The sequence below is a fragment of the Sporomusa rhizae genome (assembly GCF_041428845.1).
Taxonomy (GTDB): Bacteria; Bacillota; Negativicutes; order Sporomusales; family Sporomusaceae; genus Sporomusa; species Sporomusa rhizae.
This window is the reverse complement of record NZ_CP156925.1, coordinates 5572463-5630133: the sequence shown is the minus strand read 5'-3', so window position 1 is coordinate 5630133 and position 57671 is coordinate 5572463. Positions and strand designations below refer to the sequence as shown.

Here is a 57671-nt window from a genome sequence, read left to right as displayed (position 1 = left end):
ACGTTAGGCTACTCAGATAATATTGCTAAAGGTTATAAAAAATATTTGTAATTATTTTAAGAAATGATAATAAGGCTCACGTACTATGCGATATTTGGAAGTGATGGTGATAGTTCCGTTGCTTCCATAACTTTTTATACATAACACACCTTAGAATCGGACAAACCGCTCCCTTGCTTCTTTTGGTATAATAAAAAGAGCAAGACACTCTGGCCCACAAGGAGACTTAACCATGACCTTAAGGAAAATCCACCTCGTTTTTGACACCAAGATTGGCGGCGCCAAGCCAATGACCGTTGTCGATAGCGGACATAAATGCCCCTTCTGTTGCCGTGAGGAACTTGAAGGTATCATCGCCCAAGACGGACCGATACTCCTCCTTGCCAACAAATATCCGGTGCTCCAGGACACCTTCCAGACCGTCCTCATCGAAACCGATGACTGCACAGCCGAACTGTCACTCTATCCCAAGGACCACCTCCATCGGGTCATTCGCTTTGGCGTCGAGAACTGGCTGGGTATGATCGACAGCGGAGAATTCGCCTCGGTCCTGTTTTTCAAAAACCACGGCCCCAGCTCGGGCGGCTCTATTCGCCACCCCCACATGCAAATCGTCGGCCTCCGCCACCTTGATTACACCGCCAACATCCCTCCGGCCAGCCTCGAAGGCATGGTCATCAGCAGCGACGGCGGCGTTGAACTCACCATCGCCGACAAGCCGCTGGTCGGCTTTGTTGAACTCAACCTCAAGCTCGCCGACCTCGCGCACCTTGACCGCCTGGCCGACTACCTGCAGATTTGCGCCCACTACTTCCTTCACCACTTTCACCGCCACTGCAACAGCTACAACATCTTCTTTTACCATATAGGCGGCCAGATAACCGCCAAAGTCATGCCCCGGTTCGTTACCTCGCCCGTCTACATCGGCTACGCCATTCCCCAAGTGTCTACCCGCATTCCCGACGTCGCCGCTGACCTCAAGCGAATATACGGATTATAATTTCAGTTGAGGTGATTTCAGGAGGATGAGACCCGTTGCTTATTGTCCCTACCATTTTTGTGCAATAAATCGAATAGGCGGAACACAAAGAGAAACTCCCGTCAAAATTACATTAATTTGACGGGAGTTTAGATTTATATAGAAAAGTTTCCAAATTGAGAATAGAAAAGTGTTTATATCGTTTCGTAAGAAGTCTTCAAACGTTGATCTCTAGTATGCCTATCAAGTGCTAAAACAATGAGTTTGTCAATTAGTTCACCATAAGATATACCGCTTACTTCCCAGAGTTTCGGATACATACTTATCTTGGTAAAACCCGGAATCGTGTTAATTTCGTTTACAATAACTTTATTATCTTTTGAGAGAAAGAAATCGACTCTAGCCATTCCTTCACAGCAAAGTACTTTAAACGTCTTGATTGCTAAATCTTGAATTATTTTTACCTGTTCATTAGAAATTTTTGCTGGGATATCGAGAACTGCACCATTCTCATCGATATATTTTGCTTCATAAGAGTAAAATTCTTGTTGAGCTATGATTTCGCCTACATTAGAGGCAATTGGAGTCTGATTGCCTAAAACGGCGCACTCCACTTCACGACCTTCTACAAATTCTTCTACTAAAACTTTATTATCAAATTGAAATGCGTCTTCCATAGCCTTTTTAAACTGATGTGCATTTTTTACTTTACTAACTCCGACAGACGATCCCGCATTTGCGGGTTTGACAAATAGAGGCAAACCTAGAAACTGTGAAACTTCGTCGAAGTTTAAATCATCTTGATTCCATTTATGAAAGACTAAGAATTTAGCTATAGGGATTCCGGCATCCCGTAGCAGTCTCTTAGTTACATCTTTATCCATGCCTACCGCAGACCCTAGAACGCCTGATCCAACAAAAGGGATATTAGCTAATTTTAGCAACCCCTGAACAGTACCGTCTTCACCATACGGGCCGTGTAAGATGGGAAATACAACATCAATATTACCACTTATATTTCTGTCAGAAGGGCATAGAAGTTTTTGATTTTCAGCTCCAGGCACTAATACAACGTCTTTATTTGTTTTATTTAACGCAATATGTTTTGGATCATTACTATTTAGTAGAAATTGCGAGCGATCGTTTAGATACCATTGCCCCGTTTTATCTATTCCTATTAATGTAACATCATATTTTTCTTTATCGATTGCGTCTATTACGTTTTTAGCTGATTGTAGGGAAACTTCATGCTCAGCCGACCTACCACCAAATAAAATTCCAACATTAATCTTCCTCATAATACCATCTCCTGTTGATTTTCATCAATTTAATTTATTCCCTTTTTTCTAATGTATCCCTGCCACTTAGAGAAAAAAAGCAAAAAGAAATGCCAGTGTGAGTCAGGGGACGGTTCCTTGACTCATCTTTTTTGAAAGTCTACTGCTATGCATGACTATACGGTATTGTTTTTATAAATAAAATCACATATAGTTTGCCAGATGAAGTTGATATGGGATATATACCCGAATCTATTTGATCGGATCGGCCCGGAGGCTGCTTTTTTGTTTTCTGCAAGTCAGGGTAAGATTATTCAGCGCCATAGTGTGATCAAACGGCAACAGCCTGGGAGCAGTTTCCTAATCTATAAAGTCAAAAGGTCAAAAAGTCAAAAATAATCAGATTTACTACGGAAGCGCGATATTTATTCAAAAAAAAGTCTAAAATGGTTATAAATGGCTTTGTTTGACTATTTTTGACTTTTTAATTAATAACTTTTTTCTGGTAATATGGAATTGTAATTAAACAGTAATCCCATGCAATCAGCAATTAATTATAAAGAGGAGGCGCTAATTATGGGAAAAGTAGTAGGCATTGATTTAGGTACAACTAACTCTTGTATTTCTGTATTAGAAGGAGAACGTCCGGAGGTTATCGTCAACGTCGAAGGCGGTCGCACTACTCCCTCAGTCGTCGCTTTCCGCGACAACGAGCGTCTTGTCGGCCAGTTGGCCAAACGTCAGGCGGTATTAAACCCCGCCAAAACCTTCTATTCGGTAAAACGCTTCATTGGTCGCCGTTTCAACGAAGTAACGGATGAGATGAAACTGGTTCCTTATAAAGTAGTCCAGGGTGCGGATGATACGGTTAAATTCCTGGTAGACGACAATCAGTACGCACCGGAAGAGATTTCGGCCCAGGTTCTGCGCAAACTGGTGGATGACGCCAGCAAGTATCTGGGTGAGAAAATAACCGACGCCGTCATTACGGTTCCGGCTTATTTCAATGATGCGCAACGTCAGGCTACCAAAGACGCCGGTCGTGTCGCCGGCCTCAATGTGCTAAGGATTATCAACGAGCCGACAGCGGCTGCCCTGGCGTATGGTCTGGACAAGAAAAAGAATGAAACCATCCTGGTATTTGACCTGGGTGGTGGTACCTTCGACGTATCCATTCTGGATGTAGGCGACGGTGTGTTCGAGGTTAAGGCTACCAATGGTGACACTCACCTGGGCGGCGACGACTTTGACAAAGCTGTTGTCGACTGGCTGGCCGTCGAATTCAAGAGAAATAACGGTATTGATCTACTTAAAGACAAGCAGGCGTTGCAGCGGCTTACCGAAGCAGCGGAAAAAGCTAAGATTGAGTTGTCAGTTGTAACCGAAACCACCGTTAATCTACCTTTCATCACCGCTGATGCCAGTGGCCCGAAGCATCTGGAACTGAAACTTACCCGGGTAAAATTTGATGAAATTACTCGCACCCTGGTGGAACGCTGCCGGATTCCTGTGGAAAATGCGTTGGCTGATGCCAAACTGACAGCCAAAGATATTGATGAAGCCATCCTGGTAGGTGGTTCTACCCGTATCCCCGCCGTGCAGCAGCTGCTCAAACAACTGATCGGCAAAGACCCTAACCAAAACGTGAATCCGGACGAGGTTGTAGCCATAGGTGCTGCCATCCAGGGTGCCGTCCTGAACGGTGATCTCAAAGGCGTAGTCCTCTTAGATGTTACGCCGCTGTCCCTGGGTGTGGAAACACTGGGCGGCGTTTTGACCAAGATTATTGAACGTAACACGACCATTCCTGCCCGCCGCAGTCAGGTATTCAGCACGGCCGATGACAATCAGCCGGAAGTCGACATTCATGTTCTGCAGGGGGAACGGGAAATGGCTGGCGATAACCGAACCCTTGGCTGCTTCAAATTAACCGGCATACCGGCAGCCACGCGCGGTTTACCGCAGATTGAAGTCACCTTCGATATTGACGCCAACGGTATCCTTACGGTCAGCGCCAAAGACAAAGCTACAAACAAAGAACAATCTATTACTATCAGCGGCTCCAGTAACTTGGATAAAGCCGAAATCGACCGGATGGTCTCAGATGCCAAACGCTACGCCGCTGAAGACCAAAACCGACGGCAATATGTGGAACTGAAAAATGAAGTAGATTCGCTGGCCTATCAGGCCCGTAATTTCCTGGCGCAAAAAAGCGATACCCTGCCCGTGCACCTCAGCGGACGGCTGGCGGCCGCACTGGAAGCCGTCAACCAGGCTGACGACAAAGTGGATATGGCTAAGTTACAACAGCTTAAAGGTGAACTGGAACAGGCCTACAGCCAAGCCGCTCAGTACCAGCCCGCAACTGCCGGACAACAGCCGGGCAGTAATTCCGGCAGCCAACCCAAACAGGATGATGTCATCGACGTTGAATATGAATAAATAAAAGTAGAGGTAAGGGGTGATGCATATGCAATATATCGATTACTACGAAATATTAGGGGTTCCCAAATCTGCGACCGAAAAAGAAATCAAACAAGCGTACCGCAAATTGGCCCGTAAGCATCACCCCGACCTTCATCAGGGCGATGCCAAGGCGCAAGCTGAAGAAAAATTCAAGCAGATTAATGAAGCCTATGAAGTGCTTGGTGATCCGGACAAACGGGCTAAGTACGACAAGCTGGGCATGAACTGGCGGGCCGGTGATGAAGTCCAGTTTGATCCGTCCGCCACCGGCAACGGCTATACTTACAGCTATCAGGGAAGTACTGATTTTGATCCATCCGGCTTTGAGTTCAGCAATTTCTTCAACAGCATTTTCGGTCAGGATTTCAGCCACGGCAAGCCTGGCGGCAGACGGACACGCTCTGCCAATTACAAAGGGGAAGATGTAAATGCCGAAATCCATCTCTCAGTCACTGAGCTGATGCAGGGAGTGGAAAAGGATCTCCGCCTGTCGGCACCGAATGTCTGTGCCGCCTGTGAGGGGCAACGCTTCAATCAGCGCGGCGTCTGCCCGGCCTGCGGCGGTACTGGTATTACCGAAGCCGCGAAAACAGTCAAGGTAAAAATACCTGCCGGCCTCTGTCCGGGTGCATCACTGCGTCTGAAAGGATTGGGTGGCAAGGGCTTTGGTACAGGTGCCGCCGGCGATCTGTATCTTCATATCCAGGTGGCCGATCCGGCATGGCTGGTAAACGGCAGTGACCTGGAAGCTGAGCTCACCCTCTATCCGGAACAAGCCGTATTAGGCGACCGGGTCAAAGTTGCCACCCCCCACGGTCCGGTTCAGCTTAAGATCCAGCCCGGCACTCACTCCGGTCAGCGGCTGCGGCTCAAAAACAAAGGTCTGCCGCAAAAGCAGGGTCTAGGTGACCTGTATTTGAAAATCCGCATTGATATTCCGCAAAATCAGCCGGAGGATGAAAAGGCGCTCTACCGGAAAATCCGCGATGCCAAAGCTGCTAACCAGCACGGGCAGGAGCAGGGAGTCGCTTAAACTAAAAAGACAAGTCGGTATCACAGCCAAGTGACACCGACTTGTCTTTTTTCCTTATCGTCTGGGCGAAATCCAACAAGACATTCCCCTTTCACGTCAGTTTGGTATTATAATAGAGCTATTGGCAATATCCATTATTCGATGTATGTATAACCCAGTGCAAGTGAAGCCTAAAGGGTAGCTACGCCTATAATCCGGTTGATACCCTGTAGGCAGAGCTTTGATTCGCTATAAAATTCACTATGAGGGGCGTTTCTAGTTGAAAGAAATTTTATATGTTGGGTGTTTATGGGGAATTTTCTGGGCTGGAATCATCGGGGGATTTATCGGAACATTTATTACAGTTGGTACTTTAGCTTCATTGATAGGAAGGTTGAACATTGTAGTGACTTACATAAGAGAAAGTTTTCCAGACCCAGCGGTTCGGTGTACATTATATCTGGAGTATTTGGAATGCAAATCAAGAGAGAATAAGTGCCACAGTTTTATTGAACCGGTAGCAAAATGGGAAGGGGTTGTATAGCGTGGGATATTATGACAGGGACTTTTGGCATACATTGGACTGTTTGGTGGAAGAAGCGGAATTGGTGATTGATCGGCCCAAGGGTGCTCACCACCCGACTTATCCCGCGGTAGTGTACCCGGTGTGTTATGGATATCTAAAAGGTACTTCGTCAATGGATGGCGATGGGATTGACGTTTGGCTAGGCACCAGGCAAGAGAAAAGCGTGGATGCAGTGATTTGTACAATAGACTCGATAAAAAAGGACTCTGAAATCAAGTTGCTGTTAGGTTGTACAGAGGAAGAAAAAGCAGCTGTTTATGGGTTTTCATAATGAAAGCAATTACATGAAAGGCATCTTAATTAACAGAGAAGTATTTTGATGAAAAACTTCTGCCAAATTTGTGTGTGGGACAAAGGGCGTCGCCCAACTCATCTAAGGGGATATGATGCTATGATTAATGACTTATTGATAAGGCAGCTTACTACTGACGACATAGAATCAGCCTATCAGGTCTTTGAAACAGCAATTCCTGATGCATTCGAAAAAGAGGGACTCGGTTTTTTGTATAAAGATCTTTACAGACAAATAATTGTAGACAAAAGGAGGTTGGTGGATGCATCGCTTGACCATCTTGATTGGGATGGACTTTTTTTAGTTGCTAAACTAAGGGAGACGGTTATTGGCACAATCTCTTTTGGTATATGTGGTGATGATATAAAAAAATGTACCGACAGTCACTTCCACAGTATAGGCGAATTAGGCAGTCTTTATGTTTTGCCTTGCTATCAGAATCAAGGTGTTGGCTCGGCGTTAATTAAGGCTATTGTGATGCATTTATCCGACCAAGGAATTGATCAATTTTGTCTAGACAGTGGCTATAAACGTGCTCAGAAAAAATGGTTAAAAAAATTTGGAGCACCTTACAAAGTGATAAAGGACTATTGGCCGGTATCCGATCAGATGATTTGGCTTTGTAAAGTGAGCGATTTTATAGAATAACCATGACAATGGCTTATACAGGAGGAAGCAATGGGGATGGTTTAAAACAGATGAGTCGCCGAACCGTCCCCCGACTCATTCTCTGGTAAATGTGATTTTACAAAGAATAGATTAATTCCTGTGCCGCCAGCGTCAGCGGCGAAATGGAGGCTTCTATGAAGAAATGCATTGTGAAAATGGAATAGTCAGAAAAATAATATAATACAAAGGAGAGAATTAAATATGACTATTCCAAATTCAAATAAAATATATCCAAGAAGTAATGATTGTCAAACTATATATCTTAAAAATATAATTACAAGAGATAATATAAAAGTTGGAGATTATACAATATATAATGACTTTTATAATGACCCAAGAGATTTTGAAAAAAATAATGTACTATATCAGTATCCTATAAACAATGACAAATTAATAATCGGGAAGTTTTGTTCAATTGCATGTAAAGCAAAATTCCTCATGACAAGTGGAAATCACACAATGAAATCACTATCTACTTATACATTTCCAATATTTCATGAGGAATGGGGGTTAGACGTCAGCCATATAACAGATGCCTGGGATAATAAAGGTGATATTGTAATTGGAAATGATGTATGGATAGGATACGACGCTATAATCATGTCCGGTGTTAAAATTGGTGATGGTGCAATTATTGGAACTAGAGCAGTAGTTACTAACGACGTTCCACCTTATACTATTGTTGGCGGTGTACCGGCAAGAGTTATAAAGAAAAGGTTTAGCGATGATGTAATCTCAAAATTGCTAAAAATTAAGTGGTGGGATTGGCCGTACGAAAAAATCCAAGCCAATATCCAATATATTCAATCAGGAGATATTGATAAATTAGTGTAAGAAAATGAGCGGGTATCAATTAGACAAGTAGAAAGAATGTCTTGCCTCCCTTTTAATGTTGCTGCGAAAGCTTAGAAACAGAAAAAACCGAAAAACATTATAAAGAAGAGTGGGATCTATTGAAAATAGAACGATTACTTGGCTTGCTTTGTATTCTTGTGAGTACGGATAAAATTACAGTTCAGGAACTTGCCAATCGTTTTGAGGTGTCGAAAAGGACAATTTTTCGTGATTTGGAAACACTGAACTGTGCAGGTATTCCAATCGTGTCTTATCCAGGAATCGGCGGTGGAGTGGCTATCGTAGAAAGCTACAAAGTAGATAAGAAAGTTCTTTCCACGGACGATACAAAAAAGATATTTACAGCGCTGAGCGCCCTGAAAAGTATTGATGGTGACATCTCCGTAACAAACCTAATGGCAAAGCTCGTCCCGGAAAAGGAGACAGCTATTTTTTCTCAAAGTGATTATGTCATTGATTTGTCGTCTTGGTTCCGCGATAGCATTGTGCATGAAAAAATATCTAGACTTTACCGTGCGATTTGTGAGCGCCATTGTATCCGTTTAGAGTATATCTCTAGGGATTCCCGCTCCGTACGAACCGTGGAGCCCCACAAATTAGTTTTTAAGCAGTCGAGTTGGTATGTTTATGCCTTCTGCCAAGACCGGGATGCCTTTCGGTTATTCAAGGTTAGCAGAATTGTTTCTTATGAAATCCTGAAGGAGCAATTTCAGCCCCGTCCCGTGGAGACAATCGAGTTTAGCAACAATTACGGAGCTGAACTTTTTTCACCACAAAGCCAGTCAGAACTTTTCGAGATCGTACTTGAATATAATGTCTCGGATGAATTTGATTTGACGGACAAAATCGACGCTTCTTTTTTCCAACGGCACATTGAAGGTCAAAAGGATTGTGGGCAGATTCGTTTTCAAGTTTCCAATTTAGCGTGGGCGGCAGATCTGGTTTTCAGTCTCCTGAACAAGGTGCGTGTCATTTCCCCTCCTGCACTCCAAGAAGAAATCAAACGCCGTTTGGGCGAAATAAATACCCGTTACAATAAAAAGTGACACATAGGTGTCACCTTTTTGATTGTAGACTATGTAACAGAAGGAGGGAGATAAACAATGAAAAAAACAGTATTGGTATTTATTTTTGACGGATATGCCGATTGGGAAAGCGCATATGTCAGTTCCGAACTTAACGCACCCGAAACAGAGTATGTGGTAAAGACGGTAAGCCTTGACAAAGAACCTAAAACATCGATGGGTGGTTTTCGAGTTCTTCCCGATTATTCAGTGGCCGATTTTCCAGCCGACTTTGGTATGCTGATTTTAATTGGAGGCAATGCCTGGCTGGAACAACTGAACAACGCCGTGTTACCTGTGGTGGAGTATGCAATTGCAAGACGTATTCCAGTAGGTGCAATCTGCGGTGCCGCCAACTTTATGGCAGAAAACGGCTACTTGAATCAAATCAGACATTCGGGAAACACTCTTGAATTCATGCAGGATCAAGCTCCTCATTATCGAGGCAATCAGCACTTTGTAGAAGAACAAGCTGTCTGCGACTCCAATGTAGTCACGGCCAATGGCACTGCTTCACTGGAGTTTGCCAAAGAAATTTTATTGTTGCTGAAAGCGAAGCCAGAAACTGCTGTTTTAGAATGGTATAGCGCACATAAGACCGGCTTTTACCGGTCATAAAAAGCATCTTGCTCCAGGTAAAAGCAAAGGCAGCAGACCACCTTTTCCTAGTCCGCCCTTTTCATAGCATTTAGTTGTGTGCGAAGTCGTTATTCTTTTTGCTTTAATAAAATATTATTTGCCTACGCTCTTGCCAATGATACGGAATGAGGTGGGCGGAAAAACTAAAGCCAACCTTAGTCAATTGGCTGACTAAGGCTGGCCTTTTCTATAGGTAGAGAAGTGGTGCAATTTTATGATATAATTATTCATTTAAACAGAGAAGGAAATATTTGTTATAGAAGGGAGTAATAAAAATGATTTTAAAATGTACTCTTGGCGAATTATCCGCCCTTCAAAAAATAGCATACAAAACTTATAAAGAAACTTTTGCTTGTATGAACACCGAGGCCAATATGAACGCTTATCTTGAGGAAGCATTTAGTTTGGATAAGCTTAGACACGAATTATTAAATGAGGCATCTTTATTCTATTTTATATACCAAGATAATAAATTGGCTGGATATTTGAAACTTAATGAATGCAAAGCGCAAACTGATATTTATGATCATTTATCTCTCGAAGTAGAAAGGATATATGTTTTGAGTGAGTTTCAAGGAAAAGGGTTAGGACGTTATTTGATGGATAAAGCAATTGCGGTGGCACAAGAGCGAAAGAAGACTTATATGTGGCTTGGTGTTTGGGAAAAAAATAAAAATGCTTTGGAATTTTACAAAAAGAATAGCTTTTATGAAATAGGTACACACGCTTTCGTAATGGGTGATGATGTACAAAAGGATTATCTATTACGAAAAGACCTTTAATAGCTTTGTGCAGGCGATTATGAGGGTTATGAAATGAATAAAGTAGCAGCCGTCAAAGCCGATAGTTAGCGAAGGCAAAGGAAGCAAAAAGAACGTCCTTTGCTTCGGACAAGCGGAATAAGCTACATATCGTCTCATATAGAAATTCACTGTGTATGATATCGTGTTATTGTTTTATATGCTATGCAAATAAGTTTGCAATATTTTTTTATAATCAACATCACTTGGAGGGAGTTTGCCATTTGTAATTACAAATTTAATTTTATCATCTAAACTAGAAGCTACGCCTTTTTGCTTTAATATATTTGCCAAGTGATTTGTGGTTCCGGCACTTCCGTCAAAAAAAACAGTTTCCTTTGTAAACAATTGTTGCAAAACCTTATTAAATAATGGAAAATGTGTACTGCCAAGAACAACGGCACCATAATCAGGTATCTCTAATGATGCAAATTCCTTTTGCAAATATTGATAGACACCTAAAGAGTCAAACTCAAACTGTTCGGCAAATTTTACCAAACCGCCTAACGCTATCGTATCAACCATTTCTGTCGCGTCAAGTCTATGAATTAATTTATGAAATTTTTCCTCCCGTAAAGTAAGACTGGTTGCCAATACCAATGCCTTTTTGCCTCTTTCTTTACAATAAGCAACAGCTGGTTTTACCGCAGGTTCCATTCCAATGATCGGGAAACTATAATTCTTTCGCAATTTCATGTCGGCAACACCTGTTGCCGTATTGCAAGCGATCACTACGGCATCTACTTTGATTTCAGCCATATAATCCATACCCTTTTGGACGTATTGTTTTACTTCACTTTTCGTCTTTTCCCCATAAGGCAAATGCTCAATATCGGCATAGTAAATGTAATCAGCAAACGGTAGTATTTTTAAAGCGTGACCAAGAACAGTTAAGCCGCCAATACCAGAGTCAAAAAAGCCGATTCTCATCCTAATCCCTTCCTAGTTCCAATTTGTATTTTATATTATCGTGACAACTCCGCAAAATATAGGATTCCGATTAAAATAAGTACTGCTTATATAATACCATAAATTAGCAGACATAGGAATTTTGGCGAGATTGACGTTCTCTAGTCCTAGATAAAAAAACACCACAGCTCAGATTATTGATGCGTACTGTTTACGCAATCATATCGACGCCGATCTCTTATCCTTCAGTGTGCCGTATGTCATGTTTAGAGAGATGGAAGACAATGTACCAGGCAGTTTTCTTGATAAACATGAATGGAAGAAAATATCGGAACGCATTCCTGGTTGATATATTATCGGTTTGCTAATCGACTAATCGGCAAGGTTCTGTAGCGGCATATTTCCGCTATGGAGCTTTTTTTTATTGGTGACAAGCCGGGCCCTTGCATCCCAGTGACACCTCGGAAAAATCCGCAGAGAATTAGTGGTTTTTTTAGCGGTATACTATTAGTAATGCTTATCAGAAAGGAACAAGATAGGATGAAAACGAAAATACCAAATATTCCTTATGGACCATACATTACTGTTTTGGCAGGAGCCACTGTTAATGGGAAACCTAATTACGCTACTGTCGGAGCTTATGGAGTTGTAAGTCAAAATCCTGTGCTGTATATTTCACTAAAGAACTCACACCATACAACAGCAGGAGTAAAAGAGAGTGGATTTTTCAGTGTAAACATTCCTTCAACGGATGCTGTTGAAGAAGCTGATTATTGTGGGACTGTCTCTGGTAATAAAGTAGATAAATCACAGGTATTTGAATCATTTTATGATGAAGCAGGAAATGCACCATTGATAGTAGAGTGTCCTGTCAATTATTTGTGCAAGGTAATACAAACGATTCCTATATTTGATTTTACGATGTTTCTTGGTGAAATTGTTGCCGCATATGCAAATGAAAACTGCCTAGAGAATGGAAGACCAAACGCTTTAAAAGTGAAACCAATAGTAATGATGGATACAGGATATTTTGGCCTACATGATAGAATCGGGTCACTATTTAAAACGTCTAGTGGTAGTAAATAAATTTAGGGACAAAAGGGACAGGCACCTTGTCCCTTTATGGGTATAAATTTTGAGGGTTATCTAACGGTGGCCCTTTTTTTGTAAGTATGGTGTCGATAACCCCGTTCCGTCGACATCATGCAAACTTGACAATTTAACCGGTAGATTGTATTATTAATTATAATTATAAAGAAAAACGTGTTCGAGGTGGAGGCTGGTAAACAGCCTCTTTTTTTTATACATTATTTTTCAATTAAAAGGGGGCAACCTATGGTGACAAAAGGGAATCCGATAGCTAAGCAAGTTAAGAAGTATATTATGCTCTTTATTGGGTCAGTAGTGGCAGCAACGGGACTTGAATTCTTTCTTATACCCAATCAGATTATTGATGGCGGAATCGTAGGTATTTCGATTTTGATGAGCCATATCACAAGTGTTTCTTTGAGCATGTTCATAGTACTTCTAAATTTGCCTTTTCTCTACCTTGGATACATGCAAATCGGTAAGACGTTCTGCATATCAACGTTATTTTCAGTAGTTTCTCTTGCATACTGGGTATCTTTCTTTCACCCTATTCCGGAATTAACGCATGATTTATTTTTGGCTTCGACATTTGGCGGGGTCATAGTTGGTATTGGGGTAGGGCTGATTATTCGGTATGGAGGCTCACTGGACGGAACCGAGATTGTCGCGATTATTCTCGACAAGAAAAGTGGGTTTTCCGTAGGTGAAATAGTAATGTTCTTCAACTTGTTTATCCTTGGTAGTGCCGGCCTGGTGTTTGGTTGGGACAAGGCAATGTACTCTCTGGTAGCCTACTTCGTTGCATTTAAGGTGATTGACATTACCATCGAAGGGCTTGACGAGTCCAAAGGGATCATGATTGTCTCGGATAATGCTGATGAAATCGCCGAAGCACTTCTCGCCCGACTGGGAAGGGGCGTTACAATACTGCATGGGCAAGGCGGATTCAGCCAAGAACCTAAGAAGGTATTGTATTCTGTTGTAACGAGAATTGAAATCGCTAAACTCAAATCAATCGTCGATGATAAAGACCCGAGCGCATTTGTAACGATTCAAGATGTTCACGAAGTTATTGGCGGTAGAGTCAAGAAAAGAGCTATCCACTAAAGAAACATAATGGGCAGTGAAACTTCACAGGCGAAAGTCGAGAGGTTTATCATAAATGGATTTCCCCCGAATCTCAAAATAATATTATTGAAATTCAATTTGGTATAAAATAAATGCCGACTGCAAAGACGTGAGAGGTATTACAGATGATAAAAGCAGCAACAGGCATCTTGTTATGAGGAACAAGAGGTATACTATGCTAAAGAGTAAAGACTAGGGAACGGAGGTAGTGTCCTCTGGACACTACCTCCGTTCCCTAGTCCCGTTCACAAAATTTGTCGCAAACCATAAAAAGCATGAGTTCATCATGCTTTTTTATGTTTTAGGCGTTATGCTTATTATGTGCCATATGCAATCAAGCTACCTAACTTCTTCTTATTTCTTGTACTGCAAAGTAGTTACCTTCAATGTCTGAAAAATTGAAAGTTAATGAATCCCCCATTTCCATAACTTATACCTTGTCCTAGTAGATAGATAGGTGCCTCTGGGACGAGGAACCTGTCTATCCAGTTATTCTAAATAGGTTAATAAATAGTCTAATACAATTCCTATTTACCCAATTGTTTAGAATTTTACGAGTTCATTTATTAGCCGGCAGGTATTAAACCGCTGGCTAGTATTTTTTTACAACAAGCTAGAATCCTTTGATTAACAGGGTGTTAATGTAATTTTTAACTGTAATTTTAGCTTGCTTTATAAAACTATATTTTATGGCATTTTTTTTGCATTAAATAAGTCATGGTGGAATGTTAAAAAGTTTTCTAATACATAATGGACCGGATATGCTATTTGAGTAAGAAATAGGGAGGCTGCTATTTGTGAGGACAGGAGATACAAATATGACGGATAAGGGGCATTCAGAAGAGTACTTTGGTGAATTCAGAGATTTTTGGTGGAACAAAGACTATATTGACTTGCTAGCAAAAAGATGGGATTTAAATAGTTATTCAACCTTATTGGATGTAGGGTGTGGTTTATGCCATTGGAGCAAAATATTATGCTCCTATCTGAAAAAGCCCGCTAAAGTTGTTGCTTTGGATAATGACCCAAAATGGGCAAAGGGAAATGCTAATGCTCGAGATTACTTTTGTAAGCAGAAGGTAGATTTAGAGTTTGTAGAGGGAAATGCCTATCAGATTCCTTTTTCAGATGATTCTTTTGATATAGTTACCTGTCAAACCGTATTGATTCATCTCAAAGACCCTTTACACGCATTGACTGAGATGAAGAGAGTATTAAAAAAGGGCGGTTTATTGATCTGTGCCGAACCTAATAACATTGCAGGTACTTTGATTAGAAGTTCGCTTGATGAAGAGGAGAATATTGAAGAAATCACAGAACGAACTAAGTTTAGGCTGATCTATGAAAAAGGCAAAAAGAAAATAGGGGAAGGAGATAGTTCCTTTGGTGATTTCTTGCCTGGCTACTTTTCAAAAGTTGGCTTAAAAGAAATTAAAGTGTATCAATCGGATAAGTGCCTACCAATGTATCCGCCGTATAATTCACCGGAAGAGATAGCATTAGTAAAGACTCTGAATCAGTGGGTTGATAATAATGAAGGGCCGTTTGACTATGAACAATCGCTACAATATTTTAAAGCAGTTAATAAGGATGAAGCATATATTGATTTTTTCAATCGGCAGTGGAGGAAAAATATAGAAGAGATTAAGCTGATAAATCAAGGAATAGATAGGGAAAAGTATCATATGGCTGGAGCTCGTATTATGTATGTGACTTCTGGCATGAAGTAAGTCAGGAGGCGCTCCGTTGCTCGGTAAAAATACAGCTCATCTCTCAGTCAAATGGCCGAGGGATGAGCTTTTTTATTCTACCTATCTTAAATCATAGTTCCATAAAAAGAATTAACGACGGTATGGCAATAATTAAAAGCGGAATTGCAAATCATAGTAACCTGAATAACGAATAGAAAGGGTATATTATGGCGAATAAAAAAAGCGGGCAAACCGCCTTTAGCGTGGCGGGAGGACGGTTGATTGAACAGTATCAACCCAAAGAAATCAGACTTTTTACAGATCCTGTAATTAAAAATCTTTTTAATTGGCCTATCCGCTTCATAATGCAGTTCAAAATAATTAGAGATTGGATAATAAGATTCAGTGATAACAAAACCAAGGGTATTCACGGGTCGCAAATTTGTCGAACTAAATATATTGACGATTCGCTTCAATCGGCCATTGAAAGAGGGATCGAACAAGTTGTAATATTGGGTGCCGGACTGGATACACGTCCGTATAGGATACCTGGTCGCGAGCATATTAAGTTTTTCGAAGTAGACATGCCTTCTATCCAGGACTACAAAAAGAAAAAAGTTAAAAACTACCTCGGTTCCTTGCCGGACAATGTCGTTTTTATTCCTATTGACTTCAATATTCAAACTTTGGATGAGGTTATTGCCGGAAAGGGGTTGGATTTTTCTAAGCCTGTAGTTTTTATCTGGGAAGGGGTTACGCCGTATATTACCGAAGAAGCCGTAGGCAACACCCTACGTTTTATTTCAAAAAATTCGCCCGGTAGTATCTTGGTATTTACGTATATTCTGAAAAGTGTGATAGAAAAAAACTCCAACATTGAAGGTGCGTACGATCTAGTGAAATATCTCGAAAAATATGGTATTACCTGGCACTTTGGACTTGACCCGTCTGATGTATCTCGTTTTCTCAAGGAATTTAATCTTAAGCTAATCGAAGATGTTGGGGCTGCTTACTTCCAGGAAAAATATTTAAAACCGCTCGGGCGGCGATTAGACGTGTCAGAAATTGAAAGGATAGTTTATGCAACGGTTATTTAATAAGATTGGTAAAGGACAAGGGACATAACTTGTCAGAAGAGTAATGCCATGTTACCGGATAGGCAGCATGGCATTTTCCATCAGAGGACTTAGGTATATTATTTATGTCGTGTTGAGTTTTTGATTTCTAAAGGCCCCTCTTTGCCAATTCTTGTTCGGCGCTGACTAGTTCTATACAGAGCGTAAGAAGTTCCATCGCTTGCTGCAATTCTGATAAAGGCGGGAAAGAAGGGGAAATACGAATGTTTTTATCTTCTGGGTCTTTGCCGTAAGGGAAGGTAGCACCCGCAGGGGTAAGCATAACTCCCGCAGCTGCAGCTTTGGCGACGACCTTTTGTGCACAACCAGGCAGGGTATCTAGACTAATGAAGTAGCCACCTTGCGGTTTGCTCCAAGAAGCAAGGTTTTTGTCTCCAAGTTTGGATTCTAAGATTTCTAGTACTAAATCAAATTTAGGTTTGAGAATGGCCGCGTGTTTACGCATGTGGTTTTCGATCCCAGCCTGGTCTTTAAAGAAACGGACATGACGTAATTGATTGAGTTTATCTGGTCCAATGGTTTGGATATTGATTTGTTTTTTGAGCCAATTTACATTAGCTTCACTACTGGCTAGCATGGCAATGCCGGCGCCAGGAAAACTGATTTTGGAAGTAGAGGTAAATTCAAAAACCCGGTCAGGGTTTCCTGCCTGACGGCAAGCCTCGAGAATATTGAGTAACGGAGCGCGAGTATCGGTCAAATGATGCACTGTATAGGCATTATCCCAGAAGATTCGAAAATCTGTAGCTTTCGTAGGCATTGCTGCCAAACGTTTTACTACTGCATCTGAATAGGTAATGCCAGTAGGATTGCTGTATTTAGGTACACACCAAATTCCTTTGATGGCTGGGTCAGTGGCTACTAGTTTTTCCACTTCATCCATATCGGGACCATCGGATTGATAGTTGATGGTGATCATTTCAATTCCCAGGTTTTCACAAATAGCAAAATGCCGGTCGTAACCAGGGCTAGGACAGAGGAATTTTACTTGTGGCAGTTTGCTCCATGGCGCTTGACTGCCAGGAATCTTGTGTAACATAGCTTTTGCGATGAGATCATACATCATCGTTAAGCTAGAATTTCCCCCGACAATCACTTCTTCGGGGCGCACTTCTAGAAACCAGGCAAGAAGTTCCTTGGTTTCTGGGATACCATCTAAGCCGCCGTAATTTCGACAGTCAGTACCATTGGCTGCTTTATAATCAGCCCCACTTAGACAATTCATAAGACCGGCAGAAAGATCTAATTGCTCCGGGCAAGGTTTTCCCCGGGACATATCTAGTTTGAGCTTTTGAGCTTGCACCTCCTCATAACTATGGGATAAGGAAGATAGATATTGTTGTAGCTGAGTGTTATTCATTTTTTCTAATGTAGTCATTATTTATCGCTCCTTTTCATTCTTTTTTATTGTACGAGGCTTAGCAAGTTTGAGGCAATAGGTTTTGCGTAAGTATCCAGAATACATTTCGAATACAGGTAACTATATATGAATAAAGCAGGTTTTTTTGTAAGAGTATAGAATTATGCTAAGGATATAAGATTGACGAAAAATTAAATAACTCTAACGCCAATTCGCATCTTTTCCTGTTTCTTTATCAAACAGGAAAAGATGCTTTTTTTTTACTTACGCGAACTTGCATAAGTTTGTGCGCTAGTTAATGGCAAGTTTAGAGTTATTAGGAAAAAATTGTTAGATTATAAAGGTAGGTTGAGGTATATGGAAAATATCAATTGGGTAGAATGTTTGGGTTATTTGGCTTCAGTTCTAGTAGCTATTTCCTTCATAATGAAATCTATGAATAAACTGCGTTTTGTGAACATGGTAGGCGCCATATGTTTTGTCATTTATGCTGTTGCTATTAACGCAATACCAGTGGCCTTAATTAATTTCTTTACAGTTTGTATAAATGTATATTATTTGACCAGAAAAAATGTTATTAAGCAAGCCGAATAAGTGGCATACTAGGAGCTGCTCCTTTTTGCTTTAGTATAGTTGCCAGGGGATTTATGGTTCCGGCACAAATGATACTGTCTTTAAAAGATGAACGTTCCAGCGTTCATCTTTGCTCTTTTGGAGTCATTACTTCATAAAGGATTATTGCTTCTCTTCCAGAATAATCAAATTAACAATATCATTTTGGAGGAAAAGCTTATGGCTATAAGAGAAATACTCCTTTTAGGAAATGAAGATCTATACAATATCTCTAGAGAGGTCTCAACGGATAACCTTGAAAAGGCTAAAGAGGCAGTACAAGATCTACACGATACCATGATTAACTTTAGAGATAAATATAATTTTGGTAGAGCAATTGCCGCCCCACAGATTGGGGTTTTCTTGCGAATCATCTATATGAATTTCGATAATAAATCATTTGCACTCATCAACCCTAGGCTGGAATTCGGAGAACAAACATTTCAAGTCTGGGATGACTGTATGAGTTTCCCTGGATTGGAAGTACGGTTAAATAGATTCAAGAAAACGAAGATATTTTACAAGGATTTGGAGTGGAAGGATTGCATCTTGGAGTTAGAAGGTGATCTCTCCGAGCTCATTCAGCACGAATACGATCATTTAGACGGAATATTAGCAGTACAGAGAGCGATCGATGATAAAGCCTTTAGGATCAACAAAAACAAGTCTGGGTGCTTTTAAACGAGATAAGCTGCCGGAATGATTAAAGGCTCTTCCTAGGTTCTGGACCCATAAGTTTAGTTCAACTCTGGCAAATCATATTAGGTGGTAAAAATTTTTGCATGGTTCAATGAATGGGGGGTAATTATGAATTCTAAGATTGTTCAATTGGCAAAAGGACTGCAGCAGAAAACTGTTGCCAGAAGGCGGGATTTTCACAAATATCCTGAGACGGCTTGGACGGAGTTCCGTACAGCTAGTATTGTCGCTGATACGTTAACCCAATTAGGTTATGAAGTTTTTTGCGGCCCGGAGGTTGTTGCCGAACAGGCAATGATGGGGGTTCCTGCAATGGCGGAATTGGCAGAACATAAACAGCGTTCCTTAGAGCAGGGAGCCATCCGGCATTGGGTGGAAAAGATGCCAAGCGGCATGACCGGCGTTGTCGGCATTATGCATTTTAAGCGGCCAGGACCAACGGTAGCCTTGCGCTTTGACATGGATGCCAATGATTTAAATGAAGCGGAAAATAGCGAGCATCGTCCTTATCAACAAGGGTTTGCGTCAGTAAACGAAAATGTCATGCATGCCTGTGCCCATGATGGCCATACAGCCATTGGCTTGGCCTTGGCGGAAATACTCAGCAATTTGGCACCAGATTTGGCAGGAACCATCAAGTTGATTTTCCAACCGGGCGAAGAAGGGGTGCGTGGCGCCAAATCCATGGTGGAAAAAGGTGTGGTTGATGATGTGGATTTTTTGGTGGGACTGCATTTAGGGGCAAATTTATTTAAGCTTGGTCAAGTAAGTTACAAGACGGATGGGTTTTTTGCCACCACTAAGATAGACGCGGAGTTCACCGGCATCCCGGCGCATGCCGGCGCTAAGCCGGAAACAGGACGCAATGCCTTGCTGGCGGCGGCTAACGCCTTGATTAATTTACAGGCTATTTCCCGTCATAGCCAAGGTGAATCACGCATCAACGTCGGTGTGCTGCAGGGTGGTACCGGACGCAATGTTATTCCGGCTCATGCGGTCATCAAATTAGAAATACGGGGCAGCCACAGTGAAGTAACCCATTATATGCACCAGGAGGCTATCCGTATTATTGAAGCTGCAGCTGCCATGCAGGGGGTAGCCGTCAAGACCAGTATTATGGGGGCGGCTACTGCCGCACAAAATGATGAAGAACTTGCTCAGCGAGTCAAGGGTATTGCCCAGAAACTGGGAATATTTACAGAAATACTGGCGGCCGATGCTGGCGGGGGTAGTGAGGATTGTACTTATTTTATGGAACGGGTTCAGCAAAAGGGCGGGCAGGCAATATATACGCTGATTGGCACTGAACTGGCTGCCGGACATCATGATTCAAGGTTTGACTTCAATGAGGATGCTCTGGAATATGCGGTTATATTTTTAGCGGGTACGGCCACGGAACTGCTCAATTCTCATTCATAAGAGGAAAGAACGGCCCATCCGTCTCCCCCTGTCTTATAATAAATCGATAGAGGTAACAGAAAAGAGAAACTCCTGCAAAATTTATATAATTTGGCAGGAGCTTCTCTTTTTTTGGCAAACATTCCAAATAGGGCATGGAGTTATTATCCAAATGATGAAACTGGCCGAATAACGGGATATTAAGGCCTTTGGCCAATATATATTTGGCACCGGAACGGGACAATGGGGAAGTGGTGCTGTACAATGATTTCAAAAGAGGTGACTTTTTTTGAATAGGCGTGATTTTATAAGAAAACTTGTGATATGTGGGGGGACTATAGGCTTGCTCGGGAAGCTGCTAGACCCCAATCTGCTCAGGGCAGAGCCTTTTTCTAATGCACTTGAATACTATCGAATTGTTGTGTTAGGTGATCCCCATTTACCCGTGCGTGAGCGAGAGGTTAAGGATTTGACCAAACGGCACAAGATTGTTGATGCTAAGAATAAGGTTGTGGAAGATATCAATTCTTGGGAGGACGTAAAGCAAATCAATGTTATGGGTGATATCGTAGCCCAATTTGGAACCGTAGAGGAGTACGCTTATGCAAGACAATATTTTGCACGGTTTAATAAACCGATTTCTTTTATAGTCGGCAATCATGACTATATCTACGCCGACGCTTTTTCTACGGAAGGTAAATTTATTCGTGCTGACGCTGTTTCGCGGGAGCAAAAACTCAACCGATTTAAAGAAGCTTTCGGACAGTCGGTCTTGTTCTATAGTCAGACAGTCGGGCGTTATCTGCTCATCTTTTTATCCCCGGATTCTCTTGAATCATCTCATCTAACTCAAATATCAGAACAACAGCTTGTCTGGTTCAGAAACGAATTAGAGAAACACCCCGCAGCCCCTACAATCATTTTCTTTCACGCTCCACTGGCTGGAACTTTGCTTAATTATAATAAAGATGTTAATACTCCCAATTTTATTGTTCAGCCGAAGGACGCCGTCGAGAAAATTATCAATGATAATCCACAAATCCTTCTCTGGGTTTCCGGACATACACATACCTCTGCTACGAATCCAAGCTATGCTTCAAGCGTTAATGCTTTTGGCGGGCGACTCACGAATATTCACAATGCTGATATGGATAGAGAGACGATCTGGACGAACTCCCTGTATCTATATCCGAATAAAGTACTAATAAAAACCTTTAATCACAAAGAGAAAGTATGGGAAGCAGATCTGGAGCGTACCATTTATATATAGATACAAGGGGCGGTTGGGGTTATCCATACGCGTTTTTTTAAAGAGGGGAGCAAGGAACAAGGATTTTATTGTGTTTTTAAGGAATAAAGTAGCGATTAAGTTAATAAGTTGTGAAATCGAAAAAACGCGACTGACTCATCTAAAGGTTTTGTTTTATAAAATTAGGAGGTATGTTGTGAACTTTTTTAACATGTCTAAATTGGTAAGTTCCAAACTTATTTTGGCAACTTTAGTAATTTTACTACCTATTGGTTCGGCATTAGCAAGTGATAATAATGAGATTCCAAAGCGTTATACTGATTTACAAAAAGATGGTTTAAAGGGTCCAGTAAAAAGCTGTATGGATGTTATGGGACAAGGTTTCGATTTGACGATAACATATAACAAAGATAGAATGCGATCAAATGTTAATGTTGGAAAAATATTTCGCTACGAATATAAGTATGACGAAAAGGGTAGAGTGATTACTGATAGAAAATATGATTTTGCAAATAAAACTGCCACATCTTATTCAGATTCAACAAAATATGTATATAAACTTAATGAGTCTGGTTTCGAAACAGAAATCATTTCACAAAATAAGACTGGAGAAACAACGATAAGTGAATTTAGTGATACTGGGCTAAAAACAAAGCAAATAAAGATAAATCGTTTAGGTGACATAGAAGACGTAACTATATATAGTTATAATGAACATGCATATAAAACGAGTCAACTTGTTTATAGACCAGTTGAAAAAACACAAATAGTTTCATTAGATAAGTTCAAGCTAATACAAAAAGATGAGTATATATATAACGATGATCTTCTGATAAAAATTTTACGTACCTACGATAAAGAGAATAGCTATATATATAAGAGCTATCGCTATGAACTATTTGATAAGTATGGAAATTGGGTAAGAAGCTACGAGGCTACAGCAAATAAGAAAGAAGAAACTAAAGTACGTAAAATTGAATACTACGAATAGGTTAATGATCGGGCTGTTGAACTAGAGAATTCCTGTCAGATCTATTTGGATTTGGCAGGGATTATTGTATTATACAGTAATTTCACTAATAACTACTAAAGTCACCTCTTTAGTTTCTTAGGAGTTTAAATGGAATACATAAAACAACTAACCAGATTTGGGATTCAACAAGCTTTATCATGCATTTTTCCTGTAGCAGTTTTTTGTACTTTAGCATTATCTAAATTTATACACATACCGTTTGTATCCAGGTACGATTTTATATTATTCATATGTATCTCTATACAATGGTTGATGCTACATTTCGAATTGGAATCTATCGATGAATTAAAAGTTATTTGCATGTTTCATATTCTTGGACTAGTGCTTGAAATATTCAAGGTCTATATGGGGTCTTGGATGTATCCTGAGGAATCAATATTTAAGGTTTGGGGAGTGCCGTTATATAGTGGGTTTATGTATGCGAGTGTTGCAAGCTATATATGCCAGGCATGGAAAAGACTTGATTTAAGGTTTATTGACTGGCCTAGTAATTTTGTTACATATCCTATAGCTGGGTTGATATATATGAACTTCTTTACACATCACTTCTTTCTCGATTTGAGATGGATTATTATTTTAGTCTTATTTATTCTGTTTGGAAAGTCTAAAATTGGTTTTAAAGTGAATCGACATAACTATAGTATGCAAGCGATAGTGTCATTTTTATTAATAGGTTTCTTTATATGGTTGGCAGAGAATATAGCAACTTTCTTAGGAGCATGGAAGTATCCGGAACAGATGGAGACATGGCAAATCGTTCATATTGGTAAGATAAGTTCTTGGTTTCTGTTGGTAATCATAAGTATAATCATTGTTGCTAATTTAAAACATTTTAAATACGGCCCGAATAAATCATCGCTAAGTAATTCATAGGGTATCCTTCGGCTTATGAATCTTGAGTGTTAGTACTGATTCAGGAACCCGTCCCTTCGAGAACCCTAGTAGAATCCAAATTAGTATAGCTCTTTTCCTGGCCAGACCCTGTTTGACAATTGATGCCATATTATTTATATTTAGAATAAAAGTAATTTTCTTGTGAAAGGAGGCCAAGAGTGATGACTACTTTTTATCAAAGTTTACCGCGTGATGCAAAATCACCTATTTTTGTAGTTCGCTTAGCGTTGGGCGGGATACGTATGTCCTTTTTTAGAAAAGTGTATAGGAAAACTAATGTCGGAGCTCTTGGCTGTATAAAAGCATAGCTTATTTTACTATGTGAATAAAACGTGAAGACGCCAATTGGGCGTCTTTTTCTTTTTTAGGTGCAAAAGTGAGTTAATATGTCGCAGATTTTTTGTAGAAGCATTGCAAGATTTAATTTTAAGCGTATATAGGTTAATTTAATGAACACAGGAGGTATAAAACATATGAAGGCAGATTTTCACACAATTGACATGGAGACATGGCCGAGAGCTCAAACATATAATTATTTTACAGAAACAGTATCAACACTTATTTATTCCATTAACGTAACAATGGATGTCACAGTCCTTAGGTATACATTAAAAAGTAAAGGCTTAAAATTCTTTCCTGCATATCTTTACCTGGTAACCAGGGCTATTAGAAAACAGCAGGAATTTCTTATGGCAATTCAAGATGATAGGTTAGGATATTGGGATTGTCGAATTCCTTTTTATCCAATATTGCATGAAGATGATAAAACAATAACATTTCTTTGGACAGAGTATGATGAGGATTTTGAGGTGTTTTATAAAAGTTATATTTCAGACATGGCACAGCATGGAAAGAGTCATGGTATTATGTCATCAAAGGGAGCACCACCTTCTAACACCTATATCATAGCTTGTATTCCGTGGTTTACTTTTAATAGTTTATCCATGCAATTGCAAAATGCGAAGAATTATTATGCACCACTCTTTGAAGCTGGCGGATTTACTGAAACGAATGATATAACTACGATGCCTTTATCTATTACGGTTAATCATGCGGCAGTGGATGGTTATCATATAAAGGTACTTTTAGAGGAGTTACAATGGACAATGGATCATCCTGGAGAGTGGATGTAATTGACTTTGCGTGCTGCAGTTTAAGCAGGGACAGGTACCTTGTCCCAGTAGCTTAGAGTTGACCACAACCAGTCAACGCTCCATCTCAACCATGCAGGTAATTTCCAAAAATACCCGAATATGTTATACAATCACATTTTATAAAAGGAGTGTTCTTTGTGTATCTTTGGAATGTCAATGCATTGGTTAAGGATTTACGAGAAGATAAAATGTCTGAAAATGAAAAATTAAAATATTACCTGCTTTCAGGTGTATTTGCTTTGGCAGTACCTCATGAATTGGATTTATTTACTATATTAGACGTTGGTGTTTTTATAATAGGGACCTATCTGTGTTTTGAAGCCAATTCTAAAGGAGATAATAGAAATTTTATTACCAGAATGATTTGTTTAGAAATTCCACTGGGTATCCGATATGTTCTAATACTTCTTCCACTTTTTATAGTTGTGTACATCATCTTCGATAAAGCAGATAATATTAATCAAATCTTAAATATCTTAGGCATATTCTCTATGATTATCTATTACATGTTTTTAAGATCCTACATTGCAAAAGTATCACAACCCGAATTACCTTTCCCCGACAACAATATTTCAGCTAACTAGACTGCCGCTACAGGCGGTTTCTCCTAAGTGGTACATTATACAAGCGGAGGTATATTATGCTTTTTTTGATATTGAACATCATAATTGCTGCATGGGTATACAGCAACGCTAAAGATAGAGGGGTTATCGAGCGAGCTTGGTGGGGATGGGGCACGCTTTTACTTCCGTTTGTATATTTACCGCTTTATTTAATTGCACGACCACCAATCACATCACCTGGATCACCCGCGAGTATTAATGGCAAACGTGCATTTCTCATAGTGATTGTACCTATAACCTTAATTATAGGTACAATCACTTGTTATGAATTTGTCAGTCTATATGAAAAAGTTCAATATGATCAGGCTGTGCAGAAAAGTAAAGTGGATTTAGAGAAAGCTAAACACGAGCAAGAAGCAAAGTTTACTAAATTAACGGCGACTGAACACATTGCTGAAGCCAAAAAAGCTATGGCTGAAAATTATGATCCTGCCAACGGTAACTGGGGAGATTTAGAAGTGGCTAAAAAACATTTAATGGCTGTTTCTAAGATTGATCCCCAATATGAAGAAGCCGGATTGTTACTAACAGAAGTAGTTGATAGAGATAGAGAAAGAAGAGCGTATATGCTAAAAAAGGAGCAAAAAAAATATTAATGTAGAGTTGCGATGGCATTAAAGAAGGGAACGGAGGTAGTGTCTTCTGAACACTACCTCCGTCCCTCCTTAGACTTTTTTTAAAAAAGTATTGACATTAATTAGTAATTAGCGTATATTTAAATTACTAATTAATAATGAATATTAATTAGTATAGATAATGGAAAACTTAAAAGTGAGCATTATTGAAAAGTTTATATAAAGAATTTTTAATAGCGAATAAGCTACCGCTATAGGTAGTGGAAGGGGTGGGATCTATGTATAAAAAAGATGATAACTCTAAAATTGAGGAAGTTCTGGTTTGTGAAGAATCACGTTGCGACAGTGAAGACACTAGTTGCTCAGAAACCTGTGAATTAGTTGAGCAGATTGTTCCCTAAAAAATAGAATTTAACTGTAAGCTACCTTTAAAAAAGAAGGTAGCTTTTTACTTTTATCAATTAGGAAGGACAAATTCTCTAGTCCTAATTGTCAAAGACGCAGGGTACCACCGTCCCCCTGACTCATCTTGTTTTGGAAATCATGTATTTGTATCGTCCGAAATGACTTGATTTATGATTTCACGATAGCGTTTCGCCTTTTTCTCCATAAATTCAACTCTTCTCGTTGCCTCCTCCAACTGCTCCTGTGCAATCTCCTTGTATTTTAAAATAATTTCATAACGGAGAAGAATGGAAGAATCTCCATCTAGGTATAGATCAACAAAGTGCTTGACGTCCTTTATCGACATACCGCAATCCTTAAGATACTTCACCCTTATCAGCCAATTAAGAGACTCTTCGTCAAAAAGACGATTGTTATATTTGTCGCGTTGTATGTTCGGTACCAGTCCCTTGTCGGTATAAAATCTGATGGTATGCTCTGTGAGATTTAGTTTCTGAGCTACTTCTTTGACTGTGTACATTTCTCTAACTCCTTTTAAAAAAAACGCTTGACTTCGTGTTACTCGAATGCACTACAGTAAACGTATCATGAAAAGGAGGCGAAGTAAAGTATGTCAAAGCAAAAATCAGCCCTAATCATTGGCGCATCACGAGGACTAGGTTTGGCGATTGTTCAAGAACTTTTGGAGCGCGGATGGAAGGTGACAGGAACAGTTCGTGATGAGAAAAGGACGCAGGTACACGCGCTCGCTGAGCAACATCAGGAACACCTTGAAATCGAGCATGTCGACATTACGGAAACAAACCAAATTGCAGCTCTCAAAAACCGATTGAGCGGTAGAAATTTTGATCTTCTTTTTGTAAATGCGGGCATTACTAACGAACGATATGAAACAATTGGCGAAGTCTCGACAGAGGAATTTGTGCACGTGATGGTTACAAACTCGCTCTCCCCTATGCGAGTAGTAGAACAGTTTACAGAAAATGTTCGGTTGGGTGGTACAGTTGGTATCATGTCGTCTGGACAGGGCAGCGTCGCAGACAACGAGAAAGGGGAGTTTGAAGTCTATCGGGCAAGTAAAGCGGCACTCAATATGCTGATGAGAAGCTTTGCGGCACGTCGAGGGAAGGATTATGCATTATTACTTCTTGCCCCGGGTTGGGTAAAAACAGATATGGGTGGGTCAAATGCTAAATTCACGATTGAAGAAGTGATACATGACATTGTTGATACGATCCTTGCCCAAGAAGGGGGACGAGGGTTGCAATATCTCGACCGTTTTGGCAAAACAGTCAGGTGGTAACTCATGAATTTTTTAACACGTTTTTGAAAAACGCCATCAAAAAACCTCCAAAGCCTAAAAACCAAATAAATAATTGTTGCATTGCATAGAGTCACCTTTTCCCAAAGGCTACACCTTATGGTAGATCATGTCCACTTGCTGGTAAGTATACCGCCGAAAGGTCAGTGTTTCGTCATTTATGGGCGGGAGCAACAATATAAAAGTATACTGAAGAGCAAGAGAACCTAAAAATGAAAACCAACTGCCAATTACGATATTGAATATAAAAAAACAAGAACTAGCTCTGCTAAACCAGAGCTAGTTCTCGGCTTTTCCGCATTCTTTTAAAAATCCCCCAATTTGCAATAAATCGAATAGAAGTAGCAGAAAGAGAAAACTCCTGCTAAATTTGTATTAATTTAGCAGGAGTTTAAGTTTTAGTGGAAAATATTTCGATAACCCCATCCCCACGAATCCAACAAGCAATATCAAGAGGGATTAGAGCAAAAAGTTGATGAAAAAGAAACATCCCGTACGCCAAGCCCCTGGCTATAATACTTTGCGAAGTTCCCTCAGTTCGTTATCGTGTTTTGCGTTACGTTGCAGTAAATAATTTATATCGTCGGCGATAGCGTCAATTTGCTCCGCTTTTTTATAAGTTTTTTCGATAAGGCCCAATATTGCCGCGTCAGATTCTTTGGAATTTTTAAATTCGGCATCTATTTTAGCTTCGACGCTATCAAGTCTAGTTTCGATGCTTTCAAGTCTAGTCTCGACGCTATCAAGTCTAGTTTCAATGCGTTTTTGGCCTTCAAGTAGCTGTTTTAGTAATTCTTCCACTATGAATCACTCCTTAATTACTTATTATAGCATATAGTAAGTCTTTATGGGCTGTTAAAAACTCATATTTCAATTTAACTATTAGGCTGCTTGATAATCTAAATTAGTCAAAGGGTATAGAAAAAAATTCATTAATAAAGGAAGGTTTGTTTATATCGATAGTTTGAAATCTTTAGCAAACGCGACCATGGTTTGCTCTGCAATTATTCCCCAACCTGTAGAGAACACTATGGTTGATCTTTGGTGTTCCTGATTTTTGCTGGGAGAACAGACGAATAATTGTATTGGCCACTATTCACATCGAGAACTCGACCCGCCATTTCAAAATAGCCATACTCACTGGAAAATAATTGATATAATTATAACATACATTATATTCCACCGGAGTACAGCATATGCTAAAAAATAACTTTGAGTTTGGCGGCACACGTCAATCGAATAGAAGTAACAAAAAGAGAAGCTCCTGCAGAATTTGTATTAATTTGGCAGGAAGTTTGGGTTTGTGTAGCAAATATTTCAAAATGGGGAATCTGTCCCTTCAGTGATTTAAATTTGGCAAGGAGACATGAAAACATGATGCTGAGACTACTCAAGATGATAGGACAAGGGGCAATTTTGTGGTGTATCTACTGGCTGGGCAATCTAATCACCACCGTTACCGGATTACCCATTCCCGGTACTGTATTTGGCATGATCCTGCTGTTTGTACTTTTAGCGTGTGGCATTTTAAAGCTTAGCTACATTCAGGAGGCCGCCGATTTTTTACTTAAACATATGTTATTCTTTTTTATTCCGGTGGCTGTCGGATTAATGGAGTGGGGAGCAGTATTTTATGAACATGCTGTAGTATTGACGGCCGCTTTGCTGGTCGGAGCCGTTTTACCGTTTTTTACGGTAGGTATCATTACACAACTGCTACATAGAGAGGGGAAATGAATATGGCTCTTACCGTCTTTTTTGTGATTATGACTGTTGCTGCGTATCTGTTGAGCCGCTATTTGTATTTCAGGTATAATAATCCGCTCATTAATATTGTTCTGTTGAGTGCTGCAGCTATTATCGCAATTTTAGTTTTGGCTAAAATACCATATCAGGCTTATGTTCCGGCGAAAGACATCATGACTTTTCTGCTTGGACCGGCGACGGTTGCCCTGGCTGTGCCGTTGTACCGGAACCGGCATTTGTTGAAACAATACGGTATTGCCATCTTCATGGGGGTCGGTATCGGTACACTGATTTCCATGGCCACCGTGATGTTCATTACCAGGGCCGGTGGTTTAACAAGAGAAATCATCGTATCGATTATCCCGAAATCTTCCACCATTCCTATTGCCGTCGATGTGGCGCAACTGGCGGGCGGCAATTCTGCCTTAGCGGTAGCTTTTGTTGTGGCTACCGGAACGTTTGGTTCAGTAATTGGGTTAACCCTGCTTTCCTGGTTTAAGATTTATGATCCTGTGGCCCGCGGGCTGGCCATGGGGACAGTTTCACACGGCCAGGGGACCGCAATGGCTCTCCTGGAAGGCGAGAAGCAAGGATCTATGGCCGGCGTGGCTATGTCTCTGGCCGGGGTGTTCACTTCGGTGCTAGCACCTATACTCATCGCCTGTTTTGTTGATTGACTTCTTTTCTGTAATTCTGGGATATAGGAGAAGACGAGGGGAAACTGGTATTTGCCACTGATGGTATGTACGTAATAGACACTATCTCAGTATAAGGGCTAATTTCCATATAAATATAAGAACGGTCAGCATTATCATAAGAATGCTGACCGTTCTTTTTATCCGGTTACTCTTCCAATATCCTTTGGATTGAGCAATATTTTATCCTTAGGTTTTACGGGCTGCGCAACGACTGCAACGTTAATTAAGTTGCTTTATAAAATTAGAGTGCTTCAATAATAAGAGAAATACCATCGCTAGCTGCGGGTTCCCCGCTAAACGCTGTAAAACTATACTTGTATTTATTTACTTCCATAAATTTAGCATTTTTAGTACCAAAAGGCCGTTTTATAGTTAGTTCTGTTGGATCGCCATAGCGACTAGTTACTGCTGGCAGCCAGGCATCAAAGACTCTGTTCATATTGTTAGGAGTGACAGGCTCACCGGGTCTATTTAGTCTGAGTGGCTGAAACATGCGAACCTCAATTATTTTATTTGTTTTCTTGTCTACCGTAACAGTAAGATCACCATTAACGTATCCTATATAATGCACAGTAGTTTCTGTGCCATTCTTTTTGCCATTTACGCTTGCTTTGGTATGACGAAACCCTTGAGGCAATTTAAAGTCGGATTTAATCATAAATGAATCAAGAAAAAGTCCTAAAGTATTAGCACCAAACTCTAAAGAAGCATAGGTCTTGGTACAGAAAAATGGAAAGATGAACAAGACTAAAAGACTGACAGTGACACATCTCTTAGCGAATCCTTTTAGCATTTTTGCTCCACTCCTTCGTGTATTCAAATTAATTGAAAAATTAAGGCATAAAGATATTACCCTTGATATCAAACCGTAATTTTCTCTGGTAGAATGGTAGCATATGCCAAGTCAAGTTGTCAATAATTATGAGATCGTCCTTTCTGCCTGGAAGGCGATGCCACCGTCCCATCGTGAGAAGCCAAAAGAGCGTTCCTTTACTTCCCATTAAATAGCAAAGTCTTGACAATTAATAATAAGAAGAATTATTATTATATAAGAAGAAAAATTTTGTATTTTTGAGATAAATTATCAACTGTTGCTTAATGTCCTATTGCAGATGTTTTTGGTGGCAGCGATAATGCAAAAAGCACGAATTTGCTTACGAGGAGAATGATCATGTTTTCTAATGTAAAGTTTAAGCTAAATAAGGATATTGCTATAGTGATTTTAATAATGACTATCGTGACAACGTTACTTGGGGTATATGAAGCTTATTCAATAAATAAGCAGAAAGAGGCTCGTTTAGAAAATTATCGGCAAGTTCTATTTGCAGATTATGATGCAAGCATAAAAAAGCAAGTCCAAACCGTCATTAACCAAATTAGTGCATATTATGAACGTTCGCAGAAAGGGCTAATGACTGAGGAAGAAGCTAAAAAATTAGCTTTGAATATCGTCCGTGATGCTCGATATGGCGATGACAAAAGCGGTGTTTTCTGGGCTGATACTTTTACTGGTGTTTTTCTTGCTTCAAGTGCTGGTAATGCTGTTGAGGGAAAACTCCGGATAGAAGCAAAAGATGCGAAGGGAAACAATTTTGTCAAAACTTTTATTGAAAATGCCAAAAAACCAGAAGGTGGATATTCGGAATATTATTATCCACGTCCTAAAGATGTTGATCCCACGCAAACCCCTTTGCCTAAGCGTTCCTATAGCGCTGGATTTGCTCCATGGCAGTGGTCAATTGGAACAGGCAACTATGTTGATGATTTAGAAAGAATGGTTGAAGTTTATAAAGCTCAATTAGATGATGAGCAAGCAAGACAATTAATTTTTTCGGTCTCAACCTATTTATTTATTTTGGCACTCGCCATTGTTACCTCGCTGTTTATTAATAGCAAAATAACAAGGCGTATTAAGCCAATGGCTCAAATCGCTCAAGAAGTAACTAGGGGCAATCTTAATGTCAGACAGATTGATGTTATAGCAAAAGACAGTATTGGAGACTTAGCGCAAGCGTTTAATGGAATGGTGCAAAATTTAAGTACTTTGGTCAAACAAACAAAAAATTATGCAGGGCAAGTTGCCCAAACGGCCGATCAACTACATAAAGGAATGGAACAATCTGCTCAAACTTCAGATCTCGTCGTCCGCTCAATAGGAAGTGTCGACAATGGGGCATTTCGCCAAATGTCATTGGCGAAAGATGCATCAGTTGCTGTGCACGAAGCTTCTGCCGCAATGGCAACGATGATTACAAATTCTAAAAGCATGGCTGATAAATCAACTGAAGTTGCACAAGCCGCACGAGTAGGTGAAATGAATATTAAGCAAACGATCAGCCAGATGAGTCAGATTGAACGCACCGTTATCAATTCTGCTGATGTTGTTAAAAATTTGGGACAACGATCTCAGCAAATTTCTGTTATGGCAGAAAGTATTTCAAAAATTGCTTCGCAAACGAATTTGCTGGCTTTAAATGCGGCCATTGAAGCGGCCCGGGCTGGCGAGCAGGGCCGGGGGTTCGCTGTCGTTGCTGATGAAGTAAGACAGCTTGCTGAACAAGCCAACGATGCGTCTAAACAAATCACGAACCTGATTAGTGTAATTAATATAGATGCCAAAAAAGCAATAGAAGCAATGGATGTAGGGACCAAAGAAGTCCAAACAGGTACGAAAGTAGTTCAACACGCAGGGCAATCCTTTAAAGAGATTTCCCTTCTCGTTACAACCATGCTAGAAGAAATTAGTAAGACGATTGAACAAATGCAAGATACAGCCAATGCCAGTCAGAATGCTGAAAAAACTGTACAGGAAGTCGAAGAAATTTCGAAAAATATTTCGCTTGAAACCGCACAAATATCTTCAGCTACTGAAGAACAATCTGCCTCGATTCAAGAGATCACTGCATCAAGCATTGCTCTTGCCGGTGTGGCTGATGAATTGAATAAATGGGTAGATCGGTTTAAACTTTAGTGACTCTGCGATTCCTTTTCTGAATGTTGGCCAGAGAAGCGAACGCATAATGGACTCTTACAGAACCGAAGTAGGCGCGAATGATTTGCGGCAATAAATTGAATAAAAGTAACAGAAAAGAATCTCCTGCCAAATTTGTATTAATTTGGCAGGAGATTGGTTTTGTTGGGTGTAACTTTCTAATCTATCCCTCTGTTTCTATGAGTAGTGTTCAGGCAAATAAGAATTGTTCCCACTTGTACATGGATTTTCGTCAAATCAACATGTGACCACCCTCAACATGCAGAATAGTCCCGGTGATGAAACTGTTCTGCAACAGATACAGTACCCCCTGTGCCACATCTTCTGCATTGCCTATCCGTTTTACTGGAAGCTTATTTGCTATGGTATTGTAGAAAGAAGTGCGTGCTTCTTCTGTCATTTTGCTGCGGGAAGGAGTGTCGATTATGCCGGGGGAAACGATATTAACGCGTATTGGAGCAAGTTCCAGCGCTAAAGTTTGACCGAGACTGGAAATGGCAGCGTTAACTGCACCGAGGGCGGATGAACCGACCATAGATTTGTAGGCAACAATTCCAGAAAACAATACGATAGAACCCTGAGGGGAAATCTTGGGTGCACCATATTTTACGGCAAAATATTGACCCCAGAATTTGTTTTCAAATAGCTGGCGAGCGTGAGCAGTATCCATTTGCAGAAACGAACCGCCGGAGGTTTCCGCAGCACTTACTACAAGATGGTCGAAATGACCGATCTTTTCAAAGAAAGTCTGGACTTGATGTTCTTGCGAAGTATCCAGAATATAGGCTTCTGTGTCGTGCCCCAGTTTAGCTTTAGCGCTTTGTAATTTTTCTTCGGACCGGCTGGCAATAATTACTTTCGCCCCTTGGTCAATGACCTGTTTTGCTGTTTCAAAGCCGATGCCAGAGCTTCCGCCGATAAGGATAATTTTTTTGTTCTGTAACATGGTTATTCCTCCTTGTAATTTTGTGGTGTCCTTTCCCCTGATTAGCAAAAACAGGGGAAGTTGTTACTTTTTTCAATAATGAACTTTGTCAATTACATTGTACTTTCAAAAATTTATTTTTGGAAGTAGTGTTATTTATTTCATATAGTTTCCCTAAGTATACTTATGTGATATAATTGCTTTAATAGACAATTTATTTGGAGGATATCGTGATGAAGGAATTTAAGACGGTCGTGCTAACAAAAGGAATCCCGGGTGAACCATGCCCCATTGCCAAAACACTTGATGTGATTGGTACTAAATGGACATTTTTGATTATTCGAGACTTACTCATCGAAAAAACAATGAGATTTAGCGAATTGCGGAAATCCATGGAAGGGATAAGCCCGAAAACTTTGTCTTTGCGTCTTAGAGAGTTGGAGGAACATGGTATATTGGAGCGAAAGGTGTTTCCTGAAGTTCCTCCGCGAGTTGAATATACTTTAACAGAAAAGGGAAAGCGCCTGGAGGGCGTTTTTGTTGAGTTAAAACGATTCGGGCTTTATTTACAGGATAAAGATTAACTCGAAAATAGAGAATTAAAAAACAGCAGCCATATCAACCCTTAACGGAATTGTAGGCTGCTATTGGTCCCCGTGTCCCTTCAACAGACTACACGCATGGTGCCGGCTGCCGGAACCTCTTTATGCCCTTTAACATAATATATAGCAAGGTGCATATTGGAGGGAATAAAATGTTATACTGTGATGACTATAATCAAAAAAACATCGGCGAATGCTACAGTGGCTGTGGTGGAGTATCAAAACCATTATTGAATAAAATTGTTGTTCTCGACCCTGGTCATGGTGGCATTTATTCGGGGGGTGTACACTATGGGTTTCGGGAATCTGATATTAATTTGTCGGTCGCTCTTAAAGTGCGAAAAAAACTAGCCAGATTAGGCGCTAAAGTCATTATGACGCGGAAACGTGACGTTAACCTAGCGCCAGAGGGCTCGACTCTTGACGCCGATCTCCAAGCCAGAGTAGATGTTGCTAAAAACTCTGGCGCTGATATTTTCGTAAGCCTGCATGTTGACGATGTTCCAAATATTAACCTTAAAGGTGTTACCAGTTATTTCCCGGAAGGACGGTCTTCTGGTCTTGCTTCTGCTATCCAAACTTCTTTAGTAAATGAAATCTGCGTAGTTGATAATGGTGTTAGCCCGGCCAATTTTTATGTACTCGTTCATAACGACGTGCCATCAGCATTAATTGAAATGGGGTATTTATCCAATCCTGCAGAAGCATTACGTCTTATGAATAACTCCTATCAAAATCTATTAGCTCGCGGCATTGCAAAGGGCATCCTTAACTACTTTCTGTGCCGATAATCCTGTTCTGCTGCTACATTATAGTCGCAGTATGCCATTGTTGCTATTCTATACTGTATACTATTTATTGGTGCGAGATGAACAAAAGCTATATTGAAAATGTTGGCTAGGACTAGTGTTTCTATATATGTGGGCAATGAGGGCAGACCTCATTGCCTTTTTAAAATTTTCCGCGGACTCCCACCGCCGTCCCCTAGTCCTCCTATGAGTCCAAGAACCGTCACTTGATTCATTCTCCGTGATTGGTTAAAAAATGGTGTCGATAACCCCGTCCTCGTGACAACTAAACTGTATCCTGTGATGAAACACAAATTGGCACTTCTTATAAGTCCATTTTAATTGTATGATTGCTTTATTGAGAAGCCGTAATAAGAACTTTTTAGAGGAGATTGAGGCAATGGGGATGATAAAAGCGTTCAATTCTAATGAAAAAAAGTAACTTTTTTAGGAGGTATATATGATGATAAATAAGCAAAGATTGATTGGCGAGTTTATAGAATTGGTACAAATAGATAGTCCAAGCTCTAGAGAAGGTGCTGTAGCTAAAGCTCTAATATACAAGTTAGAACAATTAGGCTTTGATGTACGTGTAGATAATGCTGGATCTATATCAGGTGGAGAAACTGGTAATGTTATAGCAATATTAAAGGGAAATAGACCAGGAAAGACTGTATTATTTAGTTCCCATATGGATACAGTTAGTCCCGGCGAAGGTATAAAGCCTATTATAGACGAGATAAACGGTGTCATAAGAAGTGATGGAACTACAGTCTTAGGTTCTGATGACAAAGGTGGTATAGCCGCTATATTAGAAGCTATGAGAATAATAAAGGAGAATCGTATAGAGCATAGTGATATACAAATAGTATTCTCAATCTTGGAAGAAGGAGGACTGCTTGGGGCTAAATACTTAGATTACTCTACTATAAATCCGGATTTTGCTTTCGTTTTAGATAGTGATGGAGCACCTGGACAAATAGTAGTTAAGGCTCCAGCACAAGATAGGATAGTAGTTAAAATTAAGGGTAAACCGGCTCATGCAGGTTTCTGTCCAGAAAACGGAATAAGTGCTGTTATGGTTGCAGCTAGAGCTATAGAAAGAATGAAGTTATTAAGAATAGATGCGGAAACTACAGCAAATATAGGTACTATAAAGGGTGGTATTGCTACCAATATAGTGATGCCAGATTTGGAAATAGTAGCAGCAGCTAGGAGCTTAGATAATGCAAAGTTAGATGCGCAAACTCAACATATGGTAGATACTTTCAAGGAAGCTGCTGTAGATTTTGGTGCAGAAGTCGAAATAAAAACGGAAAGAATCTATGAAGCTTTTTGTATAGATGAAAATGATGAAATAGTTAGTATGTTAAAGAACGTATTCTCTAACATGAATATAGAATATAAAGCTGTTTCATCAGGTGGTGGAAGTGATACTAATATATTCAATGCAAAGGGGCTAAAAGCAGTTAACTTAGGTGTAGGCATGAAAAACGCCCATACATTAGAGGAATGTATCTCTATTGATGATTTAATGAATTCAGTTAGAATGGTAGTTGAAATAGTAAAAGAAGCATAGCTCAAGAAAGCATTACACAATATTTTCAATATAAGAATCCAGTTCGCTAAATCAAGGAAAAACCAAAAAAATTACACGGGGAAATGCCTATGTCAAATTAGAGATTGCAATGTGACAAGGTACACTTTTAAATCGCGAGGAAGGTTGAAAAATGGTTACTGATATTATTTTGCGAAAAGCTCAACCAGAAGATATCAACGCCATGGTGGGGCTAATATCACTACTATTTTCGGTAGAGAAGGATTTTCTAATCGATGAGGCTAAACAACGGCGCGGGCTGGAAATGTTCTTAGAGCATCCAGATGGACGTTACCTGCTCGTAGCGGAATATCAGCAGAAAGTTATCGGTATGTGCTCAGCTCAACTATTGGTATCAACAGCTGAGGGCGGGTGGAAGGCTATCGTAGAAGATGTTGTGGTTGCGAAGGAATACCGTGGTTTGAGGATTGGGAGAAAAATGATTAGTGCGTTGGAAGAATGGGCTGTAAGTCAAGGTGTGAAACGGTTAGATTTACTGGCTGACTGTAATAATAGCAGTGGGCTCAAATTTTACGATAAAATGCAATGGAACAGAACCAACTTAATTGCTTTACAGAAAAAGTGAATCGTAAAACAAGTTAAACTCCAAAAGGGTTCAGGCTATACCGTATACTATTTATCGGTGCGAGATGAACAAAAGCTATATTGAAAATGTTGGCTAGGACTAGTGTTTCTATATATGTGGGCAATGAGGGAAGACCTCATTGCCTTTTTTCGTCGTAACCAGTGATACAGAGAACCGGAAGGATACATAGGGATGGCAACGAAAGAAACTTTTGTTAAATTTGTATTAATTTGGCAGGAGTTTGGGTTTGTGTAGCAAATATTTCAATATAGGGAATAGGGGTGTGTATTGGTTCGACGGAACCGTCCTCGCGATTCGTTTTCTTTTAGTTGAGTTTGGGGGGATAAGAATGACGAAAGAATTAAAATTTGCACAGCAACTTATTGATTTTATTTATGAAAGTCCAACAGCTTTTCATGCGGTGAGTACTGTGAAGAACATGTTAACTAATTGCGGATTTAGGGAACTTAAGGAAGCGAGCAAATGGAACCTTGAAAAAGGTGGTAAATTTTTTGTAACAAAGAATGATTCGGCAATTGCTGCATTTATCTTAGGTATGGGAAATATTGAGGAGTGTGGCTTCAAAATTATCGGGGCACATACGGATTCGCCAACCTTTAGAATTAAACCATCACCAGAGATGGCAAGTGAGGGTAGCTACATTCGACTTAACACAGAAGTATATGGTGGACCCATATTAAATACTTGGTTGGATCGACCACTAGGGGTAGCTGGAAGAATTACCGTACGCAGCGAAGATATATTATTTCCAGAAACGAGACTTGTGAATATCAAAGAACCAATCCTTATTATCCCTAACCTTGCTATCCATATGAACCGGGAAATCAATAAAGGGGTAGAACTGAATGAGCAAAAAGATATGCTACCGCTTATGGCTCATATAAATGAAAGTTTTGAGAAGGGCAACTATCTGCTAAATGCTATTGCAGAAGAACTAAACGTAGATGCGTCTACTATTATCGATTTTGATTTATTCCTTTATGAATATGAAAAAGGAAGTATCATCGGACTTAATAATGAATTTATATCCTCGGGAAGACTCGATGATTTAGCGATGGTCCATGCAGGAATAGAAGCACTCATTAGAGTACCGGCAGTAGAAGCAACAAATGTTATGATTGCCTTTGATAATGAAGAAGTAGGAAGTAGAACGAAACAAGGCGGAGATTCTCAATTTCTTTCTAACGTATTAGAAAGAATCGTGATTTCTCATGGGAAAGGGAGGGAGGATTTCTTCAGAGCTCTTGCGAAATCGTTCATGATATCAGCAGATCTAGCTCATGCTGTTCATCCCAATATTGGGGATAAACATGATCCCGTACATAGACCGTTTCTCAATAAGGGACCTGTTATTAAAATTAGCGCAAACCAAAGTTATACCACCGATAGTAACTCGGATGCAGTTTATGAAGAAATCTGCAAAAAGGCAAACGTTCCTGTGCAGAAGTTTGTCAACCGATCTGATTTAAAAGGCGGCTCTACCATAGGACCTATTTCCTCCACTCATTTAGATATACGTTCTGTAGATCTAGGAAACCCTATACTTGCCATGCACTCCGTAAGAGAATTAGCAGGAGTATTAGATCATACCTTTATCACTACATCCTTTGAAGAATTTTACAAATTATAAAAATCAATAGGGACGAAAAGTGGCTGTGGCACTAAGTGCGGCAGCTAATAAGATTGCATATGGTAATCCATGCAGAGTAGTTAGGGAAAATATTTAAAAAGAGAAATTCCAATTGCCCCTTTAGGATGGATGGAAAGGCCTAAATGAAAGGAGAATGCGTTATGATAAAATCAATTGAAATGCGAAGAAGTATTAGAAAATATAAAGAGGATGCTGTATCGGACAAGAATATTCTTCGGCTGATTGAGAGTGCAAGGTTGGCACCATCAGGAAGTAATACCCAGCCTTGGCACTTTATTGTTGTAAAAGATAAAGTGATCAAACAAAAAATATCGGAAGTATCTCATAATCAAAAATGGATGGTAACGGCTCCAGTTTTTATTGTATGTATCGCAGATATTCGTTCAAGAATAAAAGAAGAAGTTGAGCTTATTTTAGAAGAAAATAGCCCGGAAGAAGAGGTTAAGCAAATTATAAGAGACACTTCTATTGCAACAGAACATATTCTACTCACTGCTACTAGTTTAGGATTAGGTTCTTGTTGGGTTGCTTGGTTTACGCAAAGTACAATTAGACCCGTGCTAAACATTCCTACAGATAAATATGTAGTGGGTATCATTACCCTTGGTTATCCAGATGAGCAGCCAATGTCTCGCCCTCGTAAAAAGATGGAAGAGATACTACATTATGAACAGTGGTAGGTAAACGAATAGCTAAAGTGGAGTAATTAAAGAAATTCTTAAAAGACTTCAGGAAAAAGGAGAATTAGCCATGGTGTAACCACGGCTAATTCTCCTTTTTTATATTTCAATATCAATAATTGGCGGGGGCAGTTTTTACAAAAAAGGCTCTTTTTTTCGATTAGACGCACAAATAAATATACTAAAGGATATTGGGTTAACTTGGCAGAACAATTATATAATTATAAAAAAAGGAAGTGGTTGTTAATAATGAAACGTTTTTTAAAAGCAGGATTGCTAATTTTATTTATATTATCTTTCACTATTCCAGCTTTAGCAGCCCCTCAGAATTGGGAACGAATATACCCTGACGCACCTAATATTTATTTAGATACAAACAACGTCGCCAAACCACCAGAGGGAGATATAATTTTCTTTGTAGAAAGAACCGATTTTTCTGCCCCGTACTATCAAAACCGTGCCTTTGAGTTAGAAACCATCGCATATATGCCACGCACATCTGAGTGGAGGGGCGTTAATCACGCATATTACGACATAAATCGCAAATTATTAGAACAACATAAGTACAGCTTACAAACAACCCCCTGGACTAAAGTCAGTCCAAATGACGCGGTTATCAAACGGGTTATGGAGATAGCAAATGGAGATTCAGTCACGATTATTGGTAATCAAACACCTGCCCCGACTGCAAATAATCAACCTTCATCAAATAACAGTCCAGCAAATACGGGTTCAAATACAAAACAGATTGATACTACTCAAAGCAACTCTAATGCATTAAATTATGATATTAGAAATGACTCAACAATTGAATGGCGGGAAGTAACCTTTGAAATGTTGAGTTATTTGAAAAATGATAGCCTTCCTACAAAACATATTTTGAGTATGAAGATGCCGAAAAAATGGGAAGCGGCGAGTGATGTATGGCCAGGAGCTATATTTTCGCATATTTCGGATAAATCCGGACATACGGGTATATCGCTCAATTCCCATCAGGATTATTGGCAAGAAGAGCCATCACGATGTCATGATATAACTAAAATTAGTACATTTACAACAGATTCTGGAATGAAAGCAGATATGTATGAGGCGGTTCGTAACCAGAACCAACCTATGAATGGGGTTCAAGCCAAAGTAATGGCAATGTCATTCAGCTCACCAGAAAATCCTTCATTTAAATGTTATTTTTATTTTTATGCACCTGTTGCAGAATATGACTGGTATAAGAAAAATGTATTTATTCTAATGGCGAAATTGATAAAGGTTGATTTCACTCCAACGGTCGATTGATAAAGGGGTAATAACAATGTAACCATATAATATCTGTTTACGAAAAGAACGGCTTATACGTTATTGCAGAAGCTTACTTTTACAAATATATAAGCTGTTTTTAGCTTCTTTTAATCGAACCATTCAATTAGCCTCGACAAAAAGGAAGAACTCGAACAAAATGGGAACTTGGCATATCTATAGACCTCGATTTAACGGTTGTTTTTAGGAATAATGCGGGTTTAGGTTAATGGAGGTAAAACGATGAAAAATCTATTTGACCAAACATCTTTAAGCAAGCTCCTCATGAAAAATCGATTTATACGATCAGCTACTTGTGAAAACTTGGCCGGCGAGGAAGGACATATAACGCCGCAATTACTTGCAATGTATGAAGATTTGGCAAAGAGCGGAGTAGGTACTATTATTACTGGCTCTGCATATATATCAAATCTTGAAAATATGGTGCCAGGTGTGATGGCAATTCATGACGACTCGTTTATTAATGAGTATAAACAGTTAACTAAAACCGTTCACCGATATGGAGTCAATCTAATTTTGCAAATCGTCTACGGCGGGTCGCAAACGATTTTAAATTCCGATAAAAAGGTGATATGGGGACCAAGTGCCAAAGTAAATTTGGCGACTTCCGTACAATCACAAGAAATGACTCAAGAAGATATTAAATTTGTTCAAAGCGCCTTTGCCGCTGCTGCATTAAGGGCAAAGCAAGCAGACTTTGACGGTATTCAGCTCCATGTGGCTCACGGTTATCTTTTAAGCCAGTTCCTGAGTCCTTATTATAATGAAAGATGCGATGAGTATGGTGGCTGTATTGAAAACCGTGCAAGAATGATTTTAGAAACGTATACAGCAATACGGGAAAAGGTAGGTTTTGAATATCCCATCATAGTTAAAGTTAATAGTGAAGATTTTATGGAAAAAGGAGCGACCTTTGAAGACTGTAAGTATCTTTGCAAAAAACTGGCTGAATTAGGTATTGATGCAGTTGAGGTCAGTGGAGGTTGCGCATCTTCAAGACCAAATGAAGGATCAATACGACAAATATCCAAAATGGAGCAAGAATCTTATTTTAAAACGTATGCTGCGGAAATTGCTCAAATCGTTAATGCTCCGGTGATATTAGTAGGCGGCAATCGGGAGTTTCATTCTATGACGAATATTCTAAATCAGACGAGAATTGAATATTTTGCATTGTCGCGCCCCTTAATATGTGAAAATAATCTAATTACGCGATGGCAACAAGGAGAGTTAAAAAGGGCGAAGTGCATTTCATGTGGAGTATGTCATAGTGGTAAAGAAATGAAATGTGTTTTTTTATAATATGTCAAGGGAACAGGTCCGAAACCACTGAAAAAGTCAATAAATAAACAACGGGGATCGCAATGGCTCTCCTTATTGCCCCGCCATTTTGATGCAATACTTCAAATAAAAAAACAAAAAGAAGAAACTCCTGCTAATTTTATATGAAATAGGCAGGAGTTTTGTTGTTTTGTGGGAATTATCACAAAGTAGGGAATAGCATCTACACATATCTGACTCAGCGGAACTGTCCTAGTGAGTCTTTCCCTGGTGGCAGGCAAGCTAATAGGCAGGAGGTTAGGGTTTAAGTGAAAATATGTTTTCTCGGTTGTGGAATTTTTCAATTGGAACTGGAAAAGGTTATTGCGGAATTTAAGCAGGAAAAACTCTTTGATTGTGAGTTTTCTACAGTGTATCTGCCGCTGCGTGTGCATGTAGATTTAAAAAAGTTACAGGAAAAAGTAGTGCAGGCCTTGGACGAGGTGCAGGCGGATAAAGTGATTCTTATGTTTGGCGAGAAATGTCATCCGTTGTTTGATGAATTTTTGCGTGGCTATGATTTAATTCGTTTGCGGGGTTCAAGTTGTTGGGAAGTTTTTTTGGGAGAGCTGTTGCCGGATGGGAAGGCGAGGGATCCTAAAACTTTCTATATGACGCCCAGCTGGTTGGTGAAATGGCGTGAATTTTTTGATCCGGGCTGGGGCGTGGATGAAGTTGGTATGAGACAGGCTTTCGCCTTTTATGATAATATCGTGCTTGTTGATACAGGCATTTGCGAATTTACGGATGAGGACATACTGGAGTTTTTTGAACATACGCAGGTACCAATTGAAATTGAAACGGGAGATTTGACGCTTTTTAAAAATAGTATGATTGAGGCTGTGCAGGAGGCCTTGTGTATTGTCAAGTGAAAAGTGTACCACGCGAGTGTTGCGGAAAAAAAGTTGACAAAAAGGGAGTGTCCCCGTTGTCCTCTTATTAAGAGGGTTGCCGAAAGGTAACTCTCTTTGTTTATCAGTAAGGAAATTGGGGATTTATGGAGAATTATATAATAGGATAATTATAATAGGGGGATCAGCAGAGCATTATTTTTAAGGTCACTGTTATCTAGGGAACTAATCGTGATTTGTTTTGAAATGGTGTCGACAACCCCGTTCCCTATGACAGCTCTTGAAGGAAAGGATTTATTAAAAAAATAAAGTAAGACAGTACCAGCGTCCCCTAGTCCATTAAAGTTTAAAAGTTATGTTTATATTTACTAGGAGGGTGAATATATGACTATAAAAAGGACCATACATTGTTTTGCCGTTTTGACTTTTTGTTTGTTATGCTGCAGTTTACATAGAGATGTCTGCGCCGCCGCTTTGACGGATCTAATTAATAATAACAGGGCAATTACACAGATTGAGGTTGTAACTGACCCCAATATACCACGCTGGCAGAGGCCGCCGAAGGCATTGCAAATTAAGGATAGAAAGATGATTGGGGATATTATGTCAATGATTACGGCGGGCAAGCCCTTAGTCAATGATGAAAAAATAAAGCAGATGGGCGGTATGGTGTCAAAGTATGATATACGTTTGACTGCCAATGACCAGACTTGGCAGGAAGTAACGCTGGTTTACGATTATGCTTTTTGGGTTAGCTATATTGAGGTGCAAGGGCAGAAATATGAGGTAAATCCCGACTTTTTTAGATATATGTATGCGCTGAATGAATATAGAAAAACGGATACTAAAGTTGACTCAAGGGTAATTAAGCTGTTTAAACGGTATAACTGGACGGTAGATTATAAAGTCAATGAAAATAAGAGCCTGCTGCCTGCGGATTTAAAACATGAGCCCGGGGAATATCCCACTAAGATTTATTGGGCTTATAATAATGAACTTTCCAAAAATATCGGTCTTGATTTTAGCCATTGTCTTGGCAAGAATGTAGATGTGGAAATATACCGCTTGCGTGAAGGACTTCCGGGCCCAAACAAGGAGGCACGGGGCATTGTCGTCAAATATAACGGTAAAATAGCGGGAGCCTATATTGATGCCGGAAGACATCAGTGTTTTGCCTGCTCTCTTGACAGAAAAACTTTGAAAGATATTACCGGGCGGGAATGGGAAGGCTGGATAGAAAACTATGCCGCCCGGGGTTCTAAGTTAGCAAAGCAAATGTCGGTGATGACGCCGGATGAGGTTATTACACTGTATTATGAAGCAATGGACAAGCATGATGATAAAATGCAGTTTGCCTGTATGACCCGGAAGCGGTTGAGTTCCTTTTTAAGCATCAACATGGATAATAATGAATTATATAATTCACCGGACAAATGTGCGGATGAGCAAAATATCGAATCAGCAAATTTACTGGATTTAAGAAAGTTCCAATTAAGCAACCTGAAGGAACCGTAGTCTATGAGGCAACAGTAGATGTCGTTTATAAAAACGAAAATTTGTTTAAAAATGGTAGAATAGGCCGGTTTATCACTTTACGGCAAGAAATTCCCGGGGAAGGCTGGCGCATTTGTGAAATAGGCACAGGGTTGTAAGCGTAGTGTATTGGACTCGATGAGACCCGGCAAGCCTTTAGAAAAGGGATTGTGAAAATTTAGGAAGAATAAATATATTTAGATTTAAAAATGCGCACTCAAATAAAGCAGTTTAGCTAATGTTATGACGAAAGGAAAGAGTACATGCTTGAGGTATATTGGGGTTGTTTAATTTTCGGCGTAATGGTTGCATGTGTAACTGTTTTGTTTGGGGACGTCCTTGGGCATGCCAATGACGGATTCCTTCAGATATTTCCTTTAGATCATTTAGAGTGGTTGGAGCCCGCTGTTGTAGTAGGTGGGATTACTGTTTTTGGCGGCACAGGGATCATACTAACAAGCTACACGGAACTGGTGAATTCTGAGATTATTATAATGGCGCTAAGTGCAGCGGTAGTATTGTCTGTGTTTGTATATTTTTTCTACATTAAACCGATGAAAAAATGTGAAAACTCATCCGGCTTTTTTATCAAGGAACTGGTTGGAAAAACGGCGGAAGTAATAGTGCCCATACCTGCCAATGGCTATGGTGAAATAATAATCAAAATTGGGGCGGGCATTACCAATCAAATTGCTGTATCGAGTGATAAAACAGCCATGTCGGCAGGCACCAAAGTGGTAGTAACGGATATAAAGGAAGGAATTTTGTATGTAGCTTCTTATAACAAGAACGAAGGAGGAAAAGTATGAGCGCATCAATTCTTACTATACTAGCAATTGTAATGGCTGTAATTGTTGTCTTAGGCTTAGCTTTTTGGGCACGTTACAAAACGGTTGGACCAGATGAAGCTATGATTGTAACAGGGTCCTTTTTAATGGGGGCCGATGTACTTACAGATGAATCAGGACGCCGGATCAAAATTGTCAGAGGGGGCGGGGCGTTTATTCTGCCGATATTCCAGCAGGCAGATAAACTTTCTCTCCTGTCTCATAAACTCGATGTTTCTACGCCGGAGGTCTATACTGAACAAGGCGTTCCAGTTATGGCTGACGGAGTAGCAATCATCAAAGTAGGTAGTTCGATTGAAGATGTGGCAACTGCCGCCGAGCAGTTTATGGGGAAACCGACTGAAGCGTTACAAGGAGAGGCACAGGAAGTATTAGAAGGTCATCTGCGTGCCATATTGGGAACTATGACGGTAGAAGAGGTATATCGAAACCGTGACAAATTTGCTCAGGAAGTTCAGGGGGTGGCAGCAAGAGATTTAAAAAAGATGGGGCTGCAAATAGTATCTTTTACCATCAAAGATGTGCGCGATAAGCAGGGGTATCTTGATGCTCTTGGTAAACCGCGTATTGCTGCGGTAAAAAGGGACGCCGAAATTGCTGAAGCCGAAGCTGTCAGGGACGCGCGTATAAAGAAGGCTCTTGCTGAAGAAGAGGGACAAAAAGCAGAACTGTTGCGTGATACGAATGTGGCGGAAGCAAACAAAGAAAAGGAACTCAAAGTTGCTGCATTTAAAAAAGACCAGGATACTGCAAAAGCCGAAGCCGACCAAGCCTATAAAATACAGACAGCCCGCTCTGAACAAATGGTAATACAAGAACAAATGAAGATCGAAGTCGTACGTAAGGAACGGGAAATTGATGTACAGGAAAAAGAAATTCTGCGTCGGGAGAAACAATTCGACGCAGAAGTGAAAAAGAAGGCAGATGCTGACCGATATGCCGTAGAGCAAGCGGCGGAAGCTGCCAAAGCAAGACAGATACGGGAAGCCGATGCGCTTCAATACCGTATTGAAGCAGAAGCAAAAGCAAATGCAGAGCAGAAGCGTCTAGAGGGCTTAGCGATCGCCGACGCTGAACGGGCAAAGGGTACTGCCGAGGCAGATATTGTCCGGCTGAAAGGTCTGGCAGAGGCGGAGGCAAAAGAAAAACTAGCCGAAGCATTCGACAAGTTTGGACAGGCGGCCGTGCTGGATATCATTATAAAAATGTTGCCTGAGTTAGCTGGTAAAATAGCAGAACCGCTCAAATCCATTGATAAACTTACTGTTGTTGATGCAGGGGATGGCGAAGGTGCAGTAAAAGTTAGTAAATATGTCACTTCTTTAATGGCAACGGCGCCGGAAATGTTGAGAAATGTTTCGGGAGTAGATCTGGAACAAATGATTAAAGGACTAGTTAGCCAGCAGGCAGATTCTTCTGAGCAAAAACAGAGAAGACAAGAGCAAGAAAATCAGAAGAATGCCTAAATCAAGCGTTTCCAAATACATGGGATATCTTTTTTATGTATGAAGAATCCTGGAATTTTGGAAGAAGCAATCGTACCTTTGGCAACGGCGAAAAACAACTTAACTCTTCCCAATATGAAGAGTTGAGTTTGTTTTTTTTTAAGCGTAATATGCTAATTTCGTTAGAAGTGAGACAACGGCCAATAACCTGTCCCTTCGATATCTTAATACCCCATCTTTTGTGCAGATGGGGTTAAATTTTGCTTTATCAACTTTTTTGGAAGCTTGTTAACGATTGATTTACTAGGAAAACTTTATTTCATTTTCCGAATATTTGAGTACTTGAGCCAGTGAGTTAGCTGTATTTTCAAGGTTTATACAGGTAACGGAGTCAATAAACTCTTCGTTATTCGATACGGCCTGTACGACACCTAAATTATCTTCGATAAGTTTAACCAATTCGTTAAACTGCTCAAACAACGGCAGATCAAGACTAGACATTGTTCCAAAGTTAAGCAGCAGTCTTGGTTTCTCATCCAAGTACTCGGACAACTCGGCCATCAGGGTTTGACAGCTGGTTAACGTAAGGCTCTTGTTAATGAATACATGAACAAAATTGGCATCCTGTGTGCTGATAGCGTAGGGGACCACATACTCAGGCGCAGCCTCTACTAAAGCCCGCATATTCTCTTTTGTTTTAAGCTTATGGATGTTATCCATTTGCTTTTTAAAATTAAATTCCTGCTGCAGCACTGCTTCTATAGTTTCTGCTACTTTTTCCGGGCGAATAGGTTTTACAATGAAGTGGCAGGCTCCTCGCTCTAAAGCATCAATAATGCCTGCGCGGGATTCGGTAGCGCTAACCACAATAATGCGGGCATTAGAATCGGCAGTCATTATCTTCGAAATCGTTTCGGCTCCCCCGAGGCCTTGCATACTCAGATCCATTGTTACTAAATCCGGCTTTAACCGGACATATTCTACAAAGGCTTGTACACCGTTAGCAGCCTCACCTACAACTATATGGCCTAATGCTGTCACAATGTCCCGCAGCATTTGCCTGGCAAGCATCGAATCATCGACAATAAGAATTCGCGCTGAATGCTGTTTGGGCCTCTTTTCCTGGGCAGTACAGGCACTTTTCAGACAGTTGATTAACTCACGGTGCCTGTCTTGGTCAAAGGGTTGCTGCAATACGTTAGTTACAACTGCAGCCACTGCCTCTTGGGACACCGGCTTGATAATAACGTGCCTGGCACCTCGCTCCAACGCATCCAAAATAACCTTTTTTTCTTGGTGTGAGCTTACCACAACAATGCGGGCTTCAGGATCCTCGGCTATAATTTTGGAGGTAGCTTCAGCACCGCCGGCGACACACATGGTTAAGTCCATAGTAACAAGATCAGGTTTTAACTTAAGATATTCTTCTAAAGCCTGCTCGCCATTCTTGGCCTGCCCGATAACGGTGTGACCAAGCGCTGTCAAAATATCGCCCAAAACTTTTCTTTCCATCATAGAGTCATCTACAACGAGTATGTTGGCCATGTTACCTCCGTTTATCCTAGGAATCAAATATCCTATATGGTCAAACATATTATTGGTCAATAGCAAAATTGCTTTCAATATTAAATCGATAAATTTGTTCTTGCTCTTAAGCTTTTTTCATGCCGCTTTGCCGGAAAAAACAATGTCCATCTCTAAGTCTTATCAATCCTCAATTTATGCGATTTTCTTGATGATTTAGTTCTATCTTGAATAAGAAGCTTGACTTACCACAACATTCCAATTAAAATAAAAAATAACACTTAGTTAATAATAACTATCCGTTGCCTGATGCATGTAAAGTTTATTGCAAGCAAATCCTAAAGAGTAGCTATGAAAACGAGGTGAAGCGAATGTCTGAGAATCACGTTAATCACCTGGTGAATGAGATGCTTGCTGCAGCAAAAATAAAAGCGAGGAGGAAAGGAATATGAATATCTATGAATATAGAGTTCGAACTATTAGCGGTAAGGAGGTTTCGCTATCGGATTATAAAGGCAAAGTATTAATAATTGTTAATACTGCCAGTAAATGTGGGTTTACTCCACAGTATGAAGACCTTCAGCAGTTGTATAATGAATTCGCTGATGGGGGATTAGAGATACTTGGATTTCCCAGCAATCAATTTGCTGAACAAGAGCCAGGGACTAATGAAGAGGTACAGCAATTTTGCCGGATTAATTACGGGGTTAGTTTCCCAATGTTTGAGAAAACAGAAGTTCGCGGAAAGAATGCTCACCCCTTATTTAATTATTTAACTACTAAAGCGCCATTTAAAGGGTTTGATATGAAACATCCTATAGGAGAAAAACTGCAGGAAGTATTGAAAGAGAAATATCCGGAGTTCCTTGAAGGGGATGCTATTAAGTGGAACTTTACTAAGTTCTTAATTAATCGGCAAGGTGAAGTTATAGCAAGGTATGAACCCACAACGTCGCCATTGGCTATGAAGGATGATATTAAGAAGTTACTGTAGCTTTTTTGTGCTTATAAGGATAGGGACGTAAAGACTTATAAACCGGTGGCATCTTTGTGATGAAGCCGGTTTTAACTATGTGAGCATATAATCATCTAGTATGTCTGGACCAAAGATGCAGGGACGATGGTTATGTTTTGAGGAAAGGATTTATTGGAAAAATAAAGTAAGACAGTACCACCGTCCCCTGTAAGATAGAGTACAGAAGGGTTATCCGTTTGGGAGCAAAAAAATCCGAACAATTAGCTTTGTGTATAATGGGATGGAAGGATATGAATGTACCTGTCCCAGGGAAGAGTTTCTCTATACCCACAACATTGACAATTCATCCATTTCCAAAGCATTTACGTTTTAGCTGGTTGGGACTTATTCCCGCTTCACGTGCAAGGCTGTGATCTTTGACGATGGAATGGATAATCCTTCGAAACTAATTCTTAGGAGGGGCTCTATGTTGATTAACCGTCCTGCTATCGGTATTGATGTTGCTAAAGACTTTTGTGTTTATGCTGCTGTTTCTCCCAACGGCACGATATTAGTGAATCCATTTAAAGCCCTAAACACTAAAAAGGGGCTTTTTTTCGCTTTAGGAGAAATAAAAAAAGTGGAAGACGCGTTTGGTAGTAAACCGGCAATTGTCCTAGAATCGACAGGTCACTTCTCTCAACGCATTGTCCACTTCTTTTTAAAACAGGAGCTTGATGTCTTCCACATCAATCCCCTTATTTCACATTCTATCAAAAATTCATCGGTAAGAAAAGTAAAGACTGACCAAGTCGACGCAGTTGATTTAGCCAAATTGTTCTTTACCCAAGATTTACACAACACCTATATACCAAGCGAAGCATTAGCAAATTTGAAAACACTATCGCGAACTAGATTTCAATTAGTAGAGCAACGTGCCGGTATTTTGAATCAACTCATTGCCGCAATTGAACAAGTTGCGCCCTTGTTTCCCAAAGTCTTTGATCCATCATCTTTAACAGCACTCACTCTATTAACTCAGTTTCCAGCTCCTGCGGAATGGTCAAGCACTTCCAATCATAAAGCGATAATGGAAATGCTAGAATCCTTGCCGCGACGCGGCAAGAACTATGCCCATAAAAATATGAAGCCTTATTGGATTGTGCCAGAGATGCCGAATTTACTGGTATTCAATTGTCAGCCAATTTTAGTGTTATACAAATTTACGCTAGCAATATACGATTCATGGATGCCCAAATTAAAGTTATTGATGGCGAAATTAACAAATGGGCAGAACAACTTCCTGAAATCGCATTGCTTAAAAGCATACCTGGTATAGGTGAAACATTGGCACCGCTTATTTTGGGAGAAGTAGGCGATATCATGCGATTTAGCAATGCCAAACAGCTTGTAGCTTATTGTGGTATTGATCCATCTGTTCGACAGTCCGGGAATTTTGTTGGTACGAGAAACAAGGTGACAAAAAGAGGTTCACCTTTCTTACGACGAGCACTATATGTTGCCGCAACAACTGCTATTCGCAAAAGTCCCAACGGGTCGCTCGTAAATTCAGTCATCTACGAATATTACAAAAAGAAAATTGAGTCCAAGCCCAAAAAACAAGCATTAGGTGCGGTTATGAATAAGCTTCTACGAATTATTTTTTCTGTCCTAAAAAACAAGCAGTCGTTCTGTTTAATTACCCCAGAACAGCAAGTCGAGCTGTATCAAACTAGCAGAAAAGCAGCATAACTCAGCTAAAATTGAATATTAACAGGATCTTAATAAATAATGTTCGCATTTTTTGAAGGTTTGTTTGTTATACCCTTTTGGGTACCAGATTTTTTTTAGTTTAAGACTTGACTTCACTTAGCTGGTCTATGTCCCCGTTTTACTGTTTTTCGCCTTTAATAATTAATGTAGGACATTGCGAGCAGTGGAGAACATAATTGCTGACGCTGCCCATTAGTAGCTGCTTAACGCCGCTTAGGCCTCTGCGTCCCATAACAATTAACGAGTAGCCGTTTTCTTTGCTAAGCTCGGTAATTTTTTTTCCGGCATGCCCATATTCCAGTTTGGTAGAAATCCGACCAGTAAAATCAGCAAATATCGCTAAAGCCTCAGCTATAACCTGCTCTCCATTTTTATCCATGTCTTCAATTAATTTTAGCGGTAAATCCTTGGTATCTGTTAACAAATATCCCGGATGCTCAATAATGTGCAGCAAAGTAACTGCACTGTCAAATTTTTCAGCAACTCCTTTTGCATAATTAGCAGCTCTTAATGCAGCATCTGAACCATCTACAGGTACTAAAATTTTTCTAAACAAAGTTCTCACCCCATATCGTTTTTTCTAAAGAGATCTAGTATTAGCTTTTTGCATCTATATCGTCCAGATTGTTCGCTGAAGAGTATTTTTCCTGAATTAAGAACCATATGTAACTTAAGAGAAAAACCCCCATGATGACAGCAGAGCACCAATAAATCGATGCATAACCAAGTTTTCCTGCGAGCATTCCTAAGGCGACCGAACCAACACCATTGCCGATGTCAATCATATTATAAAAGGTTGCACTGGCTGCGCTGCGTTTGTCTGATGTCACTAGATTAAACATCCAGGTTTGTAATGCTGGAAAAATGGTGCCGTAGCCAAAGCCGTACAGGGCAGAGGCTGCTAAAAAAGCAGTTATGCTTTTGCTTTGTGCCAAGACCACAAAGCCTAATAAAAATAATATTGCACCAGGCAAAATGACCCAGGCTGGACCTTTTCTATCAAATAGCCGGCCTGTTACTAGGCGGGATAAAAAGATACAGATGGTACACATTAGAAAAAAAGCCCCTGAATTGGCAATATGAGCTTCTTTGGCTAGTAAAGCGATGAAATTTAGAATACCGCCGATGCATACCCCGAACAATAAGGCAAGAAAGGCTTGATATAACAGGCTTTTTTCAACCAGTTTATCCATAAATGAGGCTTTTTCTTGTTTCACAGTATGTATAGGGCGGTCTGCAGGAATGGAACAAAGACTTAAGCAAAAGAGTGCAAAAATCTGACTGATTGTTGCCACTACAAATAGATTATTAAAAGAAAAATTATCAACAATCCATACCCCCAGGCCTGGTGCAATTGCCATTGCCAATGTGGTGCCCAGTCCAAAATAACCTATTCCTTCGCCGCGTCGTGACTTAGGGATTAGGTCGGAGACAATGGTAGCATATAATGTAGTGGCTATGCCAAACCCCAGTCCATGAACTACCCGTAAGGAAAGTAACCGTGGTACGGTAGTAGCTAAAATATAACTTATGGCCGCAACAAAACATAATGTACAGCCAATGTATAAATAATATTTTTTCCCCCATTTTTTTATTCCATAGTCTGTGAAAAAACGAATCAGAATGGCACAGAATACAAAAATTGCCGACAATAATCCGACATCGGTACTAGTTCCGCCTTGATTTAATACATAAATCGGCAGTGTTGGCAAAAAGATATGAAAACCACTAAATAAAAAAGTATTTGAAATTGTAAATAAAATGAAATCTTTTGTCCATAGTTTTGAAATATTGGTTGCCATTAATTATCCTTTCTAAGTAAGACAGTACCATTACGTTTTATACTTTGTGTATTTGAATATATGGATTTGAGCATTACATATAATTCGTGCTGTTTCTCTTCTGGCAAGTCGATTAGAATAGATTGTCTGTGATTATTGATAGCTTTTTCCCAAATAACATATTGATTTAGTGCTTTCTCAGTGAGCAAGACTTCTTTTTCACGTTTATCATTCTTATAATTTCTTTCGACAAAGCCCTTCTCCTCAAGTTTTATTACGGTTTTTGAGATTGCTGCCGGTTCGATATTAAGATATTTCGCCAAAGCGATTTGAGAGATAGGTCCAGTTTCTTTTAAGGCTACAATAATTGACCATTCAGAACTATATAGCCCATATTCCGCCAGTGTTTGGTTTACTCCTTGGGAAATAGCCCTCGTGGTTTGGTATAGCAAATGAATTAATTTAGCTGCAGTCATGTTTACACCCCTTATACTAGTTAATAATCAACTAATATATAATATACTAGTTGATTATTAACTAGTATATTATATGATTGGATTTGTAGTCAAGTATTTAATAACTCAGCGGGTCGGTTGCTAGAATGGACATTTGGCAAAATTTTTGACTAAGGTCCTATTTAAATCCAGTGGCATGTTATGGAAGTGGTTTCGAAGATGCAAGAAGCCAGAAACCATATAGATTCGTAGGATGTTGGACAAGCTAATATATTTATACACATAATACTGCTTTAGATGCTTTGTAGGGATCTGCGGTGTTTAATAGTCCACAAGATGAGAGTGGTGCCACATTCGTGTAGATCATAAGTGTATAGATAACTAAAAGGGTATAATAATTAGAGAGGCTACCTAAAAGCTTGAGTTCATGCGCATAATCCAATAGACTGGTACCCCTGGGCCCTGGGGCGAAGAAGCATTGGCCAAGGTTAAGGAAGAGGATAAACCGGTATTTTTTTAGTTGAGGCTATAGTACGTGCTACTGGTGCCATGTTCATAAAAGTAACAGGTCTAGGTCCTGCATTCATTCAAATAATGCAGGATTTTTTTCTTTTAGTTTTAATAAGAAGATGAATATTAGCGATAATGATTAAAGAATGGTAATTTATTGTTTTTCTCTTATGGGGAGGCGAAGTCTTGAAAATTTATGATAAATATACAGCACATCAAATACTTGTTACGCAAAGAAGTTTATTTGGTGGCCCTAGTTTAACGGAAACAAGAGAAGTATTGCAACCATTGGGTTATCTCACTGGTAGGGGCAAAGATATTTTTGCCAGGGTTTTATTAGGTGGTGGGGTCTCAATATTAAGGGGGCAAAGGATATGATTCAGCAATGTTTGAAGTTTATACTATGGTCGTTACTTAATCCAATTTGCATCTTCGGTTCTTTCGCTATTACCAATTACCTCGGAATGCATTATACAGTCTCAACGAATGTTGTTCGTTTAGCTAAAGAATTCTACTCAGTGTATGTCTTTATCGGTATGATAGCTCTCTTGGTACAGATTATATTTGCATATGCGATAAGCAGAATTTTTTCTCCACGGGTGACGCCAACCAAGGTCCTTGAGGCATTCTTTGTCGCCCAATATCCTTTTATCGTGATGATTCTCATTGTGCCTTTCCTTTTTTCAAACATAGAGGGTAACGTTATGGGATTAATATTCATTCCAATCTTTCTGTTACTAGCGGCGATAAGCGGAGTGTTTTCCTTACGTACTTATTTCAAAAAAATAGCCAGAATTATTGAGAGCGGAGAATCACCTGAAGGTGGTATTCGAGGAGTAGTCTGCGCTTTAGTAGTCGTTTTTATAATTTCTTTATTCTCAATCTATCGTTTCGGTATCAACACCCACTTAGTCAACTACATGGGTTGGAGGACCGACATACCGCAATACGCGGTATCGCAGGCAATCAAGGCTTTAAAAGATAGAGATCCAGATGCTTTCACTCAGTATGTTGACCTTGATTCATTTCTTCAACCAGAAGACTCTGGGGTATTAAAGGCTGAGATTTTAAATGCTGTTGAGCAAGGACGCCTCTTTGCTAGTGGTGAGGAGAGAATAAGAGTAGGTGAATGGGTCATGGCTGAACAGAAGGCTACAAGGGGTGTTGGTTCGTTTACACAACTACCTATTGCTGATTCATTCGTCTTTTCAAATAAAGGTAATTTATCGAAGGCGACAGCGTTCTTTTATTCTGATGCCAATGGTGACAAGATGAGCGTGTCTTTTGAACTTCAAGAAAAGAACGGAAAATATAAAATCATTTGCGGAGCAGATTTTAATGTAGTAGTAGATAAAATGAAAAAGTACCGCAAAGCTCTTGAGGTATTCCCTTATCTCGCTAATAAGGATGTTATTCAATCAGCATTAACAGTAAAATTGATAGACTTTTCAGCAAGTCTTCCAGAAGGTGGTTCCTTAGAAGATTCTGAGTGGGTCGTACGGGATGGGCAGGCGAAGTCAACATCTTTCTTACTTCCTGTAAATTTTTCGGCGGAAGTAGGTAATAACACTAATAAACGATTGAGTGCAATTGAGGTTGCTGTAGTTTATAGGGATAAACAGACTAATCAGGTTCTTAATGTTGATAATGCCGTTGCATCTATTAAGAAAGAGCCTATGAAACCGCAAGAAATACGACAGGTTACTTTTAACAATAGAGTAAGTCCAATCTTAGCAGTCGCGCTCACAAGCGGCAAAGTGAAAGTGGCCGAAGTATATCCAGTAAAAGCGTTCTATGATGACGGGCAGGTTTTAGAATTATTAAAAGTTCAAATTCCAAAGCTATGACATGCACATGAAGCAAGTTCCTTGTCTGTTGTGGTTGGTTCTTATTTGGGGGTGAACTGGCCGTAAGCAAAAGTTGAAGGGATAGAGCTTCGAAGGGTAAACGATACAGTACCACCGTCCCCTAGTCCGTGTCTCACTCTGGTGCAAGATCTTTTATATATTTTCTGGAATGGCTTAAATTGTGCTATAATAAATTGGAAGAGAGTGGATTACCTTATCTTGCTTCAAGATTTAAATTAATTCGTAATGATTTATCTTTAAAGGAGCGACTATTATGGCTGTAATACAAAAAAGAGACTTACCGAATACATTGACTCTTGCCAACTTAGGGTGTGGAATAATGTCTTTAATGATGTTATTTCAAGTAAATTATAACTGGGCTGCTTTTTTTATATTATTAGCATGTATTGCTGATAGATATGATGGAAGCGTTGCTAGATACTTAAATGTGTCAAGTGAATTAGGAAAAGAACTTGATTCTCTTGCGGATTTAGTTTCTTTCGGTGTAGCACCTTCTATTCTTGTATTTAATGTCTATGGATTTTCACAATTAGGGCTTTTCGGATATTTGTTAGTAGTACTATTTCCAATGGCTGGTGCTTATCGATTAGCTAGATATAATGTTACTAAATTCGACGGAGAGTTTTACGGTATACCTATAACTTTTGCTGGTATGTTTTTGGCGCTATACTGTTTAGTTACGGTGAATTACTTAGCACCTATAGGAATTACAATAACATTAGTAATCGCCTTGTCTTACCTAATGGTTTGCAAGCACAGATTTAAAAAGTTTTAAAAGGAAGATTCGCCCGGAATCATTGGATCGTGTTATTCAAAGTGATTTTGGGTGTTCAGGGTGATTCTGAGTTATTTTTAAATAGACATTGGTCAAATTATTGACTAATGTCTATTACTATTTCGTGGCATGTTATGACAATTCAATGACACGTACTGGAACATGAAAATGCCACGAAGCTAGTAAATATAAGGTGTTCCACTTTTGACATGACAGCGATGCCATGTTACGAAACATGAAGAAACTTCATATTCACATCATAAAAAATAAGCGAAGAATTCCTTCAAACTGGAATTCTTCGCTTATTTTTGTTCTAAGAGCTAACTTCTTAAAGCATCACTTAAGGTTGCTTGGACGTTTTGTTTTTTTCATTCAGAAAGCAAATGGGACATTTGCTTTCTGAATTTTTTATACATAATTTCCTTCGAAGCGGCTGAATGTCCCTAGCTCCCAAGTTATTTTAGTATTTTTTTCGTATTGATCATTAAATGCCGTTTACCTTCTAATTTGTATGAGAGTGA

General features: G+C 39.8%; 59 protein-coding genes (1 of these 59 cut by a window edge). 47 read left to right on the top strand and 12 right to left on the bottom strand.

The window, feature by feature from the left end; genetic code table 11:
- Positions 1-232 precede the first annotated feature (232 nt).
- Positions 233-1000 (top strand): DUF4931 domain-containing protein, encoded by a 768-nt coding sequence (locus tag SRRS_RS26325; RefSeq protein ID WP_371364680.1) that lies wholly within the window; start codon positions 233-235, stop codon positions 998-1000.
- Between the two features lie 173 nt (positions 1001-1173).
- On the opposite strand, the gene ddlA is transcribed toward SRRS_RS26325, so the two are convergent.
- Positions 1174-2277, bottom strand: a complete 1104-nt coding sequence (ddlA, locus tag SRRS_RS26320) for a D-alanine--D-alanine ligase (RefSeq protein WP_371364678.1) — start codon at positions 2275-2277, stop codon at positions 1174-1176.
- A gap of 555 nt (positions 2278-2832) precedes the next feature.
- Between ddlA and dnaK the strand changes: the two genes are divergently transcribed.
- The 9 genes from dnaK (at position 2833) to SRRS_RS26275 (ending at position 10621) form a co-directional block, all read left to right on the top strand.
- The gene (gene dnaK, locus SRRS_RS26315) at positions 2833-4698 is read left to right on the top strand and encodes a molecular chaperone DnaK (RefSeq protein WP_371364676.1); all 1866 of its coding nucleotides are present in this window, start codon (positions 2833-2835) and stop codon (positions 4696-4698) included.
- Positions 4699-4726: 28 nt separating this feature from the next.
- Positions 4727-5755, top strand: coding sequence for a DnaJ C-terminal domain-containing protein (locus SRRS_RS26310; protein ID WP_371364674.1), 1029 nt, complete (start codon positions 4727-4729; stop codon positions 5753-5755).
- A 259-nt stretch (positions 5756-6014) separates the two neighbouring features.
- Complete coding sequence (locus SRRS_RS26305) at positions 6015-6278, top strand: hypothetical protein (RefSeq protein WP_371364672.1); 264 nt, start codon at positions 6015-6017, stop codon at positions 6276-6278.
- A gap of 1 nt (position 6279) precedes the next feature.
- A complete protein-coding gene (locus SRRS_RS26300; RefSeq protein ID WP_371364671.1) occupies positions 6280-6591 on the top strand; it encodes an Inorganic pyrophosphatase in 312 nt (103 codons plus the stop codon).
- A 120-nt stretch (positions 6592-6711) separates the two neighbouring features.
- A complete protein-coding gene (locus tag SRRS_RS26295; protein ID WP_371364669.1) occupies positions 6712-7260 on the top strand; it encodes a GNAT family N-acetyltransferase in 549 nt (182 codons plus the stop codon).
- Between the two features lie 222 nt (positions 7261-7482).
- Positions 7483-8115, top strand: coding sequence for a CatB-related O-acetyltransferase (locus tag SRRS_RS26290; protein ID WP_371364667.1), 633 nt, complete (start codon positions 7483-7485; stop codon positions 8113-8115).
- A gap of 119 nt (positions 8116-8234) precedes the next feature.
- Positions 8235-9182: a helix-turn-helix transcriptional regulator gene (locus SRRS_RS26285; RefSeq protein ID WP_371364665.1), complete on the top strand. Its 948-nt coding sequence runs from the start codon at positions 8235-8237 to the stop codon at positions 9180-9182.
- 57 nt (positions 9183-9239) lie between these two features.
- On the top strand, positions 9240-9818 hold the full coding sequence (locus SRRS_RS26280; protein WP_371364663.1) for a type 1 glutamine amidotransferase family protein: 579 nt from the start codon (positions 9240-9242) through the stop codon (positions 9816-9818).
- Between the two features lie 296 nt (positions 9819-10114).
- The gene (locus SRRS_RS26275) at positions 10115-10621 is read left to right on the top strand and encodes a GNAT family N-acetyltransferase (RefSeq protein ID WP_371364661.1); all 507 of its coding nucleotides are present in this window, start codon (positions 10115-10117) and stop codon (positions 10619-10621) included.
- Positions 10622-10795: 174 nt separating this feature from the next.
- Here SRRS_RS26275 and murI read toward each other — a convergent pair whose 3' ends face one another.
- Complete coding sequence (gene murI, locus SRRS_RS26270) at positions 10796-11569, bottom strand: glutamate racemase (RefSeq protein WP_371364659.1); 774 nt, start codon at positions 11567-11569, stop codon at positions 10796-10798.
- A gap of 519 nt (positions 11570-12088) precedes the next feature.
- On the opposite strand from murI, the gene SRRS_RS26265 reads away from it, so the two are divergent.
- The 4 genes from SRRS_RS26265 (at position 12089) to SRRS_RS26250 (ending at position 16553) form a co-directional block, all read left to right on the top strand.
- Positions 12089-12634: a flavin reductase family protein gene (locus SRRS_RS26265; protein ID WP_371364657.1), complete on the top strand. Its 546-nt coding sequence runs from the start codon at positions 12089-12091 to the stop codon at positions 12632-12634.
- 249 nt (positions 12635-12883) lie between these two features.
- Positions 12884-13744 carry a YitT family protein gene (locus SRRS_RS26260; RefSeq protein ID WP_371364655.1) on the top strand — a complete coding sequence of 287 codons (861 nt, stop codon included), beginning with the start codon at positions 12884-12886 and terminating at the stop codon, positions 13742-13744.
- Between the two features lie 818 nt (positions 13745-14562).
- Positions 14563-15495, top strand: coding sequence for a class I SAM-dependent methyltransferase (locus SRRS_RS26255; protein WP_371364653.1), 933 nt, complete (start codon positions 14563-14565; stop codon positions 15493-15495).
- A gap of 188 nt (positions 15496-15683) precedes the next feature.
- Positions 15684-16553, top strand: coding sequence for a class I SAM-dependent methyltransferase (locus tag SRRS_RS26250; RefSeq protein WP_371364651.1), 870 nt, complete (start codon positions 15684-15686; stop codon positions 16551-16553).
- 127 nt (positions 16554-16680) lie between these two features.
- Here SRRS_RS26250 and SRRS_RS26245 read toward each other — a convergent pair whose 3' ends face one another.
- Positions 16681-17970 carry an aminotransferase class I/II-fold pyridoxal phosphate-dependent enzyme gene (locus tag SRRS_RS26245; RefSeq protein WP_371364649.1) on the bottom strand — a complete coding sequence of 430 codons (1290 nt, stop codon included), beginning with the start codon at positions 17968-17970 and terminating at the stop codon, positions 16681-16683.
- A gap of 339 nt (positions 17971-18309) precedes the next feature.
- Between SRRS_RS26245 and SRRS_RS26240 the strand changes: the two genes are divergently transcribed.
- The 11 genes from SRRS_RS26240 to SRRS_RS26190 all read left to right on the top strand — a co-directional run bounded on the left by SRRS_RS26240 (position 18310) and on the right by SRRS_RS26190 (position 26590).
- On the top strand, positions 18310-18546 hold the full coding sequence (locus tag SRRS_RS26240; protein ID WP_371364647.1) for a YgjV family protein: 237 nt from the start codon (positions 18310-18312) through the stop codon (positions 18544-18546).
- 198 nt (positions 18547-18744) lie between these two features.
- Entirely contained in the window at positions 18745-19245 is a 501-nt protein-coding gene (locus SRRS_RS26235) for a peptide deformylase (protein ID WP_371364645.1), read from the top strand.
- A gap of 126 nt (positions 19246-19371) precedes the next feature.
- Entirely contained in the window at positions 19372-20682 is a 1311-nt protein-coding gene (locus tag SRRS_RS26230; protein ID WP_371364643.1) for an amidohydrolase, read from the top strand.
- Between the two features lie 322 nt (positions 20683-21004).
- Positions 21005-21931 carry a metallophosphoesterase gene (locus SRRS_RS26225; protein ID WP_371364641.1) on the top strand — a complete coding sequence of 309 codons (927 nt, stop codon included), beginning with the start codon at positions 21005-21007 and terminating at the stop codon, positions 21929-21931.
- Positions 21932-22106: 175 nt separating this feature from the next.
- On the top strand, positions 22107-22901 hold the full coding sequence (locus SRRS_RS26220) for a hypothetical protein (RefSeq protein WP_371364639.1): 795 nt from the start codon (positions 22107-22109) through the stop codon (positions 22899-22901).
- Positions 22902-23030: 129 nt separating this feature from the next.
- Positions 23031-23816: a DUF817 domain-containing protein gene (locus tag SRRS_RS26215; protein WP_371364638.1), complete on the top strand. Its 786-nt coding sequence runs from the start codon at positions 23031-23033 to the stop codon at positions 23814-23816.
- A 179-nt stretch (positions 23817-23995) separates the two neighbouring features.
- Positions 23996-24145: a hypothetical protein gene (locus SRRS_RS26210; protein ID WP_371364636.1), complete on the top strand. Its 150-nt coding sequence runs from the start codon at positions 23996-23998 to the stop codon at positions 24143-24145.
- A gap of 165 nt (positions 24146-24310) precedes the next feature.
- Entirely contained in the window at positions 24311-24970 is a 660-nt protein-coding gene (locus SRRS_RS26205; RefSeq protein ID WP_371364634.1) for a CatA-like O-acetyltransferase, read from the top strand.
- A 158-nt stretch (positions 24971-25128) separates the two neighbouring features.
- Positions 25129-25575 carry a hypothetical protein gene (locus tag SRRS_RS26200; protein ID WP_371364632.1) on the top strand — a complete coding sequence of 149 codons (447 nt, stop codon included), beginning with the start codon at positions 25129-25131 and terminating at the stop codon, positions 25573-25575.
- Positions 25576-25631: 56 nt separating this feature from the next.
- Positions 25632-26210, top strand: a complete 579-nt coding sequence (locus tag SRRS_RS26195) for a hypothetical protein (protein WP_371364631.1) — start codon at positions 25632-25634, stop codon at positions 26208-26210.
- A gap of 257 nt (positions 26211-26467) precedes the next feature.
- The gene (locus SRRS_RS26190; RefSeq protein ID WP_371364629.1) at positions 26468-26590 is read left to right on the top strand and encodes a hypothetical protein; all 123 of its coding nucleotides are present in this window, start codon (positions 26468-26470) and stop codon (positions 26588-26590) included.
- 140 nt (positions 26591-26730) lie between these two features.
- Here the strand turns inward: SRRS_RS26190 and SRRS_RS26185 are convergent, their stop codons facing one another.
- Complete coding sequence (locus SRRS_RS26185; protein WP_371364628.1) at positions 26731-27114, bottom strand: MerR family transcriptional regulator; 384 nt, start codon at positions 27112-27114, stop codon at positions 26731-26733.
- Between the two features lie 90 nt (positions 27115-27204).
- On the opposite strand from SRRS_RS26185, the gene SRRS_RS26180 reads away from it, so the two are divergent.
- Positions 27205-27897, top strand: a complete 693-nt coding sequence (locus SRRS_RS26180) for an SDR family NAD(P)-dependent oxidoreductase (RefSeq protein ID WP_371364626.1) — start codon at positions 27205-27207, stop codon at positions 27895-27897.
- Between the two features lie 528 nt (positions 27898-28425).
- On the opposite strand, the gene SRRS_RS26175 is transcribed toward SRRS_RS26180, so the two are convergent.
- Positions 28426-28716 (bottom strand): hypothetical protein, encoded by a 291-nt coding sequence (locus SRRS_RS26175; RefSeq protein ID WP_371364624.1) that lies wholly within the window; start codon positions 28714-28716, stop codon positions 28426-28428.
- Positions 28717-29289: 573 nt separating this feature from the next.
- Here SRRS_RS26175 and SRRS_RS26170 point away from each other — a divergent pair.
- Both SRRS_RS26170 and SRRS_RS26165 read left to right on the top strand, forming a co-directional pair.
- Positions 29290-29652 carry a CidA/LrgA family protein gene (locus SRRS_RS26170; RefSeq protein WP_371364622.1) on the top strand — a complete coding sequence of 121 codons (363 nt, stop codon included), beginning with the start codon at positions 29290-29292 and terminating at the stop codon, positions 29650-29652.
- Between the two features lie 2 nt (positions 29653-29654).
- Positions 29655-30338: an LrgB family protein gene (locus SRRS_RS26165; protein WP_371364620.1), complete on the top strand. Its 684-nt coding sequence runs from the start codon at positions 29655-29657 to the stop codon at positions 30336-30338.
- Positions 30339-30600: 262 nt separating this feature from the next.
- Here the strand turns inward: SRRS_RS26165 and SRRS_RS26160 are convergent, their stop codons facing one another.
- On the bottom strand, positions 30601-31152 hold the full coding sequence (locus SRRS_RS26160; protein ID WP_371364618.1) for a hypothetical protein: 552 nt from the start codon (positions 31150-31152) through the stop codon (positions 30601-30603).
- Between the two features lie 378 nt (positions 31153-31530).
- On the opposite strand from SRRS_RS26160, the gene SRRS_RS26155 reads away from it, so the two are divergent.
- Entirely contained in the window at positions 31531-33330 is a 1800-nt protein-coding gene (locus SRRS_RS26155; RefSeq protein ID WP_371364616.1) for a methyl-accepting chemotaxis protein, read from the top strand.
- Positions 33331-33583: 253 nt separating this feature from the next.
- Here SRRS_RS26155 and SRRS_RS26150 read toward each other — a convergent pair whose 3' ends face one another.
- Positions 33584-34297 (bottom strand): SDR family oxidoreductase, encoded by a 714-nt coding sequence (locus SRRS_RS26150; protein WP_371364614.1) that lies wholly within the window; start codon positions 34295-34297, stop codon positions 33584-33586.
- Between the two features lie 212 nt (positions 34298-34509).
- On the opposite strand from SRRS_RS26150, the gene SRRS_RS26145 reads away from it, so the two are divergent.
- The 12 genes from SRRS_RS26145 (at position 34510) to SRRS_RS26090 (ending at position 47530) form a co-directional block, all read left to right on the top strand.
- Positions 34510-34860, top strand: coding sequence for a winged helix-turn-helix transcriptional regulator (locus SRRS_RS26145; RefSeq protein WP_371364612.1), 351 nt, complete (start codon positions 34510-34512; stop codon positions 34858-34860).
- 170 nt (positions 34861-35030) lie between these two features.
- Entirely contained in the window at positions 35031-35669 is a 639-nt protein-coding gene (locus SRRS_RS26140; RefSeq protein ID WP_371364610.1) for an N-acetylmuramoyl-L-alanine amidase, read from the top strand.
- A 457-nt stretch (positions 35670-36126) separates the two neighbouring features.
- Positions 36127-37245 carry a M20/M25/M40 family metallo-hydrolase gene (locus tag SRRS_RS26135; protein ID WP_371364609.1) on the top strand — a complete coding sequence of 373 codons (1119 nt, stop codon included), beginning with the start codon at positions 36127-36129 and terminating at the stop codon, positions 37243-37245.
- 151 nt (positions 37246-37396) lie between these two features.
- Entirely contained in the window at positions 37397-37849 is a 453-nt protein-coding gene (locus SRRS_RS26130; RefSeq protein WP_371364608.1) for an N-acetyltransferase family protein, read from the top strand.
- A 349-nt stretch (positions 37850-38198) separates the two neighbouring features.
- Positions 38199-39500, top strand: coding sequence for a M18 family aminopeptidase (locus tag SRRS_RS26125; protein WP_371364606.1), 1302 nt, complete (start codon positions 38199-38201; stop codon positions 39498-39500).
- Between the two features lie 161 nt (positions 39501-39661).
- On the top strand, positions 39662-40201 hold the full coding sequence (locus SRRS_RS26120) for a nitroreductase family protein (protein ID WP_371364604.1): 540 nt from the start codon (positions 39662-39664) through the stop codon (positions 40199-40201).
- Between the two features lie 249 nt (positions 40202-40450).
- Positions 40451-41491, top strand: coding sequence for a hypothetical protein (locus SRRS_RS26115; RefSeq protein ID WP_371364602.1), 1041 nt, complete (start codon positions 40451-40453; stop codon positions 41489-41491).
- A 243-nt stretch (positions 41492-41734) separates the two neighbouring features.
- Entirely contained in the window at positions 41735-42814 is a 1080-nt protein-coding gene (locus SRRS_RS26110) for an NADH:flavin oxidoreductase (RefSeq protein ID WP_371364600.1), read from the top strand.
- A gap of 323 nt (positions 42815-43137) precedes the next feature.
- Complete coding sequence (locus SRRS_RS26105) at positions 43138-43704, top strand: DUF1638 domain-containing protein (protein ID WP_371364598.1); 567 nt, start codon at positions 43138-43140, stop codon at positions 43702-43704.
- 363 nt (positions 43705-44067) lie between these two features.
- A complete protein-coding gene (locus SRRS_RS26100) occupies positions 44068-45198 on the top strand; it encodes a DUF4830 domain-containing protein (RefSeq protein WP_371364596.1) in 1131 nt (376 codons plus the stop codon).
- Between the two features lie 281 nt (positions 45199-45479).
- Positions 45480-46025 (top strand): NfeD family protein, encoded by a 546-nt coding sequence (locus SRRS_RS26095; protein ID WP_371364595.1) that lies wholly within the window; start codon positions 45480-45482, stop codon positions 46023-46025.
- Positions 46022-47530: a flotillin family protein gene (locus SRRS_RS26090; RefSeq protein ID WP_371364593.1), complete on the top strand. Its 1509-nt coding sequence runs from the start codon at positions 46022-46024 to the stop codon at positions 47528-47530. The genes SRRS_RS26095 and SRRS_RS26090 overlap by 4 nt, the downstream gene beginning before the upstream one ends.
- Before the next feature lie 282 nt (positions 47531-47812).
- Here SRRS_RS26090 and SRRS_RS26085 read toward each other — a convergent pair whose 3' ends face one another.
- The gene (locus tag SRRS_RS26085; protein WP_371364592.1) at positions 47813-49054 is read right to left on the bottom strand and encodes a response regulator; all 1242 of its coding nucleotides are present in this window, start codon (positions 49052-49054) and stop codon (positions 47813-47815) included.
- Positions 49055-49481: 427 nt separating this feature from the next.
- Between SRRS_RS26085 and SRRS_RS26080 the strand changes: the two genes are divergently transcribed.
- The 3 genes from SRRS_RS26080 (at position 49482) to SRRS_RS26070 (ending at position 51740) form a co-directional block, all read left to right on the top strand.
- Positions 49482-50027: a glutathione peroxidase gene (locus SRRS_RS26080; protein ID WP_371364590.1), complete on the top strand. Its 546-nt coding sequence runs from the start codon at positions 49482-49484 to the stop codon at positions 50025-50027.
- A 448-nt stretch (positions 50028-50475) separates the two neighbouring features.
- Entirely contained in the window at positions 50476-51327 is an 852-nt protein-coding gene (locus tag SRRS_RS26075; protein WP_371364589.1) for an IS110 family transposase, read from the top strand.
- Positions 51234-51740 (top strand): IS110 family transposase, encoded by a 507-nt coding sequence (locus SRRS_RS26070; protein ID WP_371364587.1) that lies wholly within the window; start codon positions 51234-51236, stop codon positions 51738-51740. The genes SRRS_RS26075 and SRRS_RS26070 overlap by 94 nt, the downstream gene beginning before the upstream one ends.
- A 139-nt stretch (positions 51741-51879) precedes the next feature.
- Here the strand turns inward: SRRS_RS26070 and SRRS_RS26065 are convergent, their stop codons facing one another.
- The 3 genes from SRRS_RS26065 to SRRS_RS26055 are packed head-to-tail and all read right to left on the bottom strand — an operon-like array spanning position 51880 to position 54018.
- A complete protein-coding gene (locus tag SRRS_RS26065) occupies positions 51880-52317 on the bottom strand; it encodes a universal stress protein (RefSeq protein WP_371364586.1) in 438 nt (145 codons plus the stop codon).
- Positions 52318-52357: 40 nt separating this feature from the next.
- Positions 52358-53563, bottom strand: a complete 1206-nt coding sequence (locus SRRS_RS26060; RefSeq protein ID WP_371364585.1) for an MFS transporter — start codon at positions 53561-53563, stop codon at positions 52358-52360.
- Positions 53563-54018, bottom strand: coding sequence for a MarR family winged helix-turn-helix transcriptional regulator (locus SRRS_RS26055; protein ID WP_371364583.1), 456 nt, complete (start codon positions 54016-54018; stop codon positions 53563-53565). Before SRRS_RS26055 ends, SRRS_RS26060 begins: the two co-directional genes overlap by 1 nt.
- A gap of 675 nt (positions 54019-54693) precedes the next feature.
- Here SRRS_RS26055 and SRRS_RS26050 point away from each other — a divergent pair.
- The 3 genes from SRRS_RS26050 to pssA all read left to right on the top strand — a co-directional run bounded on the left by SRRS_RS26050 (position 54694) and on the right by pssA (position 57150).
- A complete protein-coding gene (locus SRRS_RS26050) occupies positions 54694-54885 on the top strand; it encodes a hypothetical protein (protein WP_371364582.1) in 192 nt (63 codons plus the stop codon).
- Complete coding sequence (locus SRRS_RS26045) at positions 54882-56354, top strand: hypothetical protein (RefSeq protein ID WP_371364581.1); 1473 nt, start codon at positions 54882-54884, stop codon at positions 56352-56354. Before SRRS_RS26050 ends, SRRS_RS26045 begins: the two co-directional genes overlap by 4 nt.
- Before the next feature lie 274 nt (positions 56355-56628).
- Positions 56629-57150, top strand: a complete 522-nt coding sequence (gene pssA, locus SRRS_RS26040) for a CDP-diacylglycerol--serine O-phosphatidyltransferase (protein WP_371364580.1) — start codon at positions 56629-56631, stop codon at positions 57148-57150.
- A 455-nt stretch (positions 57151-57605) separates the two neighbouring features.
- On the opposite strand, the gene SRRS_RS26035 is transcribed toward pssA, so the two are convergent.
- Positions 57606-57671, bottom strand: partial view of a hypothetical protein gene (locus SRRS_RS26035; protein ID WP_371364579.1) — the 3' end only. It continues 621 nt past the right edge of the window; 66 of the gene's 687 nt are visible here — the last part of the coding sequence; the start codon falls outside the window, past its right edge; the stop codon is at positions 57606-57608.

Coding starts and splice junctions, on each gene's coding strand:
- SRRS_RS26325 (WP_371364680.1), top strand. CDS start 233: ATGACCTTAAGGAAAATCCACCTCGTTTTTGACACCAAGATTGGCGGC.
- ddlA (WP_371364678.1), bottom strand. CDS start 2,277: ATGAGGAAGATTAATGTTGGAATTTTATTTGGTGGTAGGTCGGCTGAG.
- dnaK (WP_371364676.1), top strand. CDS start 2,833: ATGGGAAAAGTAGTAGGCATTGATTTAGGTACAACTAACTCTTGTATT.
- SRRS_RS26310 (WP_371364674.1), top strand. CDS start 4,727: ATGCAATATATCGATTACTACGAAATATTAGGGGTTCCCAAATCTGCG.
- SRRS_RS26295 (WP_371364669.1), top strand. CDS start 6,712: ATGATTAATGACTTATTGATAAGGCAGCTTACTACTGACGACATAGAA.
- SRRS_RS26290 (WP_371364667.1), top strand. CDS start 7,483: ATGACTATTCCAAATTCAAATAAAATATATCCAAGAAGTAATGATTGT.
- SRRS_RS26280 (WP_371364663.1), top strand. CDS start 9,240: ATGAAAAAAACAGTATTGGTATTTATTTTTGACGGATATGCCGATTGG.
- SRRS_RS26275 (WP_371364661.1), top strand. CDS start 10,115: ATGATTTTAAAATGTACTCTTGGCGAATTATCCGCCCTTCAAAAAATA.
- murI (WP_371364659.1), bottom strand. CDS start 11,569: ATGAGAATCGGCTTTTTTGACTCTGGTATTGGCGGCTTAACTGTTCTT.
- SRRS_RS26265 (WP_371364657.1), top strand. CDS start 12,089: ATGAAAACGAAAATACCAAATATTCCTTATGGACCATACATTACTGTT.
- SRRS_RS26260 (WP_371364655.1), top strand. CDS start 12,884: ATGGTGACAAAAGGGAATCCGATAGCTAAGCAAGTTAAGAAGTATATT.
- SRRS_RS26250 (WP_371364651.1), top strand. CDS start 15,684: ATGGCGAATAAAAAAAGCGGGCAAACCGCCTTTAGCGTGGCGGGAGGA.
- SRRS_RS26245 (WP_371364649.1), bottom strand. CDS start 17,970: ATGACTACATTAGAAAAAATGAATAACACTCAGCTACAACAATATCTA.
- SRRS_RS26240 (WP_371364647.1), top strand. CDS start 18,310: ATGGAAAATATCAATTGGGTAGAATGTTTGGGTTATTTGGCTTCAGTT.
- SRRS_RS26235 (WP_371364645.1), top strand. CDS start 18,745: ATGGCTATAAGAGAAATACTCCTTTTAGGAAATGAAGATCTATACAAT.
- SRRS_RS26230 (WP_371364643.1), top strand. CDS start 19,372: ATGAATTCTAAGATTGTTCAATTGGCAAAAGGACTGCAGCAGAAAACT.
- SRRS_RS26215 (WP_371364638.1), top strand. CDS start 23,031: ATGGAATACATAAAACAACTAACCAGATTTGGGATTCAACAAGCTTTA.
- SRRS_RS26205 (WP_371364634.1), top strand. CDS start 24,311: ATGAAGGCAGATTTTCACACAATTGACATGGAGACATGGCCGAGAGCT.
- SRRS_RS26195 (WP_371364631.1), top strand. CDS start 25,632: ATGCTTTTTTTGATATTGAACATCATAATTGCTGCATGGGTATACAGC.
- SRRS_RS26190 (WP_371364629.1), top strand. CDS start 26,468: ATGTATAAAAAAGATGATAACTCTAAAATTGAGGAAGTTCTGGTTTGT.
- SRRS_RS26185 (WP_371364628.1), bottom strand. CDS start 27,114: ATGTACACAGTCAAAGAAGTAGCTCAGAAACTAAATCTCACAGAGCAT.
- SRRS_RS26180 (WP_371364626.1), top strand. CDS start 27,205: ATGTCAAAGCAAAAATCAGCCCTAATCATTGGCGCATCACGAGGACTA.
- SRRS_RS26170 (WP_371364622.1), top strand. CDS start 29,290: ATGATGCTGAGACTACTCAAGATGATAGGACAAGGGGCAATTTTGTGG.
- SRRS_RS26165 (WP_371364620.1), top strand. CDS start 29,655: ATGGCTCTTACCGTCTTTTTTGTGATTATGACTGTTGCTGCGTATCTG.
- SRRS_RS26160 (WP_371364618.1), bottom strand. CDS start 31,152: ATGCTAAAAGGATTCGCTAAGAGATGTGTCACTGTCAGTCTTTTAGTC.
- SRRS_RS26155 (WP_371364616.1), top strand. CDS start 31,531: ATGTTTTCTAATGTAAAGTTTAAGCTAAATAAGGATATTGCTATAGTG.
- SRRS_RS26150 (WP_371364614.1), bottom strand. CDS start 34,297: ATGTTACAGAACAAAAAAATTATCCTTATCGGCGGAAGCTCTGGCATC.
- SRRS_RS26145 (WP_371364612.1), top strand. CDS start 34,510: ATGAAGGAATTTAAGACGGTCGTGCTAACAAAAGGAATCCCGGGTGAA.
- SRRS_RS26140 (WP_371364610.1), top strand. CDS start 35,031: ATGTTATACTGTGATGACTATAATCAAAAAAACATCGGCGAATGCTAC.
- SRRS_RS26135 (WP_371364609.1), top strand. CDS start 36,127: ATGATGATAAATAAGCAAAGATTGATTGGCGAGTTTATAGAATTGGTA.
- SRRS_RS26130 (WP_371364608.1), top strand. CDS start 37,397: ATGGTTACTGATATTATTTTGCGAAAAGCTCAACCAGAAGATATCAAC.
- SRRS_RS26125 (WP_371364606.1), top strand. CDS start 38,199: ATGACGAAAGAATTAAAATTTGCACAGCAACTTATTGATTTTATTTAT.
- SRRS_RS26120 (WP_371364604.1), top strand. CDS start 39,662: ATGATAAAATCAATTGAAATGCGAAGAAGTATTAGAAAATATAAAGAG.
- SRRS_RS26115 (WP_371364602.1), top strand. CDS start 40,451: ATGAAACGTTTTTTAAAAGCAGGATTGCTAATTTTATTTATATTATCT.
- SRRS_RS26110 (WP_371364600.1), top strand. CDS start 41,735: ATGAAAAATCTATTTGACCAAACATCTTTAAGCAAGCTCCTCATGAAA.
- SRRS_RS26100 (WP_371364596.1), top strand. CDS start 44,068: ATGACTATAAAAAGGACCATACATTGTTTTGCCGTTTTGACTTTTTGT.
- SRRS_RS26095 (WP_371364595.1), top strand. CDS start 45,480: ATGCTTGAGGTATATTGGGGTTGTTTAATTTTCGGCGTAATGGTTGCA.
- SRRS_RS26090 (WP_371364593.1), top strand. CDS start 46,022: ATGAGCGCATCAATTCTTACTATACTAGCAATTGTAATGGCTGTAATT.
- SRRS_RS26085 (WP_371364592.1), bottom strand. CDS start 49,054: ATGGCCAACATACTCGTTGTAGATGACTCTATGATGGAAAGAAAAGTT.
- SRRS_RS26080 (WP_371364590.1), top strand. CDS start 49,482: ATGAATATCTATGAATATAGAGTTCGAACTATTAGCGGTAAGGAGGTT.
- SRRS_RS26075 (WP_371364589.1), top strand. CDS start 50,476: ATGTTGATTAACCGTCCTGCTATCGGTATTGATGTTGCTAAAGACTTT.
- SRRS_RS26070 (WP_371364587.1), top strand. CDS start 51,234: ATGGATGCCCAAATTAAAGTTATTGATGGCGAAATTAACAAATGGGCA.
- SRRS_RS26060 (WP_371364585.1), bottom strand. CDS start 53,563: ATGGCAACCAATATTTCAAAACTATGGACAAAAGATTTCATTTTATTT.
- SRRS_RS26055 (WP_371364583.1), bottom strand. CDS start 54,018: ATGACTGCAGCTAAATTAATTCATTTGCTATACCAAACCACGAGGGCT.
- SRRS_RS26045 (WP_371364581.1), top strand. CDS start 54,882: ATGATTCAGCAATGTTTGAAGTTTATACTATGGTCGTTACTTAATCCA.
- pssA (WP_371364580.1), top strand. CDS start 56,629: ATGGCTGTAATACAAAAAAGAGACTTACCGAATACATTGACTCTTGCC.